We start from the raw sequence: 57,671 nt of genomic DNA on the forward strand, positions 1-57,671 counted from the left end.
CCCACAAAACGCAACAACCCATAACCCAACCCATCACCCGGCACACCCCGCACCTGCTCCTTCACCCGCTTCACCAACAACCCCACATCACCACCACCCACCCCACCCACATCCACCCGCACCGGATACGAAGACGTGAACCAACCCACCGTCCCCGACAGATCCACCCCCTCCCCCAACGACACCCGCCCATGACCCTCCACATCCACCAACAGGGCACCGGACACCCCGCGCACCTCACCCACCGCGGCCACGAACCCGGCCAGCAACACGTCATCGACGCCCGCGTGGAACGCCGCGGGCACCCGGGTCAGCAGCTCCGACGTCACCTCCGTCGGCACCCGCACCTCCACCCGACGCGTCCCCGCAGCCACCGTGTCCACCACCGGATCCAACGCCCGCTCACCGATCACGACGTCGGCGCCCTCCAACAGGGCCGTCCAGGCCGGTAGTTCGGCGGCCCGCTCCGGTTTCGAGGCCTCCGCCACCAACGCTCGGGCCCACGCGCGGAAGGACGTCCCCGCCGGTCCGAACTCCGCCGCCGAGGGGTCCGCACTCCCGTAGGCCGCGGACACCTCGGGTACCAGCACTCGCCAGGACACCCCGTCGGCCACCAGGTGGTGCACCACGAACAGCAGGCGCCCCGTCTCATCGGGACCGCGGTCGAACCACACCACCCGCACCATCCGACCCCCCACCGGATCCAGGAGCCTCGCCTCCTCCTCCACCCGACCCCGCACCACCTCACCCAACCCGGCACCCACCAGACCCCGCGCATCCACCCGCCGCACGGTCTGGTCGGCGGTCCCCTCCTCCGGAACCACGAGCCCGGTCGGTCGGCCCTCCGTCAGCTCCAGTCGGGCGCGCAGGACGTCGTGGCGGTCCACGACCGCCCGCACCGCCGCCTCCAACCGGGCGAGGTCCAAGCCCGCCGGGACCTCCACCGTCAAGGACTGGGAGAAGGCACCCGTCAGCGCCACCGCACCCGCGCGCTCCACCAGCTCACGCATCACCGGCGTCAACGGCACCGCACCCACCGCCGACACCCCACCAGCCGGCACCCCCACACCCGACAACTCCCGCGCCACCAACGCCAACCCAGCCGCTGACCGCCGCTCGAACACCTCACGCGCCGTGATCACCACACCAGCCCGCCGCGCCCGCGCCACCACCAACATCGACATGATCGAATCGCCGCCCAGCTCGAAGAACGAATCCTCCGCACCCACCCGTGCCCGCCCCAACACCTCGGCGAACAGGGCGCAGAACAGCTCCTCGCGCGGTGTCTGCGGACCCCGACCCGTCGACTCGGTCACCTCGGGCGCGGGCAGGGCGGCCCGGTCGAGCTTGCCGTTCACCGTCACCGGCAGGGCGTCCAGCACCAGGACCGCGGAGGGCACCATGTAGTCGGGGAGCACGTCCGCCGCGTGCGCACGCAGCGCTGCCGCGTCCACCTGCTCGTGAGCGGCGACGACATAGGCGACCAGCTGTTTGGTCCCCGGCTGGTCCTCCCGCACCACCACCGCCACCTGGCCCACCGATGCGTGCGCGGCGAGGACGGACTCCACCTCGCCCGGCTCGATCCGGAAGCCCCGGATCTTCACCTGGTCATCGGCACGGCCCCCGAACAACAGCTCACCGTCCGCCGTCCAGCGGGCCAGGTCACCCGTGCGGTACATCCGCCCGCCGAAGGGCGAGGCCACGAAGCGTTCGGCGGTGAGGCCCGGGCGGTTGTCGTAACCACGGGCGAGACCGGCTCCCGACAGGTAGAGCTCACCCGTCACACCGGGCGGGACCGGGCGCAGGAACTCGTCCAGGACGTACACCCGGCTGTTGTCCATCGGGCGGCCGATCGGCACGGCCGCCGGAACCGCGTCCCGGGCCGTGTACGCCTGGCGCGTGATGAACGCGGTGGTCTCCGTCGGGCCGTAGTTCGCCACCACCCGCAGCTCCGGATGGGCCGCCAGCACCGTGCGGATCGCCGACGAGGACACCACGTCCCCGCCCGTCGCCAGCTCCCGTACGCCGGCGAAGATCTCCGGCGACTCCTCCGCCAACACCCGGAACAGACCGGCGGTCACATGGACGTTGGTCACCGCGTGCTCGGCGATCAAGCGTCCCCGTTCGGCCGCGTCCACCTCGCCCGACGGCACCAACACCAATCGCCCGCCGCGCGCCAGGGGCACCCACAGCTCGTAGGTCGAAGCGTCGAAGGCGTGGTTGGCCTGCACCAACACCCGTTCCACCAGCTCGTCGTGCCAGTCCCCGTCCGCGACGAAGGCCGCCACGTTGTGGTGGGTGACGGCCACGCCCTTGGGCCGGCCGGTCGAGCCGGAGGTGTACATCACATAGGCGAGCGCGCCCGGCACCGCCACGGGCGCCGAAGCGAGCGGAGCAGCCGCCAGCAGATCGGCCACCGGGACCGTCTCCAGCCCTTCCGGCACCCGGTCCGCGACGACCACCGAAACCCCGGCCTCGGACACCACACCGCGCAACCGGTCCACCGGATGCGCCGAGTCCAGCGGGACGTACGCGGCGCCCGACTTCCACACGCCGAGGAGGACCGCCACCAGTTCCGGGGAGCGGTCCATCACCACGCCCACCCGACCGTCCGGCCCCACGCCGCGACCCGCCAACCAGCCCGCCACCCGGTCGGACCGCTCGTCCAACTCGGCGTACGACCAGACCGCGTCACCCGCGACCACCGCGACGGCCGACGGGGTCCGGGCGGCCTGTGCGGTGATCCACTCGGTGACCGTCCCGGCCGGAACGTCGCGGTCCGTGGCGTTCCACTGCTCGACCACCACACCGCGCTCGGCCGACCCGAGGACCTGGACCCCGCCCAGCCGCCCGTCGGGGTCGTCGGTGATCTGCTCCAGCACGCGGATCAGTCGGTCCGGCAGCGCGCGGACGGTGTCCTCGTCCAGGAGGTCGGCCCGGTAGTCCAACCGGATCTCCAGGCGGTCGCCGGGGATGACACCGAGGGCGAGCGGGTAGTGGGCCGCGTCCTCGCCGCCCAGCGGACCCGCGGTCACTCCTTCGAGGCGAATCGGGCCCTCGGGGTGGCGCGGATAGTTCTCGTAGGCGAGGAACGTGTCGAAGGTGGCGCCCGCGCCCGTGACCCGTTGGATCTCACTCAGGCCCAGGTGCTGATGGTCGATCAAGTTGCTCTGACGATCCTGGAGTTCGGTGAGGAACTCGACGACGGTCAGGGCGGGGTCCAGACGCACCCGTACGGGCACCGTGTTCATCAGGAGGCCCACCATGCGGTCCGCGCCAACGAGTTCGGCGGGCCGGCCGGCCACGGTCGCGCCGAAGACCACATCGGTGCGGCCGGTGAGCATGCCCACGAGGATGCCCCAGGCGCCCTGGACGAGGGTGTTGACGGTGAGCCCCGCGGCGCCCGCGGTCTCGCGGAGGGCGCCGGTGAGACGGGAGTCGGCGAAGGTGGTGACGGTGTGCGGGGTGACGGGCTCGCCGTCCGGGTCACCGGGGGCGACGAGGGTGGGTTCGGTGGTGCCGGACAGAGCGGCCCGCCACGCCTCGGCGGAGGCTTCGGTGTCCTGGCGGTCCAGCCAGGCCAGGTAGTCGCGGTACGGGGTGACGGGCGGCAGCGCACGTGCGTCGCCGTCCGTGGCGTAGAGCTCCGACAGCTCGCCGAACAGGACCGGGAGCGACCAGCCGTCCAGGATGATGTGGTGCAGCGTCACATGGAGCCGGTACCGGTGCTCGGCCAGCTTGACCAGCAGCAGGCGCAGCAGGGGCGGTGACGTGAGGTCGAACCGGACGCGGTCCTCGGCGGCCAGCCGGCGGGCCTCGCCCTCGGTGTCGGTGCTGTCGCTCAGATCGACCTCGCGCCAGGGGACGGTGGCCGCTGCGGTGACCACCTGGACGGGGCGGTCCAGCCCGGGCGGCTGGCGGAAGCCGGTGCGGAGGTTGGCGTGGCGGTCGACCAGCGCCTGCCAGGCGGTGCGCAGTCGCGTCGGGTCGAGGGGGCCGTCCAGGTCGACGACGGTCTGTTCCACGTACACGTCGCGGGAGCCCTCGTCGTACGAGGCGTGGAACAGCAGCCCGTCCTGGAGGGGTGACAGGGGCCAGACGTCGGTCAGGCCGGGGACGTCCGCTTCGAGTTCCCGGACGTCGTCCTGGCCCAGGGTGACGAGGGGGAAGTCGGAGGGGGTGTGGCCGCCGCCGTCGCCGAGGGTGGTGTGGCGGGCGATCCCGGTGAGGACCTCGGACCAGGCGGTGACCAGGTCACGCAGTGCGTCTTCGGTGAGCAGTCCGGCCGGGGCGACCAGGGAGAGGGTCAGCCGGGGGCCGTCCGGCAGGTCGTTGACGAGTCCGCCGGCCTCCAGGGCGTGGGCGAGGGCCATCCGGGGGTCGGGGCGGACCCCGAGGCCGGTCCCGTCGACGGGGGTCCATGCGGATGCCGGCGCGGAAGAGGTGGCGGCGGCGTCCCGGAACCGTCCGAGGTAGTTGAACCCGATCTGCGCCGAGGGCAGTCCGGCGAGGGCGGGGGCCGCTTCCGGGTCCACGTACCGCAACAGTCCGTAGCCGAGGCCGTCGCCGGGAACGGACCGGAGCTGTTCCTTCACGGCCTTGAGGAGTCGCCCGGCCTCCGGGCCCCCGGCACGGACCCGCGCGAGGTCGACGGCGCCCGTGTCGAGGCGGCGCGGTGAGGTGCTGGTGAACCAGCCGAGCGTGCCGGTGAGGTCCATGTCCTCGCCGAGCGGCACCCGGCCGTGGCCCTCGACGTCGACCAGGAGAGGGCCGGCGGTGACGGCGCGGCCCCGGTCGCGCCGCCAGTGCTCGACGGCCGCGGCCAGCCCGGTCAGGAGGACGTCGTCGATCCCGGCGTGGAAGGCGGTGGGCACCCGGGTCAGCAGGTCCGTGGTCGTCGCCGCCGGCAGGGTGAGTTCGACGCGGTGGGTTCCGGCGCCCTCGGTGTCCACGGACGGATCGAGGGCGCGTTCCGCGAGCGGCTCCTCTTCGACGCTCAACAGGTCTTTCCAGTAGGGGAGTTCGGCTCTGCGGGCGCCGCCGGTCGCCTGGGCGGCGAGGGTGCGCGCCCAGTGCGCGAAGGGGGTGCCGGCGGAGGGTTCGGCGGACCGGTCCCCGTCGTGGGCGGCGACCAGTTCGGGTACGAGGGTGCGCCAGGAGACGACGTCGACCACGAGGTGGTGGGCGACCAGGAGCACCCGGCCGGGCCGGCCGGCGCCCTCGTCGAGCAGGACCACCCACAGCATCCGGCCGTTGGCGGGGTCGAGGCTGCGGGCGGCCGACTCCGCCTCGGCCTCCGCGTCGTCCGTCGCGGCCCGGGTCACGCAGTCGGCGGCGGTCGCTCCCCCGCCGTGTTCCGGGATGACGAGCCGGGGGCCGTCGGCCGTGGGCTCCAGGCGGGCCCGCAGCAGGCCGTGGCGGTCGAGGAGGGTCTGTACCGCGGTGGTCAGCCGCTCGGGGTCGAGCCCCTCGGGTGCCCACAGCAGCATGGACTGGGCGAGGGTCCCGGTGAGTGCCACCGGACCGGCGCGTTCGGCGAGTTCCCGCATCGCGGGGGTCAGCGGTACGGGCCCGGTGGGCGTGGCGCCGGTCGTGGGCCGGTCGACGGCGAGGGCGGTCGCGACCCGGGCCAGTCCGGCCGGGGACCGGTGTTCGAAGACCTGCCGGGCGGTGATCAGCACTCCGGCGCGCCGGGCCCGGGCGACCACCAGCATCGACATGATCGAGTCGCCGCCCAGGGCGAAGAACGAGTCGTCGGCGCCGACCCGGTCCACGCCGAGGGCCTGGGCGAACAGGGAGCACAGGGTCGATTCGACCGGCGTCGCGGGGGCGCGGCCCTCCGTGCTCGTGAACTCGGGCGCGGGCAGGGCCTCCCGGTCGAGTTTGCCGTTGACGGTGACCGGGAGGGAGTCGAGGACGAGGACCGCGGACGGCACCATGTAGTCGGGCAGCACTGCGGCTGCGGCGGCCCGCAGCGCCTCGGCGTCCAGGGGGTGGCGGGCGGCGGTCCCCGGGTGGTCCGCCGTCGGGGAGGCGGTCTCCACCGCGGCCGGGACCACGTAGGCGACCAGCCGTTTCGTGCCCGGCTGGTCCTCCCGGGCGATCACCGCGACCCGACCCGCGCCGGGCTGCGCGGCGAGCACCGCTTCGATCTCCCGCGGTTCGATCCGGAACCCCCGGATCTTCACCTGTTCGTCGGCCCGCCCCGCGAACGACAGCTCCCCGCCCTCGGTCCAGCGCGCCAGGTCCCCCGTGCGGTACATCCGCTCGCCGGCGGCGCCGAAGGGGGCGGCCACGAACCGTTCCGAGGTCAGGGCGGCCCGGCCGGTGTATCCGCGGGCGAGCCCGGCGCCCGCGAGGTAGAGCTCCCCGACGACCCCGGGCGGGACCGGGTGCAGGAACTCGTCCAGGACGTACGCCCGGCTGTTGTCCATCGGGCGGCCGATCGGCACGGTCTCGGGGACGTCATCGGGTGAGGTGTAGGGCAGGTGGGTGGTGAAGGCCGTGGCCTCGGTCGGTCCGTACGTGGTCCGCACGGTGAGCCCGGGGTGGGCCTTCAGCAGGGCGCGCACCGCCGACGGGGAAACCACGTCGCCGCCGGTGGACACCTCGCGCACGCCCGCGAAGATGTGCGGCGCCTCCTCGGCGAGTGCGGCGAACAGTCCGGCGGTCGCGTGCACGTTGGTCACCCGGTGCTCGGCGATCAGGCGTCCCCGCTCCGCGGCGTCCACCTGCCCGGACGGCACGACGACGAGGGCGCCGCCGCGCACCAGGGGCACCCACAGTTCGTAGGTGGAGGCGTCGAAGGCGTGGTTGGCCTGGAAGAGCACCCGTTCGGCGAGGCCGCCGTCCCACGCCCGGTCGAGGACGAACGCGACGACGTTGCGGTGGGTGACGGCGACGCCCTTGGGCACCCCGGTGGAGCCGGAGGTGTACATCACGTAGGCGAGGGCGTCGGGCGACAGCGGCACCTCGGGGTCCGTGTCCGGCAGGTCGTCCGCCAGGAGGTCCGCGTGCGGGACGGTGCCGAGGCCGTCCACGGTGCGGTCGGCCAGCGTCAGCGACAGACCGGCCTCGGCAGCGATCGTGCGCAACCGTTCGGCGGGGTGTGCGGCGTCCAAGGGCACGTAGGCCGCACCCGCCTTGAGGACACCGAGCAGGACGGCGACGAGCTCCGCGGAGCGGCCCGTCACCACCCCGACCCGGTCCTCGGGGCGCACCCCCCGCGCGATCAGCCCGTGGGCGATCCGGTTGGCGCGACGGTCCAGCTCGGCGTGGGTCCAGCCGGTGGCGTCGCCGGTCACCGCGGGCGCGTCGGGGGTGCGGGCGGCACGGTCCCGCAGCAGTTGGTGCAGGGTCGCGGCGGGGAGGGTGCGCCCGGTGTCGTTCCACTCCTCGACCACGGCCCGCTGCTCGGGACCGTCCAGGACGTCGAGCCGTCCGAGCCGGGTACCGGGGTCGGTCGCGACCTGGGTGAGCACGCGGGTCAGCCGGTCCACCAGCCCCCGGGCGGTCGACTCGTCGAACAGGTCGGTCTGGTACGCGAGGTCCCCGTCGATCCCGGCCGCACCACCCGCCGAGTCGCGACGCTCGGTGAGGGTGAAGGACAGGTCGAAGCGGGCCGGCGGGGCGACGGCCTCCCGGGCCCGGACGGTCAGTCCCGGCAGCTCCCAGGACGGGGCCGGGAGGTTCTGGAGCAACAACATGACCTGGAAGAGCGCGTTGCGGGAGAGGGAGCGGGTGGGGTTGAGGTCGTCCACCAGACGCTCGAACGGCACGTCCTGGTGTGCGTAGGCGGCGAGGTCCATCTCCCGGACCTGCGCCAACACCTCCTCGAACGACGGATCACCCTCCAACACCGTCCGCAACACCAACGTATTGACGAAGAACCCCGCCAACCCCTCCAACGCCGCATCCCCACGCCCCGCCACCGCCGTACCCACCGGCACATCACGCCCCGCACCCAACCGCGCCAACAACATCACCAACGCCGCCTGCACCACCATGAACACCGTCGCCGAACCCTCGCGGGCAACGGTGGCCAACTCGGCGTGGGTCCGGGGGTCCAGCCGTACGGGTACCGACCCCGGGATGAAGGTCGGCACGGCCGGCCGCGGACGGTCCGCCGGGAGGGCCACCTCCTCCGGCATGCCGGCGAGCGCGGTCCGCCAGTGGGCGAGTTGGGTGCTCACCAGACTGTCCGGGTCGGCGGGATCGCCCAGGGTGTCGTGCTGCCACAGGGCGTAGTCCGCGTACTGGACGGGCAGCGGGGACCAGTCGGGTACGGAACCCTGGCTGCGCGCCGCGTACGCGGTCCGCAGGTCCCCCGCGAGGACCCCCATCGACCAGCCGTCCACCGCGATGTGGTGGGCGACCAGCATCAACACGTGCTCGGTCTCGCTCAGGGACAACAGCTCGGCCCGCCAAGGCAGTTCGTGGGCGAGGTCGAAGCGGTGCGCGGCCAGCTCCGCCAGCACCGAAGGCACTTCGTTCTCGGTGAGCTCCCGTACGGGCATCGACGGACGCGCCTCCCGGCCGTGGACGATGTGCTGCCGGGGCACTCCGTCGGTGGCCGGGAAGCGGGTGCGCAGGGTTTCGTGCCGGTCGGCGAGGTCACCCAGGGCCGACCGCAGAGCGTCGGGGTCGAGTTCGCCGGACATCCACAGGGCGAACGGAACGTTGTAGGCGGCGCCGCCGCCCGACTCCTCAAGTCCGTTGAGGAACCACATGCGTTGCTGTCCGGACGACAGCGGCAGGGGGTCGGGGCGGTCCCCCGCGACCACCGCGGCACGGGCGGTTCCGCGGCCGTCCTCGACCAGCCGGGCGATCCCGGCCGGCGAGGGGGCGGTGAACAGGTCCCGGACGGTGATCTCCGCGCCGAGGACCCGCCGGACCCGGACGATGAGGCGCATGGCGAGCAGGGAGTCTCCGCCGCGGGCGAAGAACGAGTCCTCGGCACCCAGGTGCGGAAGGTTCAGCGCTTCGGCGAAGAGCCCGCAGAGCACCTCCTCGACTGGGGTCGACGGTGCACGGCCGGTGTCCCGACCCGTGTCGGGCGCGGGCAGGGCCGCCTTGTCCAGCTTGCCGTGTGACGTGACGGGCAGGGCGTCCAACGCCACCACCGCGGACGGCACCATGTGGGACGGGAGGGTCCGGGCCGCGTGGGCGAGCAGGGTGTCCGTATCCACCTCGCCGTCACGGGGGACGACGTACGCGACGAGGCGTTTCACGTCCGGCTGGTCCTCGCGCACGACCACCACTGCTTGGCCCACGGATTCGTGGGAGGCCAAGGTCGCCTCGACCTCACCCGGCTCGATACGGAACCCCCGCACCTTCACCTGGTCGTCCACACGCCCCACCACGACCAACCCGGCAGCACCGTCGTTGGCCCAGCGGACCAGGTCACCCGTCCGGTACATCCGCTCACCCGCACCACCGAACGGGCACGCCACGAACCGCTCCGACGTCAAACCCGAACGACCCACATACCCCCGAGCAACCCCACCACCCCACACATACAACTCACCCACCACACCACGCCCCACCGGACGCAACCACTCATCCAACACCGCCACGCCCACACCCCACACCGGCCCACCCACACCCACGCCAGTAGCCGTGGCAGGCGTCAACGCGTGCGACATCGTCGCGCACACCGTCACCTCGGTCGGCCCATACGCATTGACCAACCCGCCCGACAATCCGCCGGCCCACCGCTCCACCAACCCCGGCGAGCACACCTCACCCGCCACCACCACCGACACCACCGAACCCGGCAACGACCCCACCCCGCCCAACACCGACGGCGGCAACGTCACATGCGTCACCCCGAACTCCCCCAACACCACCTCCACATCCACAAACGGCGGCATCCGATCACCCGGCACCACCACCAACGCAGCACCCGACCACAACGCCATCCCCACCTCAGACACCACCGCATCAAAACCCAGCGCCGCAAACTGCAACACCCGCGAACCCACCCCCAACCCCAACCGCTCCACCTGCGCACCCACCAAACCCCCCAACCCCACATGCGACACCACCACCCCCTTCGGCACACCCGAAGACCCCGACGTAAACACCACATACGCCCCATTCGCCGGCACCAAAGGCCGCAACCGATCCCCATCCGACACACGGGACGACGACACCCCAGCCAACTCCTCAACACCCCACACCCACCGCTCCACACCCCCAGGAACCAACCCCACAGTCCCCGCCTCACACACCACCAACCCCACACCCGCACCCTCAAGAATCAACCCCACCCGACCCACCGGATAACCCGGATCCACCGGCACATACACCCCACCCGCCTTCAACACACCGATCATCACCGTGACCTGATCAATCGAGCGATCCATCACCACCGCCACCCGATCCTCCGCACCCACACCCCGCGCAATCAACGCACGCGCCACCCGATTCGCCCGACCATCCAACTCCGCATACGACAACGAACCACCCACACCCACCACAGCCACCGCACCCGGAGTCCGCGCCACCTGCGCCTCAAACCCCTCCGACCACAACACCACCGGAGCCACCCCATCACCCACCACCGGCACCGGATCACCCTCAACCACCACACCCAACCCACCCACCCGCACCCCAGAATCCAACGCAACCTGCCCCAACACCCCCACCAACCGACCCACCAACAACCGCACCGACACCTCATCGAACAAATCCAACGCAAACTGCACATCACCACCGATCCCCACCGGCACACCCCGCCCATCACGCCGCTCCGCGAGGGCGAAGGTCAGGTCGACGCGTGCGGGTACCGCCTCGGCGGGCAGCTCCCATTCTCCGTGGGCGCGGACGCTCAGGCCGGGCAGCTCCCACTGGGCGGGGGGAACATTCTGGAGCACCAACATGATCTGGAACAGCGGGTGCCGCGAGAGGGAACGCTCCGGGTTCAGCTCCTCGACCAGGCGCTCGAACGGGACATCGGGGTGTGCGTAGGCGGCCAGGTCCGTCTCCCGGACCTGCGCCAACACCTCCTCGAACGACGGATCACCCTCCAACACCGTCCGCAACACCAACGTATTGACGAAGAACCCCGCCAACCCCTCCAACGCCGCATCCCCACGCCCCGCCACCGCCGTACCCACCGGCACATCACGCCCCGCACCCAACCGCGCCAACAACATCACCAACGCCGCCTGCACCACCATGAACACCGTCGCCGAACCCCGGCCGGCCGCCTCCACCAGGCCGGCGTGCACCTCCGGCCCGATCTCGATCGGCACGGAACCACCCTTGAACGAGGAGACCGCGGGTCGCGAACGGTCGGCCGGCAGCTCCAGCTGATCGGGCAGATCGGCCAGGGCTTCGCGCCAGTGGTCCAGCTGGCGGCTCATCTCGCTGTCCGGGTCGTCGGCGGACCCGAGCACCGAGCGCTGCCACAGGGCGTAGTCGGCGTACTGGACCGGCAGCGGTGACCAGTCGGGGTCCGCACCGCCGAGGCGCGCCGCGTACGCGGTCCGCAGGTCGTCCGCGAGGACCCCCGTCGACCAGCCGTCCACCGCGATGTGGTGGGCGACCGCGACCAGCACGTGTTCGGTCGGGGAGACCTCCACCAGGAGGGTGCGCCAGGGCAGGTCGCCCACCAGGTCGAAGCCTCCGGTGAGTTCGGCGGCCAGGGCGGCCGGCACCTCGGCCTCGGTGACCGTCCGACGCCGTAGTTGCGGGTGGGCCCCGGCACCGGTCAGCAGGTGTTGCCGCGGCACGCCGTCCGTCTCGGGGAATCGGGTGCGCAGGGACTCGTGACGGTCGGCGAGGTCACCCAGTGCGCCCTCCAGCGCCGTCACGTCCAGGGCGCCCGACAGCCGCAGGACGAGCGGGACGTTGTACGCCGCGCCCGCGCCCGCTTCCTCTAGCTGGTTGAGGAACCACATCCGCTGTTGCCCGAAGGACAGCGGGAGGACGTCGGGGCGCTCGCCCGCGACCAGTGGGGGGCGCGCGGACGCCCGGTCTCCCGTCACCAGTCGGGCGAGTTGTGCGACGGTCGGGTGCTGGAACACGTCCCGCACTCCGATGCCGGCGTCGAGCACCGACCGGACCAGGCCGATCAGCCGCATGGCCGTGATGGAGTCCCCGCCGAGCGCGAGGAACGACTCCTCCGCGCCGACCCGCTCCACCCCCAGGACCCGGGCGAACAGTCCGCAGAGCACTTCCTCCGTGGCGGTGGCCGGTGCCCGTCCGGGCGTGCGCGTCACCGTGGGGGCGGGCAGGGCGGCACGGTCGAGCTTGCCGTTGACGGTGACGGGCAGGGCGTCCAGCACCACGACCGCCGAGGGCACCATGTACTCGGGCAGCTGCTCGGCGGCGTGTTCCAGGAGTGCCGCGGGGTCCACCCGGTGCTGGTGGTCGTCGCCGGGGACGACGTAGGCCACCAGTTGCTTGGCGCCGGGGCGGTCCTCGCGCACGATCACGGCGGTCTGTGCGACGTCCTCGTGCGCGGCGAGGACGGCTTCCACCTCGCCGGGCTCGATCCGCAGGCCCCTGATCTTGACCTGGTCGTCCGCGCGTCCCAGGTAGATCAGTTCACCGTCGGACGTCCAGCGGGCCAGATCGCCGGTCCGGTACATCCGGGTGCCGTGGTCGAAGGGCGAGGCGATGAAGCGTTCCCCGGTGAGTGCGGGGCGGCCGGCGTAACCGCGGGCCAACTGCACGCCGGCCAGGTGGAGTTCGCCGGTCACGCCGGGCGGGACGGGGCGCAGGAAGGCGTCGAGTACGTACGTGCGGGTGTTCCAGACGGGTGACCCGATCGGCACCACCGTCGAGGGGTCGTCCTCGCGGGCCGCGTCCCATGCCGTGACGTCCACGGCGGCCTCGGTGGGCCCGTACAGGTTCTGCACCCCGACCCGAGGGCCGAACCGTTCGCGGAACTCGCCCAGCAGCTCCGCAGGGAGCGCCTCGCCGCTGCACACCACCCACCGCAGGGTGGCGCAGGCACCGGGTTCCACCGCCGGGAGGAACACGGCGAGCATGGACGGGACGAAGTGGGTGACGGTGACGTCGAAGCGTTGGATCGCGTCCACGAGGTACGCGGGGTCCCGGTGGCCGTCCGGGCGGGCCATCACCAGTGCGGCGCCCGACAGCAGCGGCACGAACAGTTCCCACACCGACACGTCGAACCCGATCGGTGTCTTCTGGAGCACCCGGTCGTCCGGTGACAGGGCGAACCGGTCCGCCATCCACAGCAGCCGGTTGACCAGTGCGCCGTGGCTGACCACCACGCCCTTCGGTCGGCCCGTCGAGCCCGAGGTGTAGATCACGTAGGCCGCGGCGCCGGGCGGCACCGTCGCAGCGACGCCCGTGCCGGGTGCCGACGCCACCTCGGCGCGCGTTTGCGGGGCGTCCCACACCACGGAGGGCACCACCGCCCCCGTACCGTCGGACAGCGGGTCGTGGGTGCCGTCGGCGCGGATCAGCAGGGCGACGCCCGCGTCACCGAGTACGTACGCCACCCGCTCGCGCGGATGGCCGGGGTCCACCGGAACGTAGGCGGCGCCGGCCCTCAGCACGCCCCAGAGCACCACCAGGAGGTCCACCGAGCGTTCCATCAGTACGCCGACCCGGTCGCCGGGGCGCACGCCCCGCTGCCGTAGCCAACCGGCGACCCGGTGGGAGCGCTCGTCCAACTCGGCGTAGGACAGGGCCGATTGTTCGTCCAGGACGGCGGGGCGTTCGGCGTTGCGTCGTGCGTGTGCGGTGAACAGTTCGGGCAGGCTCGTCGCCGGGACCGGCCGGGCGGTGTCGTTCCACGCGCCGACGACCACGTCCCGTTCGGTCGCCGGTACGGCGTCGGTCCGGCCGACCCGGACGTCCGGGCCGTCGGTGGTCGCCGCGAGGTGGGTGAGGAAGGCGCGTTGGTGGGCGGTGAGGTCGTCGAGGCCCGGGGCGGAGTCGGCGCCGTCGAAGTCGACCCTGATCCGTCCGTCCGTCTCCTCGGCGCGGACGGTGATCACCAGGTCCTCGCCCGGGGGGATCGAGACGTCGTGCGGCCGGCCGGGGGCGCCCGCGAAGTCCAGTTGGTGGTCGAAGGTGACGACGTTGACGAGCGGCCCGAAGTGTCCCTTGCCGGCTGCCGGCCACTCCAGTTCACGGCGCAGTTCCTCGCCGCGGAAGCGTTGGTGGACGAGGGTGCGGCGCAGTTCGTCGCGGACCCGGTGGGCGAGGGTCAGCAGGTCGTCGCCGGGGTCCACGGCCAGGCGGATCGGGAGGATGTTGGCCGTGGTCGCCGGGGTGCGTCCGGACAGCGGGGTGACCCGGCCCGTGACGACGACGCTGAAGACGACGTCGGCGCTGCCGGTGACGCGGGCGAAGTAGGCAGCGGCGGCGGCGATGACGACGTTCGACCAGTTGACGCCGGCCCGGCGGGCCAGGCTCCGCAGTCGGTCCGCGGCGTCGACGTCGAGGTGGGCGGTCTCCCGTCGGGCGCCGGGAGCTGCGGCGCCCCCCAGGGGGAGGCTCACCGGGGTGGGTCGGTCGGCGAACCGGGTCGTCCAGTGGGCGCGGTCCCGGTCCCGGTCGGTGGAGCGCCCGTACCGCGCCTCCTCGGCGAGGACGTCACCGAGGGTGCCGAACCGGGGCGGTGCGCACGGGGCTGCGGTGACGTGGGCGGTGTAGACCTCGGCGACCCGGCGTCCGAAGAGGGACCAGCCGTAGGCGTCCATGACGACGTGGTTGTACCGCTGGTACCAGAGGGAACGGGTGTCGGAGAGCCGGAACAGGGCCTGGGCGAACAGGGGGCTGGCGGTCGGGTCGGCCGGGCGGGCCAGTTCGTCCCGCATCCAGGCGTGCGCCTCGGCCTCGGGGTCCGGGGAGTCGGACAGGTCACGGACGGTGAACGTCCAGTCGGTGGCGGCGGGGACCTGGTGAGGGCCCTCGGCGTCCTCCACGATGCGGACGCCCAGCCCTTCGGACTCCGCGACCGCCTGCCGCACCGCCGCCTCGAACTGCGGCGCGTCCACCGGCCCGTCGATCTCCACGTACTCGCCCGAGTTGTAGACGGGGCTGGGGTCCCCGATGCGTTGGGCGAGCCAGATGTCGTACTGGGCGGCGGACAGGGGCAGCCGGCGGTCGTCCTGAGACATGCGAGTCCCTCACTCGGAGTTCGGTGCGGTGCGACGGGTCGGGTCGACGACGGCGCGCGTCACGGGCCGCGGGCGAGGCGCGGGCGACCACGGGCGGGGCGCGCGCGGCGGGCGGGCCGCCGGGTCACGGACGGGGCGTCGTCAGGCCGTCGTGAGGTCGTAGATGTGGCGCAGGTCGGGTGCCTCGAAGACGTCGATGACGCTGATGCTGCGGCCGGTCCTGCCCTCCAGCGCGGTGACGAGGCGCAGCAGGTACAGGGAGTCCCAGCCGGGGAGTTCGGTCAGCGCGCGGTCGGTGTCCTCGGGCGCGACCCGCAGGCCGAGTTCGTCGTTCAGGAGGGTGAGGAACTCGTCGAGGTCGTTCACGGCTGGTCCCTCCGCGGGGCGTCGAGGTGGAGGTGCGGGGGGACGGGGGGTATCGCGGTGAGCGGGTGGTCGAAGGTCAGGGTGTCGTCGTCCTCGCCGGGCGAGGTGCGGGTGAATCCGTAGCGGGGGTAGAGGTCGGCGACCCGGTGGTTGCGTTCCGTGGGGCGGTAGCGGGCCCGTACGGAGGTGGCGCCGGTGTCCCGGGCCAGGTGGAGGACGTGGGAGAGGCAGGCTTCTTCGATGCCGCGGGAGAAGACCCGGCAGCTGAGGAGGAAGTTGTCGATGTGCAGGGTGTCGCCGTCGCGGTGGGTGAGGAGGGCGCCGACGAGGCCGTGGTCGCCGAACCGGTCCTGGGCGTGGACGGTGAGGGTGAGGGTGGTGGGGTCCTCGGTCCTGGCCCGTACGTCGGCGGGTTGGAGGCGTTCGGCGGTGAGGTTGAACTGGTTGGTGCGCAAGGTGAGTTGGGATATGCGCGGGGTGTGGTCGGGGGTGGCGGGGGCGATGCGGACGCGGGTGCCGAGTTCCCGGAGGTAGTCGTCGGTGGAGTCGAATCCGTCGAGGAAGCCCTTGCGGGCGGTTTCTTCGCGGTAGCGCGCGGCGCGGACCCGGTCGTCGGCGGTGACGTCCCGGACGTCGAACCAGCCGTCGCGCAGGACGGCGCTGCGGTGGCGGGCGGGTTCGCCGTCGATGTCGATGACGGTGACCCCGGGGAGTTCCCGGCGGACGAGTTCGCGTTCGAAGGTGCTGTCGTCGGCGAACACGAAGGCGTCGGTGGACAGGTTGAGGGTGTCGGCGAGTTCGCGCAGGTTGTCGTGTTTGGGTCGCCAGTTGGCGATGACGTGGACGAAGTCGTCCTCGCGCAGGGCCATGCGGGGGTGTTCGCGCAGGGTCCGGGCGACGGCGTCGGGTTCGTTCTTGCTGACGGCGGCGAGCAGCACGCCCTGGGAGCCCAGTTGTCGGACGACCTGTTGGAAGGCGTGGAACGCTTCGCCGCGGTAGCCGTCGCCGATCTCGATGCCTTCGGGGCCGTCGTCGCCGAGGACGCCGCCCCACAGGGTGTTGTCGAGGTCGAGGACCAGGCACTTCTTGACCCGTCCGGTGAGTTGCCGGGCGAGGTGGCCGACCTCGACGGCGTAGGCGGCGAGCAGTTCCTCGGTGAGGTGGGCCTTGGCGTAGGTGCTGAGGCGTTCGTCGACGGCGGGCACGCCCTCGGCGATGAGGGGGTCCAGGTCGATGACGACGACCGAGGGGTTGTCCTCGGCGAGGGCGAGGAGTCGGCTGTTGGCGTCCCGCCACAGGGCGCCGAGCTTGGCCCGGGAGCGGTGGTCGACCAGTTGGGCGCTGTGGGCGCGGGGCAGGGGCAGGGTGTTGAGGACGAGGGTGCCGGGGGTTTCGGCGAACCGGGTGGCGAGCTTGTGCAGGAGTTCGACCTTTTCGGCGGCGACCCGGGCCACGTCCTCGGGTCGCCAGGGCACGGGGACCTCGTCGAACACGATCATCGGGTCGAGGACGCAGAGGGTGAGGTCGGGTCGGGCCCGGTTGAGGGGGCTGTCCGGGTCGAGCAGGTCGAGGACGTAGTGGTCGAAGTCGGCGAGCGTCACCCGGGCGAGCAGTCCGTGTCGGGCGAGTTGGGCGTGCAGGGCCGGGGGCAGGGCGCCCAGGGTGCCGTGTCCGGTGACGCCGATGCTGACCTGCGGCACGTCGGGGTGGGCCCGGGCGACCTCCTCGGGGTCGAGCCGGGCGAGGAGCCGTCCGATGCTGGGCAGCTCCGGGCCCCGGAGGCGGGCCACCAGGCGGCCCGCCTCCGGGAACTCGGCTGCCAGACGGCCCGCTTCGGCCAGCGCGCGCAGCGCGGCCGGGGCGTCGTCGGGCATGGTTACCTCCCTGCCCCGTCCGCGCCGGGCGGGGGCGGCGGCGGTGCGCCTCCTCCGCCGCCGCCGAGGACCTGGAGCGGGGGCGGGCCGCCGTCGAAGGGGCCGCCGGGCGGCGGCGGGAGGGCGCCGGGGCCGCCGTCGCCGCCGCCGGGTGCCATGGGTCCGAAGAACTGGGGGCCGCCGGCGAAGTGCGGTACGGATTCCTCCTCGGGTTCGGGTTCGGGGATGTCGGCCCGGGAGGGTCCGGTGGCGAACTGGGTGCGGTAGAGCTCCGCGTACAGTCCGCCCTGGAGCAGGAGTTCCTCGTGGCGGCCCTGTTCGCGGACCTGGCCGTCGTCGATGACGAGGATCTGATCGGCTTCCCGGACCGTGGACAGCCGGTGGGCGATGACCACGGAGGTGCGGCCTTCGAGGGCGGTGCTCAGGGCCCGTTGGACGGCGGCCTCGGACTCCGAGTCGAGGTGGGCGGTGGCCTCGTCGAGGACGACGACGGAGGGCGCCTTGAGGAACAGGCGGGCGAGGGCGATGCGCTGCTTCTCGCCGCCGGACAGCCGGTAGCCGCGTTCGCCGACGATGGTGTCCAGGCCGTCGGCGAGGGAGTTGACGAGGTCCAGGATCTGCGCGGACCGGCACGCCTCGGTCAGGTCGTCCTCGGTGGCTTCGGGCCGGGCGTAGAGGAGGTTGGCCCGCAGCGTGTCGTGGAAGAGGTGGGCGTCCTGGGTGACCATGCCGATGGTGTCCCGCAGGGATTCCATGGTGAGGTCGCGGACGTCGGTGTCCCCGATGCGCACGGTTCCGGAGCCCGGGTCGTACAGGCGCGGGATCAGGTGCGTGAGGGTGGTCTTGCCGGCGCCGGAGGGGCCGACCAGGGCGGTGAGCTTCCCGGCGGGCGCGGTGAAGCTGAGGTTCTTGAGGGTGAGCGGATTGTCCTTGCGGACCTGGGCGGGCAGGGCGATGGACTCCAGGGAGGCGAGGGAGACGTCCGCGGCGACCGGGTAGCGGAAGCTGACGTCCTCGAACGTGATCTGCGGGGCGCCGGGCTCCTTGGTGTGCAGGGCGTGGGCGTCCGGGCTCTCCTCGATGAGCGGCTTGAGGTCGAGGAGTTCGAAGAGCCGGTCGAAGCTGACGAGGGCCGTCATCACGTTGGCCTGGAGGCTGGAGAGCTGGTTGATCGGCCCGAACAGTCGGGTGAGGAGGGCCGCGAGGGCGACCAGGGTGCCGATCTCGAAGGTCCCGCGGATGGCGAGGATGCCACCGATGCCGTAGACGAGTGCGGTGGCGAAGGTGGCGAGCAGGGTGACCGACAGGAGCAGCATCTGGCTGTAGACGAAGGTCGTCACGCCGATGTCGCGGACCCGGCCGGCCCGCTTGCTGAACAGGGAGGTCTCGTGGGCGGGGCGGCCGTACAACTTGGTGAGCAGCGCGCCGGCCACGTTGAACCGCTCGTGCATGAGCGAGCCCATTTCGGCGTTCTGCTCCATGGACTCCCGCATGAGTCGCTGCATCCGCCGGCCGATGATCTTGCCGGGGAGGACGAAGACGGGGAGGACCGCCAGGGCGATCAGGGTGATGGCCCAGGAGAGGTAGAACATGGTGCCGAGGACGAGGAACAGCGCCAGCACACCGGAGACCACCGTGGACAGCAGGGTGGTGAGGGCCTGTTGGGCGGCGACCACGTCGGTGTTGAGGCGGCTGACGAGTGCGCCGGTCTGCGCCCGGGTGAAGAAGGCGAGGGGCTGCTTCTGGACGTGCTGGAACACTTCGGTCCGCAGGTCGTAGATGAGCCCTTCGCTGACCCGGGCGGACAGCAGGCTCTGGAGGTAGGCCGCCACCGCCTCCAGGAGCGCCAACCCCAGGACCACCAGGGCGACGGTGACGACGACCGCCTGGTTCCGGGGGAGGATGCCGTCGTCGATGAGGTACTTGAAGAGCAGCGGACTGGCCACCGTGATCCCGGCCTCAAGGACCGTGATGAACAGCAGGAAGGTGACTATCCGCCGGTACGGTCTGAGGTAGGGGAAGATCCGCGGCACGGTGCCGGGTTTTATCTTCTGGCGGGTCAGCCCGGAATCCGAGCCGAATCCGCGAACCATCATCTGCGGCCCCGCGCCTGCCATCATGGCTCCGGAACCTCCTTGTCCGTCGATTGATCGGAAAGCCCGACGCTTTTCGAGGCCGGCCGGGAATTCAGTACGGTTCGCTTTTCCCTGTACGGAGTCGGGTCCGACGGGGGGAACCGTTTCTGTGCCTGTACCGGGGCGGGCGGACGGCGCGCGGTGCGCGGTCCGGTCCTGGGCCCGGGGACTCCCGTGCGGTGGCCGACGCGGCACGGCCTCGGAGGCGAAGTGCGCTCCGGGCCCGTCACCGTGGGAAGACGCAGTGCGGAGAGGGCCCTACTGGGCGCGCTCGTACTGCTGCATCTCCTCGATCAGGCTCTTCGGACGCATGTCCGTCCACTGCTCCTCGATGTGGTCGAGGCAGGCCTGCCGGGTGTCCTCGCCGAAGGCGATCTCCCAGCCCGCGGGGACGTCCGCGAAGGTCGGCCAGAGCGAGTACTGGCCTTCGTCGTTGATGAGCGCGTAAAAGGACCCGTCTTCATTGTCGAATGGGTTCGCCATTTCGCCCCTCCCAGGAAGCGGAACCGAGCCGAGAATACGTACTCTTTCGCCTTCTGCTCCGAGCGATGGTAGTTGGCACCAACTCACCGGACAAGCAATGGCCAACGGCGTCCAACCAGCTAATTCAGGCAGTTGGACAAGGAAATGACAGTTGGACGTGCGGGATTCTCGGAACCGCATCCGTCACTCGGTCGGCGCATCGTGGGGCGGTCCGGGTCGGTCGGTCGCGGCGGCCGGCCTCCGTGCCGACCTCCGCTGGACCCCGATCAGCAGCAGCCCCCCGGCGATCAGCAGGACGGCGAACCACACGGGTCCCCCGTCGAAGAGGAGCATCACGACCCCGACGGGGAGTGCGAGGCCCCCGAGCGGGACCAGCAGACTGCTCAGGGGTGGCGGGGTCCGGCCGGGCCGGTTCCGCCCACGGACCACCTCGGGGTACCAGCGGGTGAAGCGCAGGGCGGCGAGGATGGCCAGGATCTGGATGATCCACCCGGTCCACAGGTTGTTCGGATCGTGCAGGACGAGGTCTCCGTAGGCCCCGAAGATCGCCGCGACGAGGAACGCCAGGCCCCAGACGCCCGTGATGACGTAGTTGGTGCGCAGGAAGACGGGCGAGTCCCACACCTCCCGGCCGACCTGTTCGCGCGCGTACGGGAGGGTGAAGGGGACGCGGGCCGCCATCGATCCGGCGGCGATGACGAAGAGGGCGATGTTGGACACCTCCCCCGCGTAGGTCTCCAGCCACCGGAGCGTCCCGGGCGAGGCGAGGGCCCCGATGACGGCCATCAGGGCGAAGAAGGCGACGTCCGCCAGTTCCAACAGCTTCCACGAGCTGCCGGGGCGCCGCAGCCGCCCGGTGATCACGATGACGGCGGTGAGGGCCAGGGCGAGCCCCACCGACAGCTCGAACCGGGAGGGGCCGACGAGGATCGAGAAGACGATCCAGGGCGTCATGCCCAGGAGGGGGCTGTCCAGCACGGCGTCGAACCGGCTGCCCCGTGGCCCGTCCGCCGTGGCGCCCATGGTCCGTCAGCCCTCCGTTCGACGGGGGAGGCGACGCGGACCGCATCGGCACCGCGTCCCGGGAAGCGGGTTCGCTCGGACCAAGCATGCCCCGGCCCGGCGAACGCGGCTCGGCGAGTGCGGCACGTGGGCGTTCGGGGCCGTTGCGCCCGGACGGCGCCACCGTGCTCGCGTGACGCCTCCGGGGAGGGGGTACGGAAGTCCGAGGGGGGCGGGCCCGGGCGTCCGGCCGCCGACATGACGGGACCCGGCACCGTGGGGGTGGCGGTCCACGGTGCCGGGCGTCGGTGTGTCAGGTGGTGCGGAGGGCCTCGGTGGGTTGCATGCGGGCGGCCCGCAGCGCCGGCAGCAGTCCGGCGATGGCGCCGATGGCGCCGGCTGCGGCGAGTCCGCCCGCCCAGGCGATCACCGGGACGACCGTGGTCCAGCCCTTGATCTGGGCGTACACCATGGTGGCGATCACCCCCAATCCGACCCCGACCGCGCCGCCCAGTGCGGCGAGGAGCACCGCCTCGGAGAGGAACTGCACGCGGATGTTGCCCTTGGTGGCGCCCAGGGCGCGCCGTAGGCCGATCTCGGAGCGGCGTTCCAGTACGGAGATGACCATGGTGTTGGCCACGCCGATGCCTCCGACGAGGAGGGCGACGGCGCCCAGCCCGAGGAAGAGTCCGTTGAGTGCGGACTGGGTGGCGGCGCGGGCCTCCAACGCGGCCGACGGCTGGCTGACGGCGACCTCGTCGGAGCGCTCCGGGTTGGCCGTGGCCGCGAGGAGCTGCTGCACCGCGTTGACGTGGTCGGTCTCGGCGCGCACGTAGATGATGGAGGGGTGGCCGTCGAAGTTGAGGTACTTCTTGGCCGCCCCGTACCCCACCATCACCGCGGAGTTGATCTCCGGGGTGAGTTTGGCGGGCTTGAGGATGCCGGCGACGTAGAACCACTTGCCGCCGACCCAGATCCGTACGCCCTGGTGGATGCGGTCGATGCCGAGCCGGCTGGCGGCGTCCGAGCCGAGCACCGCGACGGGCTGTTCGGCGGTCGCCGCGTTGAGGAACCGTCCCTCGGCGACGGAGGTCCGCACGGTGGCGGGCAGGCCGAGGCTGGTGGCGGTGACGCTGAGGCCGTTGGTGTTGATGCTGGGGATGTGGGGACTGCGGTAGGCGTTGGCGTCGGTCTTGCCGGTGCTCTGGACCGCTTCGACCTGGCCGATCCGGTTGATCATCGCCGGGGCGTCGACGGGGAGCTTGGCGGTGCCACCGGCGACGACCCGGCCGGGGGTGACGGTGAGCAGGTTGGTGCCCAGTTTGTCGATCTCGGCCAACAGACCCGCCTGGGAGGAACGGGACAGCCCCATCACCGCGACCATCGCCGCCACGCCGATGGCGATGCCCAACGCGGACAGCGCGGCCCGCATCCGTCGGGTGCGCAGGCCGACGCTGGCGGTTCTGGCCAGGTCGGCGGGGTGCATCCGGCCGGAGGGCGGGGCCGTGGTGGTCATGACTGGACCCTTTCGGAGGGGACGGAGCCGTCCGGGGTGGCGGGCGGGCCGTCCACGGCGGGTCCGGCGCCGTCCGGCACCATGACGTCGTGGACGATGCGACCGTCGAGCACCTCGATCCGGCGGGGCATCCGGAACGCGAGGTCGCGGTCATGGGTGATGACGACGATCGTGGTGCCCTCGGAGTTGAGTTGCTTGAGCAGGTCGAAGATCGAGGCGCTGGTGACGCTGTCGAGGTTGCCGGTGGGTTCGTCGGCCAGCACGATCGCCGGGTTGCCCGCCAGCGCCCGGGCGATGGCGACGCGCTGGCGTTCACCGCCGGACAGCTCCGGCGGACGGTGGTTCGCCCGGTGGGCGAGGCCGACCCGGGCCAGCGCGGTGGCGCCGGCCTGTAGCCGCTCCCGGTGACGGACGCCGGAGTAGAGGAGTCCGTCCGCCACGTTCTCCAGGGCGGTGGAGTTGTTGGCGAGGAAGAACTGCTGGAAGATGAAGCCGATGCGGGTGGCCCGCAACCCCGCGAGGGCCCGGTCCGACATCCGCGCGACGTCGTCGCCCACGATCTTGACCTTGCCGGAGCTGGGGCGGTCCAGGCTTCCCATGACCTGGAGCAGGGTCGACTTCCCGGAGCCGGACGGGCCCACGATCGCGACGAGTTCGCCCCGGCGGATGGTGAAGGTGGCCTTGTCCATGGCCACCACCGGGGAGACCCCGGGGTAGACCTTGCTGACGTCCTCCAGTTCGAGGACCGGTTCGCCCAGGCGTTGCCTGGGGGCCGCCGCGACGTCCGTCGCCGTCTCGCTCATGATCCCGGCACCACGACGTTCTGGCCGGCGCTCAGCCCGTCCCCGGTGACCTGGACCCGGCCCGCGCTGTCGTCGAAGAGGCCCGTCTCCACCTTCACCAGGCGGCGTTCGCCCGCGGCGTCCACGACCTCGACGGCGTAGCCGCCGCCGGCCTGCGCGAGCAGGGCGTTCACCGGCACGGACAGCACGTCCTTGACGGAGCCGCTGACGATGGACACCTGGACGGGCGCCTGGTCCAACTGGCCGGTGTCCTTCGGCTTGGACGGCTTGATCAGCACCTCCACCGTCATGCCGTCGCCGGACTTGGTGGCCACCTTGCCGACCGACGAGACCACACCGGGTGTGGACTGCCCGCTCGGCAGGGAGATCGTGACCTTGTCGCCCTTCTTCACATCGGCCTGCTGGCTGGCCCGGAGCGCCACCGACACCTGGCGCTGGGTGGAGGAGCCCTCGACCACCACGGAACCCGGAGCGGCGGAAGAACCGCTGACCGCACCGACCTTGGTGATCCGGATCTCCTTCGCCGACAGGAACACCGCCTGGCCCAGCTCCAGTTCCCCGGTCACCTTCAACCCGAGGTCGTCCTGGAGTTCCTTGACGGCGTAATAGGTCTGCCAGCCGTAGTAGTCGGAGTCGGGGTCGATATCGCCCTTGTCCGCGTACCCCATATCGAGCAGTGCGGAATTCAGCTGCTGTACGTCGACGCCCTCCATGTTCCAGGCGAGTTTCCGGTAAGCGGGGACGTAGGCGCCCTGGAGGAACACCACGGGCTTTCCGTCGACCCGGTAGAGCACTTTCCCCTGGCGGATCACCTCGCCCACCCGGGGGAGCTTCGTGAGGGTTCCGTTGGACTTGTTGACGACCTTGTAGGAGCCGGCGTATCCGAGGGTTCCGTTCGTCTGGGTCCGCGCGGCGAGCGTTCCCTTGGTCACCTCGGCCACCCCGGTGCGGGTGGTGCCTTCGGAGGAGCTGTCGTCCGACGACTTCGCGAACGGGTCGAGGACGACGACCCCGGCGCCCGCCGCCGCCAGGACGACCACGACGGCCGCGGTGATCCAGCGGCGGCGCCCGGAGCCCTTGCGGCGGGCACGTCGGCCCTTGCCGTCGTCCGGCGGGGCCGCGTCCGCGGTGCCGTCGTCGGTGGGAAGCTGCGTGGTGCTCACGATCCGCCCCCAAGCTGCCAGGGGGCGACCCGGCGGGAGTGTGACGACGCGAGGTCGAAGGGACTGTCCTGCATGAGGCTGAAGCCGCCGTCCTTGTCGGGGTCGGGTAAGGGGAATTCGGCACGCGGCCGGTGAATGCCCCGCCACGGTCCCGTGCGTCTGAATTCCAGGCGGCGGAACGGTGCAGGGGCCCTCGGGGCGGTCGATGGGGCGAAGTCCGCGCCGGTGTGGTCCGGGTCGACTTTCACCGCCCGCGCTACCTCCGACGCGACCCCTCCCGGTACTTCGTGTACCGCTGTCGACCGCGTGCTGAGTTTTCTGCGTGGACCCTTTCTACGAGACCCCCGGTTTCACCAAGGTTTCGCTCCACGGAACCGAGTTCCCGCCCCCTTCTCATGGGGGCGCGCGGCCCTCGCGCACGCCCGGTGCACACGCCGCTCGCACCCGCGCCCCGTGCCACCACAACCGATCGGGTCACCACAACCGGTCGGGTGACGGCTGATCGTTCCGGGGACGGGGAGGGGGCGCGGCGCCTACCATGGCGCCCCCGCCGGTAGCCGGTCGTCGGTCGCCGCGCCACGGGTACCGGCCGAATCGGCGCGCGGCCGGTGAAACCCCGCGGAAACCGGGGACGGATCATCGTGGACGCGAGGGACACCGGACGTGAGGATGCATATGTCGGTCATCGCCACACTCACCCGTCGCGCCGTGGGCTCCGGCGGCTCCCGTCGTACCGTGCGGGCGAAACTGACCCTGCTGTACGGGGGGCTGTTCCTGATCTCCGGTGCGACCCTACTGGCGATCACCTACGTACTGGTGCGGTACTCGATCCTGTGGGACCCGCCCAGGGACTCCAACGCCACCTTCGTCGAACAGCCCGACACCACCGCTCCCCTGCCGCCGCAGGACGCCGCTCCCAGCTCGGTCAGCCCCGAGGGCCCCCGGGTGATCGACCTGGACGTGGCCTCGGAGCAAGCGCGGAAGGCGCTCGCCACCCAACGCTCCACGCTGATGCAGCAGTTCCTCAGCAACTCCGTCATCGCGCTGGCCCTGATGTCGCTGCTCTCGATCGCGCTCGGTTGGATCGTGGCGGGGCGCATCCTGCGACCGCTACGGACGATCACGGCCGCCGCCCGGAACATCTCGGCGACCAGTCTGCACCGGCGGCTCGCCCTGGAGGGGCCCGGCGACGAACTGAAGGACCTGGGCGACACCTTCGACGCGTTGTTGGTCCGACTGGACCGGTCCTTCCAGGCCCAGCGCCAGTTCGTGGCCAACGCCTCCCACGAGTTGCGCACGCCCCTCGCCCGACAACGGACCATCGGTCAGGTCGCCCTGTCCGATCCGGAAGCGAGCGTGGAGTCCCTGCGCCAGGCCCATGAACGCATCCTCGCCGCGGGGGCCCAACAGGAACGGCTGCTCGAAGCGCTGCTCACCCTCACCCGCAGCCACGCGGGGATCGAGGCGCGGCAGCCGTTCGACCTGGCCCGGCTGACCGAGGAGGTGGTGGACGCCCAGTCGGCGGGGGCCCAGCTGCGGGCGGTGACGCTGCGCTCGTCGGTGACTCGGGCGGTGGCCACCGGCCACCGGCCGCTCGCGGAGCGCCTGGTGGTCAATCTGGTGGACAACGCGCTCAAGCACAACGCGCCCGGGGGCGAGGTGGAAGTGAGTGCGCGGACCGTGGACGGTCGGGCGGTCCTCACCGTCGCCAACACCGGACCGGTGGTCCCGCCGGAGAAGGTCGAAACGCTCTTCCAGCCGTTCCAGCGGCTCGGCGGCACCCGCACCGGGCGGCGCAGCGACGGGCTCGGTCTGGGGCTGTCCATCGTGCAGGCCATCGCCGTCGCCCATGACGCGACCATCGCCACCGTGCCGCGGCCGGAGGGCGGGCTGAGTGTCACGGTCTCGTTCCCCGTGGTCCCCGTGGTGACGGGCGATCCGAAGGCCGCCGTCCCCCGGCACGGGAAGGCGACCGCCGGCAGTCGGTGAGGGGCAGGGGCGCCCGGTCCGCGCCCCGCGGTTACGAGGGCTGCGAGCCGGCCGGGAGGCGTCCGGCGAAGAAGTCGATCACGACGGAGTTCAGGGCGTCGGGCTGTTCCAGGTATCCGTAGTGTCCGCAGCCGGGGAGTTCCCGGTAGAGGGCGCCGGGGACGGCGTCCGCGACCTCCCGGGACAGGTGGGGGCGGATGACCAGGTCGTCCTGGAAGGCGACGACCAGGCAGGGGCGGCGGATCGACCGGTAGGCGGAGAGCCGGTCGGGGATCTGGTCCACCGCCAACTGGCCCCGCACGGAAGACAGGTCGACGGATGTCATCTCGAAGACGCCCAGCCAGTCCCGCACTTGCTCCGGGTCGTTGAGGGTCTGCGGAGAGAGGTTCTGGAGGGCCGCCACGAAGGCCGCGTAGGCCGGGGGCAGGGTGATGCCGCTGTCGGCCAGCGCGAGGTCGGCGGCGGCCATGGCGCGGATCACCTCGTCGGTCCGCCCGCTCGACGCGACCAGCACGGCCTGGCGGACGAGTTCGGGCCGGGCCACCAGGAGTTCCTGGACGACGATCCCGCCCAGGGAGTGGCCGAGCACCCGGCAGGGGCCCGCGCCGAGGTGCTCGATCAGCCCGGCGACGTCCGCCACCATGTCGTCGAGGGTGAAGTCCCGGTGGCCGGGTTCGTCGGGGGCGAGCCCCCGGTTGTCGAGGGTGATCACCTGGTGACCCGCGGCTTTCAGGGCGGGCACCTGGTGGGTCCGCCAGATCCGGCCGGGGCTCCCGGTGCCGGCCACCAGCACGACCGGCTCCCCCGCACCGTGGACGTCGAAACCGAGGTCGATCCCGTTGATCCGCGCTCGTGGCATCGTCTTCTCCTGTCTGGCGGCTCCCGTCCGCCGGCGGCTACCCGTACCGTGCGGCCCCTACACCCGTACGGGGCCGGGGCCGCCGGGGCGACACCCCGGCACCCGCCGGGTCAGCCGTCGGTCCACACGGGGTCCCGCTTCTCGCGGAAGGCACGGACCCCCTCCGCGGCGTCGTCGCCCCGCCGGCGGCGCTCCTCCCAGACGTAGGAGGTGGTGAACGCCTCCTCCAGCGGGAGGTCCACGGACCTCAGGGCCGCCTCCCGGATGGCGCGCACCGACAGAGGGGCGGCGCGCACCAGGTCGTGCGTCCACCGGTCGACCGCCTCGTCGAGCCGGTCGACCGGGGCGACCTCGTTGACGAGCCCGAAGCCCGCGGCGGTGGCGGCGTCCATCCGACGGCCGGTGAGCAGGTACCCGAGGGCGACCCGCTCAGGCAGTTGCCGGGCCAGCCGGAACACCCCGCCGGCCCCCGGCACCAGCCCCAGGCGCACCTCGGGGAGCCCGAAGACGGCCTGTTCGGAGGCGATGACCAGGTCACAGGCGAGGGCCAGTTCGAAACCGCCGCCCAGGGCGTAGCCGTGGACCCGGGCGAGTACCGGCTTCGACCGGGTGAAGCGGTCGGTGAGCCGGGGCCAGCCCGGTTGTCCCCGACTGCCGAACGTGGTCGGGGCGGCGCCCTCGGCGTCCAGGCGGGCCCTTTCCTTGAGGTCCTGCCCCACCGAGAAGGCGCGGTCACCCGCACCGGTCAGCACCGTGACCCGGATCGTGTCGTCGGCCTCGACGTCGTCCCAGATTCCGGCGAGTTCCTCGTGGGTGCGCAGGTCCATCGCGTTGAGGACCTCGGGCCGGTCCAGGGTGACGTACGCGACGTGGTCCTTCTTCTCGTAGCGCACCCGGGCGCGGTCCTCGCTCATGTGGCTCCCGCGGCTCGTGCGGCTCCCGCGGCGAAGCGGCCGACCTTGCGGATGACGTCCTCGCCGTAGATCCGTAGGGACTGCTGGAGTGCGAACTCGGCCAGGTAGGCGCGGAACGCGTCCGGGGGTTCCTCGGCGAGGTTCAGCATCCTGCGGTTGGCGAGGACCGCGTCGCCGTCGAGCCGGGACAGGGCCCGGTCGATCGCCGCGTCCATGTCCCGCGGCTCGGCGACCTCGTCGATGAGGAGCCGCGCCTCCGGTTCGGTCGCCCAGAGCCGGCGTCCGCCGAGGACGACCTGCCGGGACAGCCGCGGGCCGACATGGCGGCCCAGCCGGAAGTTCGCGGCGCCCGGAATGATGCCCTCCTGGGCGGCGGGCAGGCTGAGGTACGCGTCGGACGCGGCGAGCACGTGGTCGCACACCAGCAGCAGTTGGGCGCCGCCGCCGATGGCGAACCCGTCCACGGCGGCGGCCCAGGGCTTCTCGACCAGCGGGGTGTGCCAACGGCCGGGCGCGTCGGGGCCGCTGTCCGGGTCGGTCCCGGTGTGGACGCCGCGCACCATCTTGTTGATGTAGCCCAGTTCGCGGCGGAGGAGGAAACCGACCAGGGAGATTCCCCCGGAGCTGAGCTCCTTCAGGTTGATGCCCGCGCTGAAGACCCGTTTGCCCTGGTAGCGCGGGTGGCTCATCACTCCGCCGCGCAGCAGGCCGACCCGGACCCCGGGGTCCAGCAGGGCGAGGTCGACGGCGGTCTCCATGTCGTCGACCTGACGGCCGTCCTCGGCGTTCAGCCGGTCGCCCCGACACATGGTGACGTGGGCGACGCCGTCGATGCGTTCCAGGCGCACGGCCTCCAGTTGGACGACGCCGTCGCGGAGGAACTCCGGCAGCAGGTCCCGGGCCCGGGCGGTGGGTCGGAGCATGGCGTCGACTAAGTGCGGTCCGGCGGTGGACGAACGCAGGACGGCGCGCAGGAACACGCCCTGGTCGATCTCGTGGCCCTCCTTGGCGGCCTGCGGTCGGCCGCGTTCGACGGCGAGTTGGTCCTCGGAGGGCACCAGGCCGGGGTACTCCTTGGCCGCCGCCTCGACCAGTTCCCCGATCCGCAGGTTCACCGTGCGGCCCTCGGTGAGCCGGTCGTACACGGTGTCGACGTGCTCGTCCAGGAAGCGGACGCGGTGGGACCGCGCGGTGTCCTGGGCCGCCGCCACCACGGCCTGCTGCTCCGGGGTGCGCGCCCCGGGGTCGGGCAGTGCGGCGACCGACTCCTCGACCCGCCGGGCGGCTTCGGCGAGCGCCGTCCAACCCGCCGGGGCCGCCTCGTGGGGCGGGAGCGACGCCGTCACCGGGCGTCCACCACGGCAGCGGTACGACGCAGGGCGCGGTCGCAGGCCGCGAGGTGGGAGCCGATCGCGTCCTCGAAGCTGGTGGAGGTCGCGTCGAACAGCAGTTGGCGACGGATGGCGAGCTCCTTGCCGGACAGTTCCCCGGCGAGTCGGGCCACCGAGGTCAGTGCGGCGTCCGGGTCCTCGGTGAGTTCGTCGACGATCCCCAGTTCGCGCGCCTCGTCGGCGGGTATCGGCACGCCGAACAGCACGGCGCGCCGGACCCGGGCGGTCCCGGCCTGTTGGACGAGTCGGTAGGCGGCCATGCCCGGCCAGGTGGCCTCGCCGTCGGTGGCGACCAGCAGGTGGGCGTCGGGGGTGGCCAACCGGATGTCGGCGGCGAGGAACACGTCGAGGGCCGGGCCCCCGGTCTCCCCCGTGGCCACCGCGACCGTGGCGGCGGGCAGGCGCTCCAGCCGGCGCAGTGCGCGTTCCCACTTGGTGACCAGCGCGACGTTCAGCCCCTCGGTCCAGCCAGGGCCGGGGCGGCCGGTGACCCGGGCGGTGATGACACGACCGCCCACGTCACCGGCCGACCGGTCCTCGGCCTGGTCGCAGACGTCGGCCAGGGCCTTCACCGACGCGAGCGTCAGGGGCGCGGTGCCGTCGATCTTCACGGTGGTCACGGTGTCGCTCGCTTCCCGGGCGGTCACCACTGGACCAGCGCCGTCTCGATCGTTGAACCCGGCCCCATGGTCATGAGGACCCCGTACTCGCCGGGACGGGTGACGTGTTCGTCGAGCAGTCGCTCGTAGGAGAAGAGGAAGGACCCGCTCGACACGTTGCCGTAGTCGCGGAGCACTCCGACGGTGTGCCGGAGGTCGTGGCGGGTCAGCCCGAGGTTGACGATCACCGAGTCGATGACCTTCTTGCCGCCGGAGTGGACCAGCCAGTGCTTGATGTCGCTGCGGCGCAGTCCCGTGTCGGTGAGCAGACGGTCGATGACGATCTCCGCGTGCGCGCCGACCACGTAGGGGACCTGGGGGTCGAGGAAGAAGCTGAACCGGTCGAGGTCCCGGTCCCAGTCGTAGCGCATGGCGTCGAGTGCTTCGGGGATGATGCAGCTCGCGAACTTCAGGACGTGGGGTCCTTCGGCGGCTCCGGGCGGCCCGGCGTCCGGTCCGGACATCAGTGCGACGGCGCCGGCGCCGTCCCCGAAGAGGCTGTTGACGACCGCGGTGCGCATGGTGGAGTCGAAGGCGTAGGCGGCGGAGCAGGCTTCCGCGCACAGCACCACGGCGAGTTCGCCGGGGTGCGCGGCGGACCATCCGGACACCACGTTGAGGGCGTTGAGTCCGGCGTTGCAGCCCATGCCGACGATGTCGGAGCGGCTGCAGTGCCGGTCGATGCCCAGTTCGCGGATGAGGCGTGCGCTGAGTCCGGGGGTGAGGAACCCGGTGGTCGTCACGCAGCAGAGGTGGCGCAGGTCCGAGAGTTCGGCGCCGGCCCGCTTGAGGCAGGCCCGCAGCGCCTCGGTGCCCATCTCGATGGTCAGCCTCTTGTGCTTGTCGAGGAGGTCGCCCTGCGGTTCGGGGACCCGGACGCCGTCCTCGTCGGGGTCGGGCACGGTGAGGTGGCGCGTGTCGATGGCGCTGTTGAGGAACACGGACCGGATCTTGGGGTCGGTGATCCCGAAGGCGTCGAGCACGTCGGGCTGGCTGTACACGGTCCCGGCGGCGGCGGTGCCCACGCCCACGATGCGCGGGGCGAAGGGCGTCAGGAAGCCGGGGGCGCCGGCGTGGTGTGCGGCGGGCACGTGCTCCTCGGTCAGGAGCCCCGGTGCTGCGGTGTCTGTGGTCATCGGAAGGTCCATCCCCACATGCGCGGTTTGCTGCGCGGTCGTTGTGTGGTCGTGCCGGTCATTCCCGTCCCTTTCCGGGTGGGGCGTCCGGTGACGCCCGGCGGATTCTGGATACGTCCCACGAATTTCGACGGTTCTTGGTTCTGTGGCTCTTGATTCCGCGCTTCTCCGGGTCTCCGGGTCTCCGGATGTCCGCCCCGCGGGGTCTTTCGCGCGGGTTTCGATGCGCGGAGGGATTCCGCTGCCCGACGGTTCGTCCGTCAGTCGCGGGTGCTGTCCGACCCTGGGCCTTCCGCTCGGAATTCCGCGCTCTCCGCCTCGATGAAACGGGCGAGCCGCGCGGTGCCCTCCTTGATTTCCGCGGGGGTCAGATAGCTGGTGGACAGCCGCAGGGCGTACTGTCCGCCGCCCTGCGGATAGAAGTACCGCATGGGCGTCCAGATGACGCCGTGGTCCTGTGCCGAGCGACCGAGTGCCGCATTGTCCGCCGGGAAGGGCACCTGGACGCGGAGGAAGAACCCTCCGGTGGGTTCGTTCCACCGCACCCCCAGGGCGGCCCTGCGCTCGGCGGGCAGGCTCTCGTCGAGACAGCGGAGGGTGGTGGCCATGGCCTCGCCGTAGTAGGCGGCCGTGTCCGCGCTGTGCCGGGAGATCCGGCCCTCCGCGGCGAGCAGCGCTCCGGCGACGACGGCCTGGCTCAGCGACGAGGTGTTGACCGTCACCATGCTCTTGACCTTGGCGAGTTCGTCGGCGAGCAGCCCGGTGCGGCCCGAGTCGTCCACCACGATTTGGTCGGCGACGGCGAACCCGACCCGGGCGCCGGGGAAGAGCGTCTTGGAGTAGGAGCCCAGGTGGATCACGCGCCGGTCCCGGTCGAGGGACTTCAGGGTCGGCTGCGGGGTTCCGGGGCTCACCCGGCGGTAGGGGCTGTCCTCGATGACGAGGAAGTCGTGGCGGGCCGCCAGCTCCAGCAGTTCGGCGCGGGCGGCGGGACCCAGGGTGGTGCCGGACGGGTTGGAGTGGTCGGGGACCACGTAGAAGGCGCGCGGCCTGCGCCCGCGGGCCTTCTCGCGCCGGACCACGGCGTCGAGGTCGGCGCAGACGAGCCCTTCCTCGCGTTCGTCGACGGGGACGACGGGCACGTCGAGGAGGCGTGCCGCGCCGCTGATCCCCACGTAGCAGGGGGTGGCGACGAGGAGGACGTCCGCGGGGTCGCGCATCAGGGCGCGCAGCACCAGCAGCATGGCCTCCTGGGCTCCGACGGTCACCACGATGGACTCCGGGGGCACGTCGACGTCCTCGTCGGTGCGCAGGGAGTCCGCGATGATCCCGCGGATCAGGCCGGCGGTGGGCCCGTACTGGAAGAGCGCGGTCCGCAGGTCGCCGGGGGAGCCGCCGTGTGCGGTGAGGTGGTCGAGGTAGCGGCTCAGGTGGTCGGTGATCTGCTCGTTGTCGAAGAACCCGTCGTACGGGCGCCCGGGGCCGAAGGAGATCGCCTCGGGGTAGCGGTGGGTCACCTCGTTGAGGAAGTTCATCGTGTCCAGCACCGGGTCGGCGAGGCTCGCGTGCAGGGCGGCCCTCGACAGCTGGTGCGGGGCGGGTCGGGTGGCGTCCGCGGGGGGTGCGGTGGCCGCCGGTTCGCCGTCCGGTGTGCCGGAATCCGGGGTGGTCACGGCCCGCTGCTCTTCGTCGACGTCCCGTCCGGTCATGAATTCTCCCATGCGCCATGAATCGAGATCACTGGGACCATTCGAGATCGCGCAGGATCACTCGAAGAACGTCTGATTTCGATTTCGACGGTCAGGCTCACATGAATTGCGGTGCCGCGACAACCTGCGTCCAACCGAAAGGGACTTGCCGGTTGGACGCATTACGGCACGCATGCGGAACACCCGGGCGTGGAAGACCCGGGTGCGCGACGCACGGGAGCGAGAAGTCAGGGGGTGAGAAGCGAGGGGGTGAGAAGTCAGGGGTGAGAAGTCCGAGAGTGGAGAAGTGCGGTCCTTCTCCGCTCTCAACGGCCATTGGGCAGGCATGAGGGACGGCCGTGGACCTGGAGTGCCGAGGGGAGGTCGTTGCGGCCCCGCACCCGCAGCTTCCGGTAGATTTTGGTGAGGTGTTGCTCCACCGTGCTCATGGTGATGAACAATCTGCCGGCGATCTCCCGATTGGTGCACCCGGAGGCCGCGAGGGCGGCCACCCTGCGTTCTGCTTCGGTGAGTTCGACGAGCACCGGGAACGACTCCTCGCCGCCGTGGTCGACGGTGGCCGTGGTCTGCGTGCCGGTCCCACCGAGGGAGGACCCCTGGCCGGAGCCCAGCCCCGGGGTCTCCCACCGGTGGGGGCGGGTGTGGGCAGCCGGCGGCCGAGTGCCATGGGAGCGGGCCGCCCGGTCCCTGAAGTGGTCCGGGACCCGGCTCCCGTTGCGGCGCAGGAGTTGTTCCTCCATCAGGCTCCTGGCCTCCTGGACCCGGCCCATGGCGACCAGTGCGGCGGCGGCGTCGTCCCGCCAGTCCACCAGGTGCGGGGAGTCGATCCGCCACTTGCGCATGAGGTCCCCGCAGGAGCGGAAGTGCGTCAGGGCGGTGTGCGGGCGTCCGACGGCCAGGTGGTAGCGGCCGAGGGCTTGGAGGTACGGCAGGGCGAAGGGGGTGTCGAACATGCCTGCCGGTACGGGGACGTTGAGCACCGACAGGACGGATTCGAAGGCGCCCAGTTCGGTGCCGGACCGGATGGCCAGGGCGAGCGGCAGCCCGACCGCCACCCCCCAGGAGGCGGGTGCGACGAGTTGCAACACGGTCCGCGCGGACGCGCTCGCCTCCAGGGCCTCCCCCCGGCGCAGGGCCGCGGCCGAGCGGACGGTCTCCAACATGGCCCGGCGCATGGGAACCCGTTCGATCCACCGCTGTTCGAGCAGTCGGTCGGACCAGGAGACGGCGTCGTCCAGGCGGTCCGTCTGGATGAGCAGGATGAGAGCGAGGATCGTTGCCGCGAGGGGGCTGCCCGCGCGGGTGGCGCGCAGCACCTGGTCGGCTCCCTGGACCTCCTCGCCGTCGCCGCCCCCGTCGGTGGACAGGTTGAGGAAGGTGAGCGCGGTCAGCGGTCCGGCGCCGGCGGCCATGGCGTCGAGCGGGTCACCGGTGATGTCCCGCGGGCCCCGGGCCAGGTCGGGGGCGCAGAAGGAGAGCGCCAGCCGCACCAGTCGCACGCCCGCGCGCCCGGGGCCGGTGGTCACGGGGGCGGGTTCGTGGTCCTCCTGGTTCTCGATCCGCTTCAGGAGGTCGTCGGCGCGGGTGAACTCGCCCCACCAGATGAGGTGCTTCACGGGGACCAACGCCTCCGGCCCGGTGAGCAGGCCGAACCGGACCATGCGGATCAGTTGGTCGAGGTGTCGGGTCGCCTTGGCGGGGTCGATGTGCCACTGGGCGTCGGCGAGTTCGGCGGTGACCTGGGCTTCCTGGGCGGGGTCGGTGCAGATGCCGGAGGCGTGGCGGAGGTATCCCACGGCGGCGGCGACCTCGCCGGACACCATGGCCTCGTGCGCCGCCTCGCGGAGGATCTCCACCCGCCAGGGGGTCCGTACGGAGTCGTGGGCGGCCATCAGTTGCCGGGCCACCGCGACCGCGGAGGCGCCGCCCTCGTGGAGGAGTTCGGCGGCCCGTCCGTGCATCTCGGAGAGTTCGCCGGCCGGGACGTCGGCGAGCACCGCCAGTTGGGCCTGTTCGTGACGGAAGCGGGTGGCCGTGAGCAGTCCGGCGGCGTGCAGGGCGCCGAGGCTGCCGTTGACGAGGATGCCGTCACCGCCGACGAGTTCCCCGATGAGCGACTTGGTGGCCGCGTCGCCGAGGACGGCCAGGGCCCGGGCCGCCACCAGCATGTCCGGTGGGCAGCGGTGGAGGCACCGCACGACGGCGTAACGGTACGACTCGCCCGGTTCGGGTTCGCCGGGTTCGGGGCCGTCCGTCGTGCGGTCGTCGATGAGGGCGTGCAGGAGCAGCGGGTTGCCGCCGCTGACCCGGGTCCACAGCTCGACCTCGTGGTAGGAGGGTGCGGAGCCGAGGCGGTCCCGCAGTTGCGCGGCGACGCCCATCACGGTGAGTCGGGTCAGTCGGATGCCGTGGCAGTAGGGGAGGTGCAGGGTCTCCGCGTGGAGGGTGACGAGTTCCCGGTCGTGCCCGGTGCACTCGTTCATCACGATCATGACGGCGGAGGAGTCGATGCGGCGGACGAGGTAGCTGAGGACCTCCAAGGAGGCGGCGTCCGCGAAGTGCACGTCGTCGATGCCGATGACCAGGGGACTGTGCCGTTCGGCGAACTCGCACACGGAACGGCAGATCCGCTGGAGCAGCCCCAGCGGAACGGGGCCGGCGCCGAGCGCCCCGTCTCCCGAGGCATGGGCACCGATGTCACCGGCGACGAACGGATCCGCGTGCATTCCGGCGGCCCGCAGCGCGGTCACCAACTGGTCGGCGAGTCCGAACCGGTGATGCTGTTCGCTGGCCGAAGCGGTGATGGAAACGAACAGCGCGCCGTGTTCTACCGCCCTTTCCGCGAATGCCGACAACATCGCGGTCTTTCCCGATCCCACGGGGCCGTTGACGAAGACGACGGAGCCCCGGTCAGCGGCACAACGCAAGTAGAGTCTGTTGAGTAACTGAAGGTCGGCATTCCGTTCTGCGAGGTTCACAGGTACCCCCCGTACCGTATCCGTGCGCTCCTACGATGCTGTGGGCTTCGGCGTCCGTGATTCCTACAGAGTGATCGACTCAGAAACAAGAACCAGAGATCCGTATCCGCCCAGAACAATGGGCCTGTGTGGGGGTGGCTGACCCAGTGGTGCGCAGGAACCTTCCCAGCTCACTCACAGGGTAACCACCATGCCCGAAAAAAGCGCCTCGTCCCGAACTCCGAGATGATCCCGGTGTCCGCGCGGCGCCGTCGCAGCGCTGACTCACGGGTGAACTGACCCAGCCTCAGATTCCGCCACTGCGGCTGGAATGCTCCCGCTGCCCGCACACAAGTCAACGCACCCAGTCGTGCCCGTTCGTTCGGATTCTGCCCGAAGTAGCACGACCGCCGCCGACCCCTTCCCCCAAAAATTCATAGAAAACTCACAGTTTGAATGGTCAATTACCATCCGGGCCGTCAGGAACGCTTGGCATATTCACCCGGGGGAGAACCGTGCGGACGGTCCGTCCGGACGTCACACAAAAGTCATCCTCGGCGGTTCCACTCCCCCGTCCACCCGCCCCTCCCGCACCGACCGACCCTCGGCGCCCCTCCCTCCCCCACCTGCTCACCCGGCACCGCCCACCCCCTCGGTTCCGTCGGCCCGCCGGATCACTCGCGCCCCGACTCCCAGCCGCCGGCGCGGAGGTGGCGCAGCAGCGGATCGACCGCTTCCGCCGCCACGTCGAACCGCGCGACGAGCCCACTGGCACCGTCCGCGTCGATCCCCATCGTCTCCGCCACCACCTGGTCCCCCAGTGCTTCCAGGAGTCGCGACAGTTCGCCCGGCCGCTCCTTGACCGCCACCCACGCCCGGGCCCGTTCCCCGGGAGCGCCGCCACCGACCGGCGCGGTGCCGGCGGGGCCGCCGGATATCTGCTCCACCCCGGCGATGCCCCGGTCCAGTACGTCCACCAGGACCTGCATGCCCTCCGCCCGGTCGGCACCGTCCTCGGCCAGCGCGTCCAGGGCGGTCACCAAGCGGCCCAGGTCCGCCTGCAACTCCCGCACCACCCCCACGACCGAGCTCGCGTTCGACTGGAGGATGTCCCCCCACAACTGCGAGTCGCCCCGGGCGATCCGCGTCACGTCGCGCACCCCGGGCCCGGCGAACCGCCGCATGCCCACCGTGCTGTCCCGCAACCGGGCCGCCATCAGGCTCGCCACCAGGTGCGGCACGTGGGAGGTCAGTGCCACCGCGCCGTCATGGGTCGCGCTCCGGGTCACCACCGGTACCGCCCCGCACAACGACACCAGTTCCAGCGCCCGCTCCAGGGCGAGGGCGGAGGTGAGCGGGGAGGGCGTCAACGCCCAGGTGCGACCGCGCAGCAGGTCACCGCGGGCCGCCAACGGCCCCGACCACTCCCGTCCGGCCATCGGATGTCCGCCGATGAAGCGGAACGGCTCCGGCGCATCGCTCAGGACCACCCGCTCCGCACCGGACTTCACGCTCGCCACGTCGGTGTAGCAGTGGGCCAGCTTCCGGTCCTGGAGTTCCACGAGGGAGTCGCCCACCTGACTGGGCGGCATCGCCAGCACCGCGAGGTCGACCGGCCCCGGTGGTGGCTCCGCCACCCCGGCCCCGAGCGCGGCGGCCGTCCGGGCGGCCACCGGGTTCCGGTCGGAGAGGAACACCGTCACGCCCTGCCAACTCGCGGCGAGCGCCACCGAAGTGCCGATCAGTCCCGTGCCGACGACAGCCATGGTCCGGATCACAAGGCATCTCCCAGTATGAAAGCGCTCCACCCGAAATGAAAACCGCCGACCAGTTAAGCAATGTGTCCCATCAGTTACCAGGGTCACGGGCACACGGAACTCCACGCGTCGCCGCAGTGGCTGTACTCAAAGGTCACCTCTATCATCGCGCGAGCCCCGCGCCCACCATGATTCCCCATTCGGTGACGCGCGCCCCCTAACTGTCCAACCGTCCATTCTCCAGACAATTGCGCGATAGCCAGACACACGGCAAGGAACTTAAAGTTCGACAGAATTCTTTCCATTTCCCGGAAGGGGGCACGTATGCGGGACGCACCGGAGACGGCGAGCGCGCTCGGCGAACTCTCCCTCGACTACGTCGAGATCTACGTCGAGCACCTCGACGCATCAGTCAACGACTGGACCGACAAGTACGCCTTCACCGTCGTGGGCACCAGCGAGTCGGCCGAGCAGCGCAGTGTGGCCCTGCGCCACGGCGGCATCGTCCTGGTCCTCACCGAGGGCGTCTCGGAGCGCCACCCGGCCTCGCTGTACGTCCTGGCGCACGGTGACGGGGTCGCCGACATCGCCCTGCGGACGCCCGACGTGGAGGCCGCGTTCGCTGCGGCGGTCGCGGGGGGCGCCGAGGTGCGCCGGCCGCCCACCCACCACGCGGCCGGCGGGCCCCGGGTCACCGCGACGCTCCAGGGGTTCGGCGACGTCTCCCACACCCTCGTCCAACGCACGGCCGAGGAGGGACCCGGGCTGCCCGCCGGGTTCACCGCGGTGGCGCCGTCCGCGGAGCCCGTCGAGCAGTCCGCCGGCACCGACGCCGCCGACGACCTCGTCGAACTCCTCGAACTCGACCACGTCGCCGTGTGCCTGAACAGCGGCGAGCTCCAGCCGACCGTCGACTTCTACCGCGAGGCGTTGGGCTTCCGGCACATCTTCGAGGAGCGCATCGTCGTCGGCGCCCAGGCGATGGAGTCCAAGGTCGTCCAGAGCCGGTCCGGTTCGGTGACGCTGACCCTCATCCAGCCCGACCTCACCGCCGAGGCCGGCCAGATCGACGAGTTCCTCAAGGACCACCAGGGGTCGGGCGTCCAGCACCTCGCGTTCTCCTCCTCCGACGCGGTCCGCGCGGTACGGGCGCTGCGGGGTCGCGGGGTCACCTTCCTCACCACGCCCCCGGCCTACTACGACCTGTTGGGCCGGCGGATCGAGCTCGACGAAGGGCGACTCGACGCCCTGCGCGCCACCAACGTCCTCGCCGACGAGGACCACGGCGGCCAGCTCTTCCAGATCTTCACCGCCTCGACGCACCCGCGGCGCACCCTCTTCTTCGAGGTCATCGAGCGCCAGGGCGCCCAGACCTTCGGCAGCTCCAACATCAAGGCGCTCTACGAGGCCGTGGAGTTGGAGAGGACCGGGCAGCGTGGGTTCCCGAAGCAACCCTGAGGCCGTCGAGGCACACCGCCTCGACGACTTCGCACGCGCCGCCGCTTCCGTGCTGCCCCCGGAGGTGTGGGACTTCCTGGCCGGGGGCAGTGGCGCCGAGACCACGCTGGACGCCAACCGGAGCGCCCTGGACCGGATCTTCCTGGTGCCACGGGTGCTCCGGGACGTGGCGGGGTGCGAAACGGACGCCACGCTGTTGGGCCGTCCGGTGCGGATGCCGGTGGCGGTCGCTCCGGTGGCGTACCAACGGCTGGTCCACCCGGAGGGCGAAGCCGCCGCCGCCCGCGCCGCGAAGTCGGCCGGGGTGCCGTTCATCGCGAGCACCCTCAGCAGCGTGCCCGTGGAGGAGCTGACCGCGCTCGGCGGCAGCGTCTGGTTCCAGTTGTACTGGCAGCGGGACCAGGTGCGCTCCTGGGACCTGGTGCGCAGGGCGGAGGACGCCGGCTGCGAAGCCCTGGTGCTCACCGTCGACGTCCCGTGGATGGGCCGCAGACTGCGGGACGTCCGCAACCGGTTCGCCCTGCCGGACGAGGTGCGGGCGGCCCACCTCACCACGGGCGCCACCGCGCACGAGCGGACCCGCGACGGGTCCGCCGTGGCGGTCCACACCGGTCGGACCTTCTCCGCCTCGGTGACCTGGTCGACCCTGGACGAGCTGCGTCGCCGGACCCGGCTGCCACTGGTGCTCAAGGGGGTGCTGGCGCCCGAGGACGCGTTGCGCGCCGCCGAGTCGGGGGTCGACGCGATCGTGGTGTCGAACCACGGGGGCCGGCAACTCGACGGCGCCCTGCCCAGCATCGACGCGCTACCGGAGATCGCCCGGTCCGTGCCGGACCACTGCGAGGTCCTGTTCGACAGCGGCGTGCGCAGCGGGACGGACGTGCTCAAGGCCCTGGCGCTCGGCGCCCGCGGGGTGCTGGTGGGCCGGCCGCTGATCTGGGGGCTGGCCGTCGCGGGGGAGGCAGGCGCGGCGCGGGTCCTCGACCTGTTGGCCGTGGAACTCCGGGACGCCCTGGGGTTGTCGGGATGCCACGACGTGGCGGACGCCCGGCACCTGCGCACCGTGTGCGGCTCCCTGCGGGGGCGCTGACGCATCGCCCCCGCACCAAGACTCCGGCCCCCCGCCGATCGGCGGGGGGCCGGAGTCTTTCCGGTGTGGACCGCTCCTCGCCCGACCTTTCGTCCGAGTGTGCGGATTTCACGCTTGGACACCTCGGCCCCACCGGACGGCGGGGAGGTCGGGCGGTCCGGGAGCGGGTCACCCCGTCTGCACGACGTCCTCCTGGACCCGTACCGCGAAGTCCGACCAGAGGTCGGCGAACTGCCGGGCGAGGTCGGCGACCAGGTCACGGCAGTGCGGCGGGACGTTGTCGATGATGGCGTCCCACTCCTCGTTCTGGAGGGCGTGCAGTGTGAACAGGCGCAACAGGTTCCGCCCGGTGTCGCTGAAGCGCAGTGCCGGATCGGCCTTCAACCGCTTGACGAGTCCGGCCCGATCGGGATCGGGTACCGCACGGGGTCGGCCCGCCGACTGCACGGGCGCCAGGGGAACGAACTCCCCCCGCGGTTCCGGTACGGCACGCGGGGCGGTGACGCCGGACCTGCGCCCCCGTTGCCTGGGCAACAGGTCCTCCCCCTTGTTGAGGCGGCTGCGCACGTCCCGTGCCGTCTCCGGGGAGATCCCCGCCGCACGGGCCACCTGACGCAGGGACAGCCCCGGGTTCTCGGTGAGCAGACGGCCCGCCATGATGCGTCCCGCGCTGCCGTCCACCGGACGGAACCTGCCGTCCTGCCCGATGCGCTTGCCCGCCCGCTCGGGTTCCCGCAGGACCCTGCGCCGGATGTCGGCCACGGTGCCCGGCGAGATGCCGGTGACCATGGCGACCCTGCGGTCGGACCACTGGGCGTGCCAGGCGATGATGCGCTCCGCGGCGCGCTTGCGGTCGGCCAGGGTCAGGGGCAGACCGTGGGCGACGTTCAACTGGACGGCGAGCACGAACGCTTCTGCTTCGTCGCCGTCGAAGAACCGTGCCGCTATCGTGTGGCGGCCCCGGAGCCTGGCCGCGTGGAGTCGGTGTGCCCCGTCGATGACCCGCATGGTCGTCCGGTGCACGGTGATCGGTGGAAGCTCGGCCTCGGCGTCCGCCAAGGCGTGGATGTGTTCCGGTCTCTCGCCGTCGAGCCTGGGTGAGTCGGCTATGGTCAGGGACCCCAACTCCACCTGCACGACGGGCTGTTGATCGATTCCCGCTATCTCGGGCGCCACCCCAGCTCCTCAAGAACTCGTGGTCAGGCGTTCATCTCCTGATGAGCACCCCGGTGTGCTCTTCCACCGCTTCCGTCCTTAGCAAGGCAGACCCCCGTCCAGCGTCTGGTTCTCGATTCCCGTGTATGTCAAGGTCCTCGTCTCCCCCGTTGGCGTGTGGAGCAGAACATCCGGCATACCGAATATGCATGCAGCAGACCCCGCGAAATTAACATCGGCGTTTGGCAGCCGAAACCCCTGCATACCCCCTGTGGCCCACCCCTACGACGGCCGGTTCTGGCAGTCCTTCGCTGTACAGGTGTGACTTCGCCGCAAGGCGCTGACCTGTGACTTCGCCCGGTCCGGCCCGGACGCGCCGGGTGGACGCGACGGCGTAGCGACCCCGGCGCGCAAACGGTTTCGCGCCATTGCTCAAGGGTGGGTGGGGGCCACCTGGGCGATCGTTCGCGGGGTGGCTGCCCGGTCCGCCCCGGCTACCTCCGGGGACCGGCGGCGGACGGTCCGCTGGACGGGAGCGCGGGGTTCGACGCACCCGGTCCGCCCGTCCGCGGCACGGCCCGCAGGGCCGCCGCGTGCGCGGACAGTCGGTGCACACCGACGGGTGAGGCGGTGGAGCGCAGTCGGGCCGCCACGGACGACGGCATGCGGGCGCCGTGCGAGAGGTCGCCGACGAGCCGGGAACGGAGCAGTCCGACCCGGGCCAGTTCCGTACTCCGTTGCTCGGGCGAGAGCCCCTCGGCGCCGCGGCCGACGACCGCACGGACAGCGGCGGGCCGTGCGGGGACCGGGGCGGCTCCCTGGTCGGGCACCCGGTTCGGGTCGAGGCCCGCGGCACGCAACGCGGCTGCGGTCGGGCGCCCGGCGGACGTCTCGGCCGGGCGTTCCCGGCTGTCGTCCCGGCCTCGGCCGCCCCGCTCCGAACCCGGCCGGCCCGGGCTGACCGTGCGCCAACTCACCGTGCCGTTGAGTGGGTTGACGGTCACCTCGACCCGGGGACGCGGCACCCGTCGACGGTGGAGCTCGGCCGCCGTGCGGCGGCGGGTCGGACCACCACCACGGTCCCCGGGCAGGTCACTGGCCTTGGGCATGGGAGCGTCCCGTGGTCTCGTGTCGATCGGCGGACGCGCCGGCGCGTTGGAAGAGCCGGTCCATCCGGGCCCGGACCGCGTCGAGTTGTGCGGCGTCGGCGGCGGCCGGACCGCCCTCGGCTGCCAGGTCCGACCACAGGGCGATCAGCTCATGGCCCAGCGCCAGCCCTTGAGCGGGGTCCCGCAGGGCCCGCCAGGCGGCCGCGGCGCTCTGCACGCTCGCGAAGGCGCGGTCGTCGTCACGGCGTCGACGGACCCGGGCCAGCGCCATGGACAGGGCGAAGGAGCGCGGCAGATCACCCGCCAGGTACGCGATGTACGCGGCGAGCTCCCGTAGCTGGAGCACCTCCGGGTGGTCCGCACCCAGGGCCTGGGACGCCGTGCCGATGCTCTGCTCCGCCATCGCCGCGGCGGACTCGATCCGCCCCATGCTCATCGCCTCGTTGATGCGCCGGACGGGCTCCGCGAGCAGGGAGGGAACGGTGGCTCCCGCGGGTACCGGCTCGGGCGTCGGCGCCACGGAGTGCGCGGGCGGAACGGCCGGGGCGGCCGGGGCCGGTTCCGGCACGGGGGCGGGCGCCGTGGCCGGCGGCCGGGGCTCCGGGTCCGGTACCGCCCGCAGCACCGTGGTCACCCCGTCCTGCGGGGGCGCCGCCGCGGCGGCGGGCGCAGGCACGGCGGCGGGCGCAGGCACGGCCGGCAGCGCGCCCGGAGCCGCGCCGGGGACGACGGGCGCTCCCGCCGGGTTGCCCGGCAGCGGGACGGGCGGTCCGGCGAAGGCGCTCGCCCCGTCCGAGCCGACCTGGAGGGGCGTGCTGTAGCCGATCCGTTCGTCGTGGACCACGGCCGCGACCGGGTGACCGGTGGCGAGCACCAGACGGTGCAGGTAGTTCAGCACCGCGTCCTGGGGACTCTCACCGGGAGCGGCGGCGACCGGCAGCCCGCCCACCACTGCGGTCCCGTCAACAAAGACGTGCACCTCGATGGGCCGCAGCCCGGACGCGGAGGAACCCTCCCGGCCGGGCGGCGGGCTCTGCTGTCGCTTGCGTCCGCCGCGACTGAATCTGGACATCGGTTCCCTCACTGGGCGGAAGTGTCGGCGGAGAGTGGAGCGGGCACCTACGAGGCGTCGCTGCTCGGCGGGGGCGCAGTCGCGGCCTCGACGACCGTCACGTCGTCCACCCGCCACTGCTTGCCGTTGGCCGAACGTACCAGCTTGACATAGGCGTTGAGACGTGAAGTCTCCGCCCAGTACCCGGACCCACCCTCTGGACCACATTCGTCAAAGTGTACGAGGGCTGATATAGGGGTCGCGAGCAGCGGACCGCCCGGCCCCTGGGAATGAGCCCACGGGCGGGCTGAAGTGGTCGAGGTCGACGAGGATGGCCCGCCCGCGCTTCAGGGAGTCTTCGATCCGCTCCCGGGTGAAACGCGTCAGGTCCTTCTCGTACAGGGTCCGCCCGAGCTCCGAGGTGAACCGGTCCGCCGGGATGCTGTCCTCGCCCTCGGGGAGGAACTTGGCGACCTCCTCGAAGGCGGCGAGCGCGTAGGCCACCTGCGGGCGGATCGTCCGGTGCTCGGCGAGCGGGATGTTCAACAGCCGCCAGGCACGCACCTTGCCGTCCCGGGCCCCGGCCAGCAATACCGGGGGTGCCGTCGAGCACGCAGACGTCGAGGGCGACGACCTCGGCGTCAGCGGTGTCGAGTGCGGCCGATTCCTCTCCCGAGACCGCGTTCCAGACCCGGACGGGGCCGTGCGCCTCCGCGGCGGTCAGCACGGGCACGCCGTCGGCCTCACCGAGGGCGAGGGCGCTGACCTGTCCGGCGGCACGGAGTTCCAGGAGACGTCGGCCAAACGGCGCGTCACGGATCAGGATCCTCGCGTCGCGGTCGGCGGATGCGAGAGCCGTGACCGCGCCGACCGGTCCCGCCTCCCAGGTGCGTACCGTCCGGTCCTCTCCGTCGGAGGCCACGATGCCGTCGGTCATGGGGAGGAGTTGATGGGGGGAGACGGGGCAGGCGGTGACGGCGACATCCGCACCCTGCGCGGGCGTCGACTGACGAAGTCGGCGTACGCCTTCCGGTTTCGGTCGACGTTCCGACGATCAAGCCGGAGCGGCCCGGCTCGCCTCGCTGACCTGTGATGTCACTGGTCAGAGGCGTTGAGCGGCAGACGAGTCGGGCATACGCCGGGTTCTGTTCCCCGGGGCCTCGCGGCCATCGGGGCGACGGCCATCCATCTAGGACCGACGTTGCCGCCGGCCTCGTGCGGTCTACCCGCGGACTCGGGCGGGCAGCCCTCGAACGTCCGCGCAGGAGCACCGGAGTGCTCCCTCTTGACCTTGCTCCGGGTGGGGTTTACCTAGCTGCCCAGGTCACCCTGGGCACTGGTGGTCTCTTACACCACCGTTTCACCCTTACCTGGTCCCGTACGGATACGGTCCCCGGCGGTCTGTTTTCTGTGGCACTGTCCCGCGGGTCACCCCGGGTGGCCGTTAGCCATCACCCTGCCCTGTGGAGCCCGGACGTTCCTCGGGAGCATCTCGCGATGCCCACGCGGCCGTCCGCCCGGCTCGTCTGCCGTACGCACATGGTACCCGGGCCGGGCGCCCGCGGCGGGTCAGCGTTCCAGGGTGCGTACGCCCGCCCGCCAGGTCGCCGCGAGGTCGGCGTCGTCCGGGAACCGGCCGTGGATCTCCAGGCTCACCATGCCGTGCGCGAAGGCCCACACGGCGCGGGCCCGGTCCACGTCGTAGTCGCAGGCCCGCATCAGGGGCATGGCCGCCCGGGCCTCCAGACCCTCGGGCAGGGCGTGGCGGGGCAGCGGGCGTTCCGTGGCGAGGAGGTAGACGTGCGGGTGCGCGAGCGCGTCGGCCCGATAGGCCCGGGCGAGGGCGGCGAGGAGCGTGCGGGGCTCGTCGACGGCCGCCCCGGGCTCGGGTACGAACGGCGCGGACCGCGCGAAGCGCTCCTCGGCGGCCTCCAGCGCCTCGGCCGTCTCCAGCAGTCCGAGGGCGATCACCTCGGCCTCGACGGCCGCCTTGTCCGGGAAGTGCTTGTACAGCGAGGGCGCCTTGATGCCGAGGTGGTCTGCGAGCGCCCGCATGGTGAGGGCGGCGGGGCCCGACTCCTCCACGAGGGCGCGCGCGGCCAGGACGATCTCCCGACCCCGGGGGGTGAGGCGGGACAGCGGGTCCCGTGCGCCCGGGGGGAGCTCCGTCGTCGCGCCCGTGTGCCGTTCAGCCACGCTGGAAACCGTCCTTCGTCCGCAGTCCGTACCCGAAGGCGCGATCGTACGAGATGTGGGCGAGCCACCCGCACAGGCCCGCGAAGAGGGGGGCCCACTCCTTGGGGGCGGCGAACGCGTAGAGGACCGCGAGGCCGAGCGGGATCATCGCCCGGTGCGCGAGGTTGTAGTACGGGACGGCGCGGGGCGGCAGTTGGCCCCGGACGAGACCGCCTTGTTCGCGGATGCCGACCAGCAGGGCCAGGTCGGGCGCGACGGCGAAGAGCAGGGCCGTGCCGCCGGCGAGCCAGCCGTGGTTGACGCCCTCCAGGACGGCGAACGCGGTCCAGAAGAGGGCGGCAGCGAACCAGGCGACCCGGAGCGCGGGGGCGGGCACGGCCCGGGTGCGTCCACCGGGCGCGGTGCGGGTGCTCCAGCTGGGTTCGGTGGCGGTGGTGGTCACGAGGGCTCCTCGAAGGGGTGGGGGTGTCGCGCCCGGAGGTCGCCGACAACCGCAGCTAACGTCGTTAGCCACACAGTAAAGCTAACGTCGTTAGCCGTCAATCGACGGGCTTGACCCTGCCGCAGCGTCAACGTTTCTACTGGGGGCATGCGAATCGGAGAGATCGCCTCGGTCGTCGGCGTCACCACCCGCGCCATCCGCCACTACCACCACCTGGGGCTGCTACCGGAACCCGAGCGACGGGCCAACGGCTACCGCGACTACGCGCTGCGGCACGCGGTCGCGCTGGCCCGGATACGCCGCCTGACCGAGCTGGGCCTCGGACTCCCCGAGGTGCGCGACGTCATCGCGGACGACGCGGGCCGGGAGCTGGCCGAGGTGCTGACCGAACTGGACGAGGACCTGGCCGGGCAGGAAGTGGCGCTGCGCGAGCAACGACGACGCGTGGGCGCCCTGTTGACCGAGGCCAGAGCGGGGCGGGTGTCGGCGGACGGCCCGGTGTCCCCCCAGCTCACCGGGCTGCTCGGCGAGTTGGCGGCGTCACGACCGGACGCCCCGGCGTCCCCGATGGCGGTGAAGGACCGGGAACTGCTGATCCTGCTGGACTCCGCCACCTCGGGCGACGACCGGGCCCCACTGGTCTCCGTGCTCGGGGAGATGACGCAGACGCCGGGGGCGGCGGACCGGGCCCACGAGGTGTACGCCCTGCTGGACGACCTGGCGGAGGCGGACGCCGCCGACCCCCGGGTGGACGAGGCGGCCCGGGCCCTGGCCGCGCTCCTGCCCCCGTCGCTCGCGGAGCACATGACGGACGCGGCGCCGACCGCGGGCGACGGGGCCCCGCCGGGCCTGATGGACTCGGTCCTCGCGGAGTTCGCCCCCGCCCAGGCCGCAGCGGTGCACCGCGCCATCGCCCTCTTCCTGGCGGACCGGTGAGCGGCGTGAGCGACCTGAACGCGAACGGGACGGCGACCGGGGCCGAGCAGGGGGACGGGCCGGAGGAGGCACGGGAAGCGGGGCGGAAGCGAGCGCCGCGGGCTCCCGGCGCCCTGGGACGGATCGTGCGGCACGAGGGGCGCGTCCTGCACGCCCACGTCCTGTGGATGACCCGCCGGCGGAACGGGGTCGGAGCGGGGCACCGGGCCTTCGGCTACGCGAAGGGCCAGGCCGCGATCGTCTACGGCGTCGCCTTCGCCTGCCTGGTCGAAACGGTGGGCATCTCCTATCTGCTACGTGACCTGCCGGTCCTCCACGGGGTAATGCTGGTGCTCGACGTGTACACGCTCCTGATGGTCCTGGGGCTCCAGTCGGCGGCCGTCACCCGTCCGCACGTCCTCTCCGCCACCGAGCTGCGGGTGCGCAAGGGCGCCGCGGTCGACCTGCGCATTCCGTTCGCGGAGATCACCGCGGTGCGTCGAGGGCTGCGCACCTCCCCCGAGCGGCCACCGGGCGAGCTGGTCCTGGACGTCGGCGCGTTGACCAACGTCACCCTGGAGCTGGCGACCCCGCTGACCCACACCACGCTCCTCGGCCGCACGGAGTCCTTCTCGGTCCTCCATCTGTACGCGCAGGACCCGGACGCCCTGGTCGGCGAGGTGCGTGCCGCGGTGGCCGCCACCGGCTGAGCCCGTGCAGGACGCGCAAACGGGCAGACGCGCAGAACGCACGGACACACGAGCGCCCCGCCCGGGTCCCACGGAGAGGTGGGGGGTGCCCGGGGCGGGGCGCGGGGTCGTGGGGCGGCCGGTCGATCAGCTCACGGGGTCCGCCGTGGTCTCGCGGTGGGCTCCCGGGACGCCCGGGGTGAGGTCCTCGTCCTCCATGCCCATGTGCAGCTCCGGCGGGCGGCGGGTGAAGAACCGGGTGGTGATCGCGAGCAGCACCACGCCGACCGCCATCCAGACCAGGCCGACGACGAAGGTCTCACCGGTCAGGCTGGTCCACAGCCACACCGTGCTGGCGAAGCCGAGGCCCGGCAGCAGGCCGTTGATCAGGAGCGAGCGGGGGGTCAGCGAACGCTTGGGGCCGGTCAGGTAGTGCTTGATCACGCTGAGGTTGACCATCGAGAACGCGGCCAGCGCACCGAAGTTGATCATCACGACGGCCTGGTCCAGGGTGAGGGCCACCGAGAGCAGGGCAACCGTCGAGACGGCGATCAGCGCACCGACCGGGGTGCCGAAGCGGGGGTTCAACCGGCCGAAGACCCGCTGCGGCAGCAGTCCGTCACGGCCCATCGAGAAGATGATCCGCGAGACGCTCGCCTGGGAGACCATCGCCGAACCGATGCAGCCCATCACGTAGACGACGGTGAACGCCGTGCTCATCGCGCCGCCGCCGACGGTGCGCATCAGCTCCGCGCCCGCCGAGTCGGGGTCGGTGAAGTTGTTGTCGGGGCGGACCAGGGCGCCGACCCAGGCGACCAGGATGAACAGGCCGCCGCCGATCGCGGTGGTGAGGATGATGCCGAGCGGAACGGTCCGGCGCGGGTTGTGGGCCTCCTCCGCGAGGGTGGACACCGCGTCGAAGCCGAGGAAGCTGAGCGCGAGGATCGCGGCGCCGCCCGCCAGCAGCGACCACTGGTCGGAGGCGGGCACGAAGGAGTCGAAGAGCTCACCGGCCGGGACGTTGGACTTGGCGCCGGCCAGGGCGACGAAGACGGCCAGCAGCACGGCCGTGGCACCCATGATGATCGCGGTGACCTTGCTGACGAACTTCACCCCGATGACGTTGAACGCCAGCACCAGCAGCAGCGCCAGGACGCTCCACACGCCCTGCGGGACGCCCGGGAACTGGGCGTGCAGGTAGATGCCCGCGAGCAGGAACGACACCATCGGCAGGAACAGGTAGTCCAGCATCAGGGTCCAGCCGGTCAGAAAACCGACGTGACCGCCGAAGACCTTTTGCGAGTACTTGTAAGCGGAACCCGCTGCCGGGAAACTCCGCACCATTCGCCCGTAGCTGTGCGCGGTCAACAGCATCACCGCGAGCGCCAGTACATAGGCGGCCGGAAGGTGCCCGCCGGTTTCCGCGCCCACGATTCCGTACGTGGTGAACACGGCTACCGGGGACATGTAAGTCAGACCGAACAGAACGATCGCGGGCAGCCTCAGGACTCTCGTCAGCTGGGGTGCTTTCTCCGTCGTGGTACTGGACACCGGCTTGATTCCTCTCCGCGCCCGTCGGTTCAACGGGGTTCCATCGATTCCCGAAGGGTGGCAAACCGCGGCGGTGACCGACATACGCAACTGTACGTATGGCCCCGCCGGGGCCCGGTGCTCGGCTCCCGGGGCGCGCTGCCGTCGGCGCGGCTCGTACGTAATCTTACGGAGTTCGCCCCGCGACCTGGGCCGATACCGTGTTCCTCAATCCCGCGACCCGTTCCCGCGAGGGGACCTGCGGTGCGATCCCGCGAGCGATGAGAGGACCCCTACATGTGGCCTGTGGGCTGTAGAGCGGCCATGGCGGTGACCGTCGACTTCGACGCCGATGAATTGTGGCTCGCCGAGGACCCCGCGAACGCCGCCCGCCCCGGAGTTCTCTCCCAGGCGCGGTACGGCGCCCGGACCGCCGTGCCGGAACTCCTCCAGATCTTCGCCCGGCTCGATATTCCGGCGACGTTCTTCGTGTGTGGCGGGGACGCCGTTCGCTATCCCGACGTACTGGAATCCGTTGTCGCCCACGGACACGAGATCGGTCACCACGGATACACCCATCGCTCCCCGCACCTCATGGCCCGGGACGAAGAGGAAACGGAACTCGTCCGCGGATTGGAAGCACTGCGGCCGATCGCCGGTGAGATCCACGGTTACCGGTCGCCGTCCTGGGACATCAGCGGGAACACGCTGGAACTGCTGGCCGCGCACGGGTTCTCGTACGCGTCGAACATGATGGACGCCGTCCGGCCCTACACGCACCCCGGTCACGGGCTGGTGGAGGTGCCCGTGCACTGGTCGTTGGACGACGCGCCGCACTTCTGGTTCGACGCGACGAGTTGGAACAAGACGATGCGGTCGGCCCGGGAGGTCGCCGAGGTGTGGGAGGAGGAGACCTCCGCGATCCATGCCGGCGGGGGCCTGGTCACGCTGACCGTGCACCCGCAGATCATCGGACGGCCCGGGCGGCTGCGGATGCTGGAGGCGTTCTTGACCCGGCTGCGTGCGGACGACGGGATCTGGTTCGCGCGCGGCGAGGAGATCGCCGCCGCCGTGCGGGCCGTCGAGGTGGCGGCGTGAGCGGGGCGGGGGCCGGGGCCGGGGCCGACCGACGCCGTACCGCCCTGGTCACCGGGGCGGCGCGGGGCATCGGGCTGGCCGTGGCGCAGCGGCTGCTCGGCGGCGGCTGGAACGTGCTGCTGGCCGATGTGGACCCCGAGGTCGAAGCGGTGGCCCGGCGACTGGATCCGACGGGGCGGCAGGCGGTCGGGGTCGTCGTGGACGTGGCTCAGGAGGCGGGCGCCGAGCGGATGGCGGCCCGGGCCGTCGAGGTGTTCGGTGCGGTGGACGCGCTGGTCGCCAATGCGGCCGTGGGCGGTCCCGACACCCCGCTGCTGGAGACCTCCGACGAGGCCGTGCGCCGGGTGTTCGAGATCAACTTCTTCGGGGTGCTGCGCTGTGCGCGGGCCGTCGCACCGCTGCTGGGACGAGGGGACGAACGCGGTCGGATCGTGGTGCTCGGCTCCCTGTTCGCCCAGGTGCCGACGCCCGGTGCGGGCGCCTACAGCGCGTCGAAGGCGGCCGTGCAGTCGCTGATGGCGACCCTGTCGGTGGAGTTGGCGCCGGTGGCCACGGTCAACTCCGTGGCGCCGGGCTACATCATGACCGAGATGCACCGCGAGGAGCTGGCCGCCCGGGCCCGTCGCAGCGGTCGCACCCCCGACCAGGAGCGGCAGCGGGTGGCCGCCGAGGTTCCCCTGGACCGGCACGGTACGGGCGACGACGTCGCGGACGCCGTGCACTTCCTGCTGTCCGGGGCCCACTACGTGACCGGCCAGACCATCAACGTCAACGGAGGAGTGCTCACCTCATGAGCGTCACACCCACCGATCCGGGCGCCCCGGCGCCCCGCCGGCTGCTCGTCACCGGCGCCGGTTCCGGCATCGGCCGGGCCACCGCCGACCTGGCGCGGGGCCTCGGCTGGTCCGTCGTCGGGCTGGACCTGCGGCCCACCGAGGACGCCCCGTACCCCGTGCTCGCCTGTGACGTGAGTGACGAGCGGTCCGTGCAGGAGGCGTTCGACGGTGCGGCCCGACGCTGGCAGGGGCGGGCACCGGACGCGGTGGTGCACTGCGCGGGCGTCTACCGTTTCCGGGCCGCCACCGCGACGGGCGCCGCCGACTGGGACTCCGTCGTCGGGCTCAACGCCCGCGGTTCGATGCTGGTGGCCGCGGCAGCGGCCCGACAGATGATCGACGGGGGCGCCGGCGGCAGCATCACCCTGCTGTCCTCGATCGCGGCGGCCCGTGGTGACGCGGGCGAGCCGAGCGCGGCGTACAGCGCCAGCAAGGGTGCGGTGGAGGCCCTGACGCGACAGCTCGCCGTGGAGTGGGGGCCCAGCGGCATCCGCTGCAACGCCGTGGCACCGGGCGTGATCGACACCCCGATGACGACGGTGTCCGGTGACCCGGAGGCGTTCGCCCAGGTCCTCCAGCGCATTCCGGCCCGGCGGCTCGGTTCGGCCGAGGAGGTCGCACGGGTCTGCGTGTTCCTCGCGTCCGAGGAGTCCTCGTACGTCAGCGGCGTCGTGGTGGCCGTCGACGGCGGGCAGGGCGCGGCATGAGCGGCGGGGCGCGGGCCGCGCACGTCGCGTACGCGCCGGCGCTGGTGATCCGGACGGAGGGCGGGCCGCTGGAGCGGGGCCGCCAGTACGGGGCCGCGGCGAAGGAACAGGTGCAGGCGAGCCTGACCGCGTACGAGGAGGTGTACGCGAAGTTCGCCGGGCTGACGTGGTCCGGGGCGAGGGAGCTCGCGGAGTCGTTCCTGCCCGCGCTGGAACGGTTCGAGGCGGTGCACCTGGCGGCGGACGGGCCGCGCGCCGGGGCCGGCTACCTCGCGGAGATGCGGGGCGTGGCCGAGGGCGCGGGGGTGTCCTTCGAGGACGTGCTCGCGCTGAACCTGCGGACCGAGATCCTGTTCTCCGGGAAGGCCCGGAAGATCGCGGCGGCCCGGGCCGCGGGCGCGGGGCGTCCGCCCGCCGAGTGCACGTCCTTCTGCGATCTGCGGGGCGCGGAGCCGATCGTGGGGCAGAACTGGGACTGGATCCCGTTCTCGCACGACACGGTGGTGGTGCTGGAGTCCGTGCCGGACCGCGGGCCGCGGTGGGTGTCGGTGGTCGAGGCGGGGCTGCTCGCGAAGTTCGGGATGAACGCGGCGGGGGTCACCGTCCTCACCAACGCCCTGGTCACCTCGCGGGACGTCGGTGAGGTGGGGGTGCCGTACCACCTGATGCTGCGGGCGCTGCTGGACTCCCCGTCGGTCGAGGAGGGCTTGGCGCTGCTGGACCGGGTCGAGCGGTCGTCCTCCGCCAACTACCTGCTGGTGGGGGACGGTCGCGCCGTGGACGCGGAGACCCGTCCCGGTGGGCGGGCGGAGGTCCATCGGACGCCCGTGGAGAGCGGGCAGTACCTGGTGCACGCGAACCACTTCCACGGCGGCGACGGGGAGTTCGGGTCGGTCGCGGAGGACCTCGGTCCCCGGGTGATGCCGGATTCGCCGTTCCGGCGGGCCCGCGGCGAGCAGACGGCCGAGTTGATGCCCGAGCCGTCGGTGGCCGGCTGGCACGAGGTGCTGAGCGACCACGAGAACTTCCCCGACTCCCTGTGCTGCCACCCCAATGCTGCCGAGCACCCGTTGGAGCAGGGGTCGACCGTCGCCAGCGCGATCTTCCTGCCCCAGCGGCAGGAGATGCACCTGGCGTTGGGGCACCCGTGCACGGTGCCCCGGGTCGCGTACGCGTACGCGGAGTTCTTCGCGGAGTGACGCGGCGGCCGTGCGGTCGGGCAGGGCCGTGCCGTCGGGCAGGGCCGTCAGGCCGGGAGGGGAAGGAGCTCCTGGCCGGCGGTGGAGAGGCGGTACGTACGGATCGGCTGGGAGAGGCTGGCGTCCCCGGAGTCGTACGGGTAGCCGGAGACCGCCTGACCGGGCGAGGCGAACAGGTACGTGCCGTTGACCCCGCGGTACGCCGAGTCCCGGAGGTACGCGCCGACCGCCTCGGGGCGCAGCGAGCCCGTGATCGAGAACGCGGCGTGCACCATCCGCACCTGGTCGTACGCCGCGCTGGCCTGACTGCGGCCGGGCGGGACGCCGAAGGCGCGGGCGTAGCGCTCGCTGAAGCGCAGCCCGAGGGGGTCGTCGGGGCGGCCGGTGACCGTGGACCAGATGACCTGTCCCCCGCGGTGCTCGATGCGGCGGGCGAAGCCCGGCACCGACGGGGTGTAGATGTGGTAGGTGAGCTGGTGGGGCCGGTGCCGGGTGATCGCGTTCTGGAGCGCCGCGGCGGTCTCCACGCTCAGGTGGGAGACGACGACCAGGTCGGGCCGGTCGTGGACGACCTCCTTGACCAGGTCGTCCACGTGCTCGACGGTGAGTCCGACCCGGTGCGTGGAGGTCACGGTCCAGCCCGCCTCGCGCACCCGTGCGGTGAAGGTGTCGTCGGTGATCGCGCAGCCGTAGCCGTCGAGTTCCACGATGGCGACCCGGGGCGGGGCGCCGCCCTCGGCCCGTTGACCGCGCAGGTAGGCGAGGAGGGCGGACTGGTACGCGGTCTCCGAGGGGCAGGTCTGGAAGACGTGTCCGAGGCGGCGGGGGTCGGCGCGGACCGCGTCGACGCTGCGGGTCCAGGTGTTGGTGTGCAGGAAGGTCCGCCCGAAGTCGGCGGCGAACCCGAAGACGGCGGGGCTCAGGGCGCTGGCGTAGCTGCTGGTGACGGCGTCGACGTCGGCCTCGGCGAGTTCGGCGAGGGCGTCTTCGACCGATGCGGGGTCGAAGGGGTCGATGTGCACGGTCAGGTGCTCCACGGAGCGTCCGTGGTCGTGGCGCAGTGCGTTGATGTCCCGGACGGCGAGGGCGGCGCCGCGCGCGGACTCCCGTCCGTCGGCGGCGAACGCCCCGGCGACGACGATCGTGCCGATCCGGACGGTGGCCCGTCCGGCGCGCCCGGTGGCGGGGTGGTGACGGCGGCTGCGGCGGGCGACCGGGAGGCCGACGACGGTCGCGGCGTGGCGTTCGATGTCGAGGACGCGGATGCCGGAGCGGTGCTCGACCCCGCCGGGGATGGGCAGCCGGATGAGGTCGCGGTCCACGGCGAGGGCGCTGAGTCCGGCGCGGGAGTCCTGGCCGAGCTTCTTCAGGAGGCGTTCGACCTGGGTGGTGACGGTGCGGATGCTGGTGCCGAGGCGGCTGGATATTTCGCGGTTGGAGAGTCCGAGGGCGACCAGCGAGATGATGTCGACCTCGCGGGCGGTGAGCCCGGAGGGCGGCCCGGTCAGCGGGGTGGTCCGCAGGGTGACGACGGGCTCCTCCTGGGGCGCGGTGCTCAGTTCCAGGTGGCACAGGGCCCAGTCGCCGTCCTCGCACCACAGGAAGCGGGCGTCGGTAAGCTGCGCCCGCTGGAATCCGGCCACCCGGCGCAGCAGGGCCGGGCTGACCCCCTCGGCGGCGGCGCGCGGCGGCTGGTCCGGGGCGGTGGGGGCGGGGAAGGTGACGTCCCAGGTGAGCGCGGTCCGAGCCGGGACGGGCACCGGGGGCTGTGGCAACGGCACGGTCTGTTCCTTCCTTGCGCCGGGACGGTCCGCACCCAGGCCGACCGTGCGACAAAACCCCCGCGTACGCACCCTAAACGGTCGGCCGCACCCTGGGCCAGGGACGTTGGTCTCTGACCGCGGGCCGCGGCCGGGCGGGGGGCCGCGGAGCGCTTAGGCTGGGCGGCCGGGGTCGGTCGCCCCGGTCACTTCGCGCCACTGGAGAAGCCGTGCTCGTGCTGTTGCCGCCGTCGGAAGGCAAGGCCGCCGCCGGCCGGGGAGCCCCGTTGAAGGCGGAGGGGTTGTCGCTGGCGGGGCTCGCGCCGGCGCGGGAGGCGGTGCTCGACGCGCTGGTCGGGCTGTGTCTGGGGGACGAGGACGCGGCGCGGGCGGTGCTCGGGCTGAGCGAGGGGCAGCGGGCGGAGGTCGGGAAGAACGCGACGCTGCGCACGGCGGGCGCCCGACCGGCCGGTGAGCTGTACACGGGGGTGCTGTACGACGCGCTGGACCTGGCGTCGCTGGATGCGGCGGCCAAGCGGCGGGCGACCCGTTCGCTGCTGGTGTTCTCCGGGCTGTGGGGGGCCGTGCGCGTCAGCGACCGGATTCCCCCGTACCGGTGTGCCATGGGCGTGAAGCTGCCGGGGCTCGGCGCGCTGGGCGCCTTCTGGCGGCCGGTGATGGCCGAGGTGCTGCCCACGGCGGCGGACCGGGGCCTGGTGCTCGATCTGCGTTCGTCGGCGTACGCGGCGGCCTGGAAGCCGAAGGGCGAGGTCGCCTCGCGGACGGCGACCGTGCGGGTGTTGCACGCCCAGGTGGTGGACGGGGTGGAGAAGCGGTCGGTGGTGAGCCACTTCAACAAGGCGACGAAGGGGCGGATCGTGCGGAGCCTGCTGTCCGCGGGTGCGGAGCCGAAGGGGCCCGCGGAGCTCGTGGGGGCGCTGCGGGACCTCGGGTACCTGGTGGAGGCGCAGCCGCCGGCGCGGGCGGGTGCCCCGTGGTCGTTGGACGTCGTGGTGACCGAGATCCACTAACACGTTGCAGCATGCGCAACACGCTTTGCGCATGCTGCTCCTCGGGCGGCAGGATGGGCGCCATGACTTCCTCGCAGCCCGCCCCGCCCCCGCCCGCCTCCGGTGCCCGCGGTTCCGCTCCGACCTCCGTGCTGGACCTCGCGCCGGTCATTCCGGTGGTCGTCGTGCAGGACGCCGCCGACGCCGTACCGCTGGCGCGGGCCCTGGTCGACGGCGGACTGCCGGCCATCGAGGTGACCCTGCGCACCCCCGCGGCGCTGGACGCGATCCGGGCCGTCGCCGAAGGGGTCCCGGACGCGATCGTCGGGGCCGGCACGGTGACCCGTCCGGAACACGTGGCCGCCGCGGTGGCCGCCGGGGCGCAGTTCCTGGTCAGCCCCGGTTGGACGCCCGCGCTGCTGGACGCGATGCGGGAGTCCGGGGTGCCGTTCCTGCCGGGGGTGTCCACCACCTCGGAGGTCGTGGCGCTGCTGGAGCGGGGGGTCAGCGACATGAAGTTCTTCCCGGCCGAGGCCGCCGGCGGCACCGCCTACCTCAAGTCCCTGGCCGGACCGCTGCCACAGGCCCGCTTCTGCCCCACGGGCGGCATCGGCGTCGCGACGGCCCCGTCCTACCTGGCGCTGCCCAACGTGGCGTGCGTGGGCGGCTCCTGGATGCTCCCCGAGGCCGAGGTGCGGGCCGGCGCCTGGGACCGCGTCGAGGCCCTGGCCCGCGAGGCCGCCGCACTGGCCACCGCCCGCTGATCACCTGCGCTGACGGCATGCCGTCAGCGCAGGTGGGACGTTTCGTTGAGCAGCCGCACGCTCGCGTTGCCGTCCTGGAAGTAGGCGACGACCGAGAGCGCTGCGGCGGACAGCTCCATCCGGAACAGGGCCTGGGGCGGGGCCCCCAGTGCGAGACGCACCAGGGTCTTCACCGGTGTGACGTGGGTGACCACCAGCACGGTGCGGCCCGCGTACCGGGCGAGCAGCCGGTCCCGCGCCCGCTCCACCCGCTCGGCGACCGCGAGGAAGCTCTCGCCGCCGCCCGTGGGACGGACCGCCGGATCGGCGAGCCAGGCCGTCAGGTCGTCTGGGTACTCCTCCCTGACCTGGCCGAAGGTCAGGCCCTCCCAGGCCCCGAAGTCGGTCTCGCGCAGATCGTCGTCGACGGCCACCGGCAGCCCCAGCCGGTCGGCGGCGGCCCCGGCGGTCTCCCGGCACCGCTTCAACGGTGAGGAGACGATCGCCTGGACGGTGCCCCGGGCGGCCAGCGCCTCGGCGGTGAGCGCCGCCTGTGCACGGCCCACCTCGGACAGCGCGGGGTCGCCGCCCCCGCTGCCGGAGAACACCTTGGACGGCGTCAGCGGCGTCTCGCCGTGCCGCAGCAGCACGAACGTCGCGGGCGGGCCCATGTCGGCGGAGGGGCCCCAACCGGTGCTCGGCGCCTGCCGGGTCCCGTTCGGGGCGGCGGCACTGATGTTCTGCGCGGCCCGCAGGTCGGCACGGGCCTTGACCTCCCCGGCCGAGGAGGCGCCCTCCGACGCCGATGCGGCGGTCCCCGCGGCGGCGGCCAGGGCGGCGCGCGCCCTCGCCGCGCCGGC

At 72.2% G+C, this 57,671-nt stretch carries 37 protein-coding genes and 1 other RNA gene (1 of these 38 running past the window's edge); 11 read left to right on the top strand and 27 right to left on the bottom strand.

Going from position 1 to position 57,671, the window contains the following annotated elements; translation table 11 throughout:
• From ACFV88_RS30345 to ACFV88_RS30385, 9 genes are all read right to left on the bottom strand, one after another.
• A partial coding sequence (locus ACFV88_RS30345; protein ID WP_385495240.1) for an amino acid adenylation domain-containing protein occupies positions 1-15,110 on the bottom strand: 15,110 nt, incomplete at its 3' end.
• 141 nt (positions 15,111-15,251) lie between these two features.
• Positions 15,252-15,476 carry an acyl carrier protein gene (locus ACFV88_RS30350; RefSeq protein WP_385495241.1) on the bottom strand — a complete coding sequence of 75 codons (225 nt, stop codon included), beginning with the start codon at positions 15,474-15,476 and terminating at the stop codon, positions 15,252-15,254.
• A complete protein-coding gene (locus ACFV88_RS30355) occupies positions 15,473-17,350 on the bottom strand; it encodes an HAD-IIIC family phosphatase (protein WP_385495242.1) in 1,878 nt (625 codons plus the stop codon). Before ACFV88_RS30355 ends, ACFV88_RS30350 begins: the two co-directional genes overlap by 4 nt.
• Before the next feature lie 2 nt (positions 17,351-17,352).
• Positions 17,353-19,470, bottom strand: coding sequence for an ABC transporter ATP-binding protein (locus tag ACFV88_RS30360; protein ID WP_385495243.1), 2,118 nt, complete (start codon positions 19,468-19,470; stop codon positions 17,353-17,355).
• 273 nt (positions 19,471-19,743) lie between these two features.
• The gene (locus ACFV88_RS30365; protein WP_385495244.1) at positions 19,744-19,968 is read right to left on the bottom strand and encodes an MbtH family protein; all 225 of its coding nucleotides are present in this window, start codon (positions 19,966-19,968) and stop codon (positions 19,744-19,746) included.
• Between the two features lie 183 nt (positions 19,969-20,151).
• Entirely contained in the window at positions 20,152-20,991 is an 840-nt protein-coding gene (locus tag ACFV88_RS30370; protein WP_385495245.1) for a hypothetical protein, read from the bottom strand.
• A gap of 292 nt (positions 20,992-21,283) precedes the next feature.
• A complete protein-coding gene (locus ACFV88_RS30375) occupies positions 21,284-22,486 on the bottom strand; it encodes an ABC transporter permease (protein WP_385495246.1) in 1,203 nt (400 codons plus the stop codon).
• A complete protein-coding gene (locus ACFV88_RS30380; RefSeq protein WP_385495247.1) occupies positions 22,483-23,289 on the bottom strand; it encodes an ABC transporter ATP-binding protein in 807 nt (268 codons plus the stop codon). Before ACFV88_RS30380 ends, ACFV88_RS30375 begins: the two co-directional genes overlap by 4 nt.
• The gene (locus tag ACFV88_RS30385; RefSeq protein ID WP_385495248.1) at positions 23,286-24,452 is read right to left on the bottom strand and encodes an efflux RND transporter periplasmic adaptor subunit; all 1,167 of its coding nucleotides are present in this window, start codon (positions 24,450-24,452) and stop codon (positions 23,286-23,288) included. The genes ACFV88_RS30380 and ACFV88_RS30385 overlap by 4 nt, the downstream gene beginning before the upstream one ends.
• Positions 24,453-25,127: 675 nt before the next feature.
• On the opposite strand from ACFV88_RS30385, the gene ACFV88_RS30390 reads away from it, so the two are divergent.
• Positions 25,128-26,441, top strand: coding sequence for a sensor histidine kinase (locus tag ACFV88_RS30390; protein ID WP_385495249.1), 1,314 nt, complete (start codon positions 25,128-25,130; stop codon positions 26,439-26,441).
• Positions 26,442-26,472: 31 nt separating this feature from the next.
• Here ACFV88_RS30390 and ACFV88_RS30395 read toward each other — a convergent pair whose 3' ends face one another.
• From ACFV88_RS30395 to ACFV88_RS30430, 8 genes are all read right to left on the bottom strand, one after another.
• On the bottom strand, positions 26,473-27,300 hold the full coding sequence (locus ACFV88_RS30395) for an alpha/beta fold hydrolase (protein WP_385495250.1): 828 nt from the start codon (positions 27,298-27,300) through the stop codon (positions 26,473-26,475).
• Between the two features lie 110 nt (positions 27,301-27,410).
• On the bottom strand, positions 27,411-28,214 hold the full coding sequence (gene dpgD / locus ACFV88_RS30400) for an enoyl-CoA-hydratase DpgD (protein WP_385495251.1): 804 nt from the start codon (positions 28,212-28,214) through the stop codon (positions 27,411-27,413).
• Entirely contained in the window at positions 28,211-29,560 is a 1,350-nt protein-coding gene (dpgC, locus tag ACFV88_RS30405; protein WP_385495252.1) for a (3,5-dihydroxyphenyl)acetyl-CoA 1,2-dioxygenase DpgC, read from the bottom strand. The genes dpgD and dpgC overlap by 4 nt, the downstream gene beginning before the upstream one ends.
• Positions 29,557-30,225, bottom strand: a complete 669-nt coding sequence (dpgB, locus tag ACFV88_RS30410) for an enoyl-CoA-hydratase DpgB (protein WP_385495253.1) — start codon at positions 30,223-30,225, stop codon at positions 29,557-29,559. Before dpgB ends, dpgC begins: the two co-directional genes overlap by 4 nt.
• Before the next feature lie 23 nt (positions 30,226-30,248).
• Positions 30,249-31,400 carry a 3,5-dihydroxyphenylacetyl-CoA synthase DpgA gene (gene dpgA / locus ACFV88_RS30415; protein ID WP_385495254.1) on the bottom strand — a complete coding sequence of 384 codons (1,152 nt, stop codon included), beginning with the start codon at positions 31,398-31,400 and terminating at the stop codon, positions 30,249-30,251.
• Between the two features lie 260 nt (positions 31,401-31,660).
• Positions 31,661-33,109 carry a PLP-dependent aminotransferase family protein gene (locus ACFV88_RS30420; protein WP_385495256.1) on the bottom strand — a complete coding sequence of 483 codons (1,449 nt, stop codon included), beginning with the start codon at positions 33,107-33,109 and terminating at the stop codon, positions 31,661-31,663.
• Between the two features lie 305 nt (positions 33,110-33,414).
• Entirely contained in the window at positions 33,415-36,087 is a 2,673-nt protein-coding gene (locus ACFV88_RS30425) for an AAA family ATPase (protein WP_385495257.1), read from the bottom strand.
• Between the two features lie 653 nt (positions 36,088-36,740).
• Positions 36,741-37,832 (bottom strand): prephenate dehydrogenase, encoded by a 1,092-nt coding sequence (locus tag ACFV88_RS30430; protein ID WP_385495258.1) that lies wholly within the window; start codon positions 37,830-37,832, stop codon positions 36,741-36,743.
• Between the two features lie 315 nt (positions 37,833-38,147).
• On the opposite strand from ACFV88_RS30430, the gene hppD reads away from it, so the two are divergent.
• On the top strand, positions 38,148-39,281 hold the full coding sequence (hppD, locus tag ACFV88_RS30435) for a 4-hydroxyphenylpyruvate dioxygenase (protein WP_385495259.1): 1,134 nt from the start codon (positions 38,148-38,150) through the stop codon (positions 39,279-39,281).
• Positions 39,259-40,371 carry an alpha-hydroxy acid oxidase gene (locus ACFV88_RS30440; RefSeq protein WP_385495260.1) on the top strand — a complete coding sequence of 371 codons (1,113 nt, stop codon included), beginning with the start codon at positions 39,259-39,261 and terminating at the stop codon, positions 40,369-40,371. Before hppD ends, ACFV88_RS30440 begins: the two co-directional genes overlap by 23 nt.
• Positions 40,372-40,539: 168 nt before the next feature.
• Here the strand turns inward: ACFV88_RS30440 and ACFV88_RS30445 are convergent, their stop codons facing one another.
• The 7 genes from ACFV88_RS30445 to ACFV88_RS30475 form a co-directional block, all read right to left on the bottom strand.
• Positions 40,540-41,547: a ParB/RepB/Spo0J family partition protein gene (locus ACFV88_RS30445; RefSeq protein WP_385495262.1), complete on the bottom strand. Its 1,008-nt coding sequence runs from the start codon at positions 41,545-41,547 to the stop codon at positions 40,540-40,542.
• Between the two features lie 473 nt (positions 41,548-42,020).
• Positions 42,021-42,635, bottom strand: coding sequence for a hypothetical protein (locus ACFV88_RS30450; protein WP_385495264.1), 615 nt, complete (start codon positions 42,633-42,635; stop codon positions 42,021-42,023).
• Positions 42,619-43,707 (bottom strand): tetratricopeptide repeat protein, encoded by a 1,089-nt coding sequence (locus ACFV88_RS30455; protein ID WP_385495265.1) that lies wholly within the window; start codon positions 43,705-43,707, stop codon positions 42,619-42,621. Before ACFV88_RS30455 ends, ACFV88_RS30450 begins: the two co-directional genes overlap by 17 nt.
• A 210-nt stretch (positions 43,708-43,917) precedes the next feature.
• Positions 43,918-44,250: a hypothetical protein gene (locus ACFV88_RS30460; protein WP_385495266.1), complete on the bottom strand. Its 333-nt coding sequence runs from the start codon at positions 44,248-44,250 to the stop codon at positions 43,918-43,920.
• A gap of 555 nt (positions 44,251-44,805) precedes the next feature.
• Positions 44,806-45,211, bottom strand: an RNA gene (gene rnpB, locus ACFV88_RS30465) — RNase P RNA component class A.
• A 44-nt stretch (positions 45,212-45,255) separates the two neighbouring features.
• Complete coding sequence (locus tag ACFV88_RS30470) at positions 45,256-45,825, bottom strand: TetR/AcrR family transcriptional regulator (protein WP_385495312.1); 570 nt, start codon at positions 45,823-45,825, stop codon at positions 45,256-45,258.
• A gap of 49 nt (positions 45,826-45,874) precedes the next feature.
• Positions 45,875-46,324: a DUF4260 family protein gene (locus tag ACFV88_RS30475; protein WP_385495267.1), complete on the bottom strand. Its 450-nt coding sequence runs from the start codon at positions 46,322-46,324 to the stop codon at positions 45,875-45,877.
• Positions 46,325-46,471: 147 nt separating this feature from the next.
• Between ACFV88_RS30475 and ACFV88_RS30480 the strand changes: the two genes are divergently transcribed.
• Both ACFV88_RS30480 and ACFV88_RS30485 read left to right on the top strand, forming a co-directional pair.
• Positions 46,472-47,260, top strand: coding sequence for a MerR family transcriptional regulator (locus ACFV88_RS30480; protein ID WP_385495268.1), 789 nt, complete (start codon positions 46,472-46,474; stop codon positions 47,258-47,260).
• A gap of 5 nt (positions 47,261-47,265) precedes the next feature.
• Complete coding sequence (locus ACFV88_RS30485) at positions 47,266-47,949, top strand: hypothetical protein (RefSeq protein WP_385495270.1); 684 nt, start codon at positions 47,266-47,268, stop codon at positions 47,947-47,949.
• A 126-nt stretch (positions 47,950-48,075) separates the two neighbouring features.
• Here ACFV88_RS30485 and ACFV88_RS30490 read toward each other — a convergent pair whose 3' ends face one another.
• Positions 48,076-49,479, bottom strand: coding sequence for an APC family permease (locus tag ACFV88_RS30490; protein ID WP_385495271.1), 1,404 nt, complete (start codon positions 49,477-49,479; stop codon positions 48,076-48,078).
• 303 nt (positions 49,480-49,782) lie between these two features.
• On the opposite strand from ACFV88_RS30490, the gene ACFV88_RS30495 reads away from it, so the two are divergent.
• Genes ACFV88_RS30495 through ACFV88_RS30510 form a run of 4 tightly spaced genes read left to right on the top strand, consistent with a single transcriptional unit; the run spans position 49,783 to position 53,298 of the window.
• Positions 49,783-50,556 carry a polysaccharide deacetylase gene (locus tag ACFV88_RS30495; RefSeq protein ID WP_385495272.1) on the top strand — a complete coding sequence of 258 codons (774 nt, stop codon included), beginning with the start codon at positions 49,783-49,785 and terminating at the stop codon, positions 50,554-50,556.
• A complete protein-coding gene (locus ACFV88_RS30500) occupies positions 50,553-51,350 on the top strand; it encodes an SDR family NAD(P)-dependent oxidoreductase (RefSeq protein WP_385495273.1) in 798 nt (265 codons plus the stop codon). The genes ACFV88_RS30495 and ACFV88_RS30500 overlap by 4 nt, the downstream gene beginning before the upstream one ends.
• The gene (locus ACFV88_RS30505; protein ID WP_385495275.1) at positions 51,347-52,099 is read left to right on the top strand and encodes an SDR family NAD(P)-dependent oxidoreductase; all 753 of its coding nucleotides are present in this window, start codon (positions 51,347-51,349) and stop codon (positions 52,097-52,099) included. Before ACFV88_RS30500 ends, ACFV88_RS30505 begins: the two co-directional genes overlap by 4 nt.
• A complete protein-coding gene (locus tag ACFV88_RS30510) occupies positions 52,096-53,298 on the top strand; it encodes a C45 family autoproteolytic acyltransferase/hydolase (RefSeq protein ID WP_385495276.1) in 1,203 nt (400 codons plus the stop codon). The genes ACFV88_RS30505 and ACFV88_RS30510 overlap by 4 nt, the downstream gene beginning before the upstream one ends.
• A 47-nt stretch (positions 53,299-53,345) precedes the next feature.
• Here ACFV88_RS30510 and ACFV88_RS30515 read toward each other — a convergent pair whose 3' ends face one another.
• Complete coding sequence (locus tag ACFV88_RS30515) at positions 53,346-55,079, bottom strand: ABC transporter substrate-binding protein (protein ID WP_385495277.1); 1,734 nt, start codon at positions 55,077-55,079, stop codon at positions 53,346-53,348.
• Positions 55,080-55,288: 209 nt separating this feature from the next.
• Between ACFV88_RS30515 and yaaA the strand changes: the two genes are divergently transcribed.
• Both yaaA and eda read left to right on the top strand, forming a co-directional pair.
• Complete coding sequence (gene yaaA, locus ACFV88_RS30520; protein ID WP_385495278.1) at positions 55,289-56,089, top strand: peroxide stress protein YaaA; 801 nt, start codon at positions 55,289-55,291, stop codon at positions 56,087-56,089.
• 62 nt (positions 56,090-56,151) lie between these two features.
• Positions 56,152-56,832 (top strand): bifunctional 4-hydroxy-2-oxoglutarate aldolase/2-dehydro-3-deoxy-phosphogluconate aldolase, encoded by a 681-nt coding sequence (eda, locus tag ACFV88_RS30525; RefSeq protein WP_385495279.1) that lies wholly within the window; start codon positions 56,152-56,154, stop codon positions 56,830-56,832.
• Positions 56,833-56,855: 23 nt separating this feature from the next.
• Here eda and ACFV88_RS30530 read toward each other — a convergent pair whose 3' ends face one another.
• Positions 56,856-57,671, bottom strand: partial view of a bifunctional RNase H/acid phosphatase gene (locus tag ACFV88_RS30530; RefSeq protein WP_385495313.1) — the 3' portion only. Its footprint extends 489 nt past the window's final position; 816 of the gene's 1,305 nt are visible here — the last part of the coding sequence; the start codon falls outside the window, past its right edge; the stop codon is at positions 56,856-56,858.

The organism is Streptomyces sp. NPDC059816, assembly GCF_042732055.1.
Lineage (GTDB): Bacteria > Actinomycetota > Actinomycetes > Streptomycetales > Streptomycetaceae > Streptomyces.

What these genes read in the sequence shown, in the direction of transcription:
- dpgD (WP_385495251.1), bottom strand. Translation starts at nt 28,214, where the DNA reads ATGAGCGAGGACCGCGCCCGGGTGCGCTACGAGAAGAAGGACCACGTC.
- ACFV88_RS30455 (WP_385495265.1), bottom strand. Translation starts at nt 43,707, where the DNA reads ATGTCCAGATTCAGTCGCGGCGGACGCAAGCGACAGCAGAGCCCGCCG.
- ACFV88_RS30450 (WP_385495264.1), bottom strand. Translation starts at nt 42,635, where the DNA reads ATGCCCAAGGCCAGTGACCTGCCCGGGGACCGTGGTGGTGGTCCGACC.
- ACFV88_RS30505 (WP_385495275.1), top strand. Translation starts at nt 51,347, where the DNA reads ATGAGCGTCACACCCACCGATCCGGGCGCCCCGGCGCCCCGCCGGCTG.
- ACFV88_RS30380 (WP_385495247.1), bottom strand. Translation starts at nt 23,289, where the DNA reads ATGAGCGAGACGGCGACGGACGTCGCGGCGGCCCCCAGGCAACGCCTG.
- ACFV88_RS30395 (WP_385495250.1), bottom strand. Translation starts at nt 27,300, where the DNA reads ATGCCACGAGCGCGGATCAACGGGATCGACCTCGGTTTCGACGTCCAC.
- ACFV88_RS30365 (WP_385495244.1), bottom strand. Translation starts at nt 19,968, where the DNA reads ATGGCGAACCCATTCGACAATGAAGACGGGTCCTTTTACGCGCTCATC.
- ACFV88_RS30355 (WP_385495242.1), bottom strand. Translation starts at nt 17,350, where the DNA reads ATGCCCGACGACGCCCCGGCCGCGCTGCGCGCGCTGGCCGAAGCGGGC.
- ACFV88_RS30375 (WP_385495246.1), bottom strand. Translation starts at nt 22,486, where the DNA reads ATGACCACCACGGCCCCGCCCTCCGGCCGGATGCACCCCGCCGACCTG.
- ACFV88_RS30420 (WP_385495256.1), bottom strand. Translation starts at nt 33,109, where the DNA reads ATGACCGGACGGGACGTCGACGAAGAGCAGCGGGCCGTGACCACCCCG.
- dpgA (WP_385495254.1), bottom strand. Translation starts at nt 31,400, where the DNA reads ATGACCACAGACACCGCAGCACCGGGGCTCCTGACCGAGGAGCACGTG.
- ACFV88_RS30430 (WP_385495258.1), bottom strand. Translation starts at nt 37,832, where the DNA reads ATGGCTGTCGTCGGCACGGGACTGATCGGCACTTCGGTGGCGCTCGCC.
- ACFV88_RS30480 (WP_385495268.1), top strand. Translation starts at nt 46,472, where the DNA reads ATGCGAATCGGAGAGATCGCCTCGGTCGTCGGCGTCACCACCCGCGCC.
- hppD (WP_385495259.1), top strand. Translation starts at nt 38,148, where the DNA reads ATGCGGGACGCACCGGAGACGGCGAGCGCGCTCGGCGAACTCTCCCTC.
- ACFV88_RS30370 (WP_385495245.1), bottom strand. Translation starts at nt 20,991, where the DNA reads ATGGGCGCCACGGCGGACGGGCCACGGGGCAGCCGGTTCGACGCCGTG.
- eda (WP_385495279.1), top strand. Translation starts at nt 56,152, where the DNA reads ATGACTTCCTCGCAGCCCGCCCCGCCCCCGCCCGCCTCCGGTGCCCGC.
- ACFV88_RS30510 (WP_385495276.1), top strand. Translation starts at nt 52,096, where the DNA reads ATGAGCGGCGGGGCGCGGGCCGCGCACGTCGCGTACGCGCCGGCGCTG.
- ACFV88_RS30390 (WP_385495249.1), top strand. Translation starts at nt 25,128, where the DNA reads ATGTCGGTCATCGCCACACTCACCCGTCGCGCCGTGGGCTCCGGCGGC.
- ACFV88_RS30360 (WP_385495243.1), bottom strand. Translation starts at nt 19,470, where the DNA reads ATGATGGCAGGCGCGGGGCCGCAGATGATGGTTCGCGGATTCGGCTCG.
- ACFV88_RS30495 (WP_385495272.1), top strand. Translation starts at nt 49,783, where the DNA reads ATGGCGGTGACCGTCGACTTCGACGCCGATGAATTGTGGCTCGCCGAG.